At 56.7% G+C, this 57,671-nt stretch carries 40 protein-coding genes and 1 tRNA gene (1 of these 41 running past the window's edge); 19 read left to right on the forward strand and 22 right to left on the reverse strand.

The annotated features are described in order from the left end of the window. The 6 genes from ACFE7X_RS15285 to nirB form a co-directional block, all read right to left on the reverse strand. The coding region (locus ACFE7X_RS15285) for an NAD(P)-dependent oxidoreductase (protein ID WP_375436550.1) at positions 1 to 200 on the reverse strand (200 nt) is incomplete at its 3' end. Positions 201 to 263: 63 nt separating this feature from the next. Continuing rightward, positions 264 to 1,763 (reverse strand): rubredoxin, encoded by a 1,500-nt coding sequence (locus tag ACFE7X_RS15290; protein WP_375436551.1) that lies wholly within the window; start codon positions 1,761 to 1,763, stop codon positions 264 to 266. A gap of 42 nt (positions 1,764 to 1,805) precedes the next feature. Further along, on the reverse strand, positions 1,806 to 5,321 hold the full coding sequence (locus tag ACFE7X_RS15295) for a molybdopterin-dependent oxidoreductase (RefSeq protein WP_375436552.1): 3,516 nt from the start codon (positions 5,319 to 5,321) through the stop codon (positions 1,806 to 1,808). Positions 5,322 to 5,359: 38 nt separating this feature from the next. After that, positions 5,360 to 6,679, reverse strand: coding sequence for an MFS transporter (locus ACFE7X_RS15300; RefSeq protein WP_375436553.1), 1,320 nt, complete (start codon positions 6,677 to 6,679; stop codon positions 5,360 to 5,362). 33 nt (positions 6,680 to 6,712) lie between these two features. Beyond that, positions 6,713 to 7,072, reverse strand: a complete 360-nt coding sequence (nirD, locus tag ACFE7X_RS15305; RefSeq protein WP_375436554.1) for a nitrite reductase small subunit NirD — start codon at positions 7,070 to 7,072, stop codon at positions 6,713 to 6,715. 152 nt (positions 7,073 to 7,224) lie between these two features. Then, positions 7,225 to 9,723 (reverse strand): nitrite reductase large subunit NirB, encoded by a 2,499-nt coding sequence (nirB, locus tag ACFE7X_RS15310; protein ID WP_375436555.1) that lies wholly within the window; start codon positions 9,721 to 9,723, stop codon positions 7,225 to 7,227. A gap of 654 nt (positions 9,724 to 10,377) precedes the next feature. Between nirB and ACFE7X_RS15315 the strand changes: the two genes are divergently transcribed. Continuing rightward, a complete protein-coding gene (locus ACFE7X_RS15315) occupies positions 10,378 to 11,244 on the forward strand; it encodes an AraC family transcriptional regulator (RefSeq protein ID WP_375436556.1) in 867 nt (288 codons plus the stop codon). Positions 11,245 to 11,405: 161 nt separating this feature from the next. Further along, positions 11,406 to 12,266, forward strand: a complete 861-nt coding sequence (locus tag ACFE7X_RS15320) for an SDR family oxidoreductase (protein ID WP_375436557.1) — start codon at positions 11,406 to 11,408, stop codon at positions 12,264 to 12,266. A gap of 73 nt (positions 12,267 to 12,339) precedes the next feature. Here the strand turns inward: ACFE7X_RS15320 and ACFE7X_RS15325 are convergent, their stop codons facing one another. The 4 genes from ACFE7X_RS15325 to ACFE7X_RS15340 form a co-directional block, all read right to left on the reverse strand. Then, a complete protein-coding gene (locus tag ACFE7X_RS15325) occupies positions 12,340 to 14,703 on the reverse strand; it encodes a GH92 family glycosyl hydrolase (protein ID WP_375436558.1) in 2,364 nt (787 codons plus the stop codon). 191 nt (positions 14,704 to 14,894) lie between these two features. Next, positions 14,895 to 17,738 carry a trehalase family glycosidase gene (locus ACFE7X_RS15330; RefSeq protein WP_375436559.1) on the reverse strand — a complete coding sequence of 948 codons (2,844 nt, stop codon included), beginning with the start codon at positions 17,736 to 17,738 and terminating at the stop codon, positions 14,895 to 14,897. 222 nt (positions 17,739 to 17,960) lie between these two features. Continuing rightward, the gene (locus ACFE7X_RS15335) at positions 17,961 to 19,454 is read right to left on the reverse strand and encodes a RagB/SusD family nutrient uptake outer membrane protein (RefSeq protein ID WP_375436560.1); all 1,494 of its coding nucleotides are present in this window, start codon (positions 19,452 to 19,454) and stop codon (positions 17,961 to 17,963) included. A gap of 276 nt (positions 19,455 to 19,730) precedes the next feature. Further along, on the reverse strand, positions 19,731 to 22,901 hold the full coding sequence (locus tag ACFE7X_RS15340) for a SusC/RagA family TonB-linked outer membrane protein (RefSeq protein WP_375436561.1): 3,171 nt from the start codon (positions 22,899 to 22,901) through the stop codon (positions 19,731 to 19,733). Between the two features lie 381 nt (positions 22,902 to 23,282). Between ACFE7X_RS15340 and ACFE7X_RS15345 the strand changes: the two genes are divergently transcribed. Beyond that, a complete protein-coding gene (locus ACFE7X_RS15345; protein WP_375436562.1) occupies positions 23,283 to 25,442 on the forward strand; it encodes an alpha-galactosidase in 2,160 nt (719 codons plus the stop codon). A 337-nt stretch (positions 25,443 to 25,779) separates the two neighbouring features. On the opposite strand, the gene ACFE7X_RS15350 is transcribed toward ACFE7X_RS15345, so the two are convergent. The 5 genes from ACFE7X_RS15350 to ACFE7X_RS15370 all read right to left on the reverse strand — a co-directional run bounded on the left by ACFE7X_RS15350 (position 25,780) and on the right by ACFE7X_RS15370 (position 28,739). Then, positions 25,780 to 26,229, reverse strand: coding sequence for a hypothetical protein (locus tag ACFE7X_RS15350; protein ID WP_375436563.1), 450 nt, complete (start codon positions 26,227 to 26,229; stop codon positions 25,780 to 25,782). Between the two features lie 310 nt (positions 26,230 to 26,539). Then, positions 26,540 to 27,322, reverse strand: a complete 783-nt coding sequence (locus tag ACFE7X_RS15355) for a GDSL-type esterase/lipase family protein (RefSeq protein ID WP_375436564.1) — start codon at positions 27,320 to 27,322, stop codon at positions 26,540 to 26,542. A 100-nt stretch (positions 27,323 to 27,422) separates the two neighbouring features. Then, on the reverse strand, positions 27,423 to 27,854 hold the full coding sequence (locus ACFE7X_RS15360; RefSeq protein WP_375436565.1) for a hypothetical protein: 432 nt from the start codon (positions 27,852 to 27,854) through the stop codon (positions 27,423 to 27,425). A 58-nt stretch (positions 27,855 to 27,912) separates the two neighbouring features. Beyond that, positions 27,913 to 28,119, reverse strand: a complete 207-nt coding sequence (locus tag ACFE7X_RS15365; protein WP_375436566.1) for a helix-turn-helix domain-containing protein — start codon at positions 28,117 to 28,119, stop codon at positions 27,913 to 27,915. A gap of 2 nt (positions 28,120 to 28,121) precedes the next feature. Continuing rightward, positions 28,122 to 28,739, reverse strand: coding sequence for a DUF2975 domain-containing protein (locus ACFE7X_RS15370; protein WP_375436567.1), 618 nt, complete (start codon positions 28,737 to 28,739; stop codon positions 28,122 to 28,124). A 941-nt stretch (positions 28,740 to 29,680) separates the two neighbouring features. Between ACFE7X_RS15370 and ACFE7X_RS15375 the strand changes: the two genes are divergently transcribed. Then, entirely contained in the window at positions 29,681 to 30,571 is an 891-nt protein-coding gene (locus tag ACFE7X_RS15375; protein WP_375436568.1) for an ABC transporter ATP-binding protein, read from the forward strand. A 108-nt stretch (positions 30,572 to 30,679) separates the two neighbouring features. Further along, the gene (locus ACFE7X_RS15380) at positions 30,680 to 34,300 is read left to right on the forward strand and encodes an ABC transporter permease/M1 family aminopeptidase (RefSeq protein ID WP_375436569.1); all 3,621 of its coding nucleotides are present in this window, start codon (positions 30,680 to 30,682) and stop codon (positions 34,298 to 34,300) included. A gap of 140 nt (positions 34,301 to 34,440) precedes the next feature. On the opposite strand, the gene ACFE7X_RS15385 is transcribed toward ACFE7X_RS15380, so the two are convergent. Further along, complete coding sequence (locus tag ACFE7X_RS15385) at positions 34,441 to 34,773, reverse strand: Dabb family protein (RefSeq protein ID WP_375436570.1); 333 nt, start codon at positions 34,771 to 34,773, stop codon at positions 34,441 to 34,443. 514 nt (positions 34,774 to 35,287) lie between these two features. On the opposite strand from ACFE7X_RS15385, the gene ACFE7X_RS15390 reads away from it, so the two are divergent. Beyond that, complete coding sequence (locus ACFE7X_RS15390) at positions 35,288 to 36,535, forward strand: cysteine desulfurase-like protein (RefSeq protein ID WP_375436571.1); 1,248 nt, start codon at positions 35,288 to 35,290, stop codon at positions 36,533 to 36,535. Positions 36,536 to 36,874: 339 nt separating this feature from the next. Here ACFE7X_RS15390 and ACFE7X_RS15395 read toward each other — a convergent pair whose 3' ends face one another. Beyond that, positions 36,875 to 37,267 (reverse strand): RidA family protein, encoded by a 393-nt coding sequence (locus tag ACFE7X_RS15395; protein WP_375436572.1) that lies wholly within the window; start codon positions 37,265 to 37,267, stop codon positions 36,875 to 36,877. A gap of 144 nt (positions 37,268 to 37,411) precedes the next feature. After that, positions 37,412 to 37,996, reverse strand: a complete 585-nt coding sequence (locus ACFE7X_RS15400; RefSeq protein WP_375436573.1) for a Crp/Fnr family transcriptional regulator — start codon at positions 37,994 to 37,996, stop codon at positions 37,412 to 37,414. A 268-nt stretch (positions 37,997 to 38,264) separates the two neighbouring features. On the opposite strand from ACFE7X_RS15400, the gene ACFE7X_RS15405 reads away from it, so the two are divergent. The 8 genes from ACFE7X_RS15405 to ACFE7X_RS15440 all read left to right on the forward strand — a co-directional run bounded on the left by ACFE7X_RS15405 (position 38,265) and on the right by ACFE7X_RS15440 (position 44,675). Continuing rightward, complete coding sequence (locus tag ACFE7X_RS15405) at positions 38,265 to 38,765, forward strand: cupin domain-containing protein (RefSeq protein WP_375436574.1); 501 nt, start codon at positions 38,265 to 38,267, stop codon at positions 38,763 to 38,765. Positions 38,766 to 39,319: 554 nt separating this feature from the next. Beyond that, positions 39,320 to 40,294 carry a helix-turn-helix domain-containing protein gene (locus tag ACFE7X_RS15410; protein WP_375436575.1) on the forward strand — a complete coding sequence of 325 codons (975 nt, stop codon included), beginning with the start codon at positions 39,320 to 39,322 and terminating at the stop codon, positions 40,292 to 40,294. Between the two features lie 132 nt (positions 40,295 to 40,426). Continuing rightward, positions 40,427 to 40,963, forward strand: a complete 537-nt coding sequence (locus ACFE7X_RS15415) for an SDR family NAD(P)-dependent oxidoreductase (protein ID WP_375436576.1) — start codon at positions 40,427 to 40,429, stop codon at positions 40,961 to 40,963. Between the two features lie 20 nt (positions 40,964 to 40,983). Beyond that, complete coding sequence (locus ACFE7X_RS15420) at positions 40,984 to 41,166, forward strand: SDR family oxidoreductase (protein WP_375436577.1); 183 nt, start codon at positions 40,984 to 40,986, stop codon at positions 41,164 to 41,166. Positions 41,167 to 41,236: 70 nt separating this feature from the next. Then, a complete protein-coding gene (locus ACFE7X_RS15425) occupies positions 41,237 to 41,992 on the forward strand; it encodes an SDR family oxidoreductase (RefSeq protein ID WP_375436578.1) in 756 nt (251 codons plus the stop codon). A gap of 1,119 nt (positions 41,993 to 43,111) precedes the next feature. Continuing rightward, positions 43,112 to 43,564, forward strand: coding sequence for a hypothetical protein (locus ACFE7X_RS15430; protein WP_375436579.1), 453 nt, complete (start codon positions 43,112 to 43,114; stop codon positions 43,562 to 43,564). A 412-nt stretch (positions 43,565 to 43,976) separates the two neighbouring features. Then, complete coding sequence (locus ACFE7X_RS15435) at positions 43,977 to 44,276, forward strand: hypothetical protein (RefSeq protein ID WP_375436580.1); 300 nt, start codon at positions 43,977 to 43,979, stop codon at positions 44,274 to 44,276. Between the two features lie 111 nt (positions 44,277 to 44,387). Beyond that, positions 44,388 to 44,675: a hypothetical protein gene (locus ACFE7X_RS15440; protein ID WP_375436581.1), complete on the forward strand. Its 288-nt coding sequence runs from the start codon at positions 44,388 to 44,390 to the stop codon at positions 44,673 to 44,675. Between the two features lie 453 nt (positions 44,676 to 45,128). Here the strand turns inward: ACFE7X_RS15440 and ACFE7X_RS15445 are convergent. Next, positions 45,129 to 45,204, reverse strand: a tRNA-Lys gene (locus tag ACFE7X_RS15445). Positions 45,205 to 45,284: 80 nt separating this feature from the next. On the opposite strand from ACFE7X_RS15445, the gene ACFE7X_RS15450 reads away from it, so the two are divergent. Then, the gene (locus tag ACFE7X_RS15450) at positions 45,285 to 46,001 is read left to right on the forward strand and encodes an SH3 domain-containing protein (protein WP_375436582.1); all 717 of its coding nucleotides are present in this window, start codon (positions 45,285 to 45,287) and stop codon (positions 45,999 to 46,001) included. A gap of 108 nt (positions 46,002 to 46,109) precedes the next feature. On the opposite strand, the gene ACFE7X_RS15455 is transcribed toward ACFE7X_RS15450, so the two are convergent. After that, a complete protein-coding gene (locus tag ACFE7X_RS15455; protein WP_375436583.1) occupies positions 46,110 to 46,913 on the reverse strand; it encodes an SDR family oxidoreductase in 804 nt (267 codons plus the stop codon). Positions 46,914 to 47,125: 212 nt separating this feature from the next. On the opposite strand from ACFE7X_RS15455, the gene ACFE7X_RS15460 reads away from it, so the two are divergent. From ACFE7X_RS15460 to rlmD, 3 genes are all read left to right on the forward strand, one after another. Further along, on the forward strand, positions 47,126 to 49,372 hold the full coding sequence (locus tag ACFE7X_RS15460) for a GEVED domain-containing protein (RefSeq protein WP_375436584.1): 2,247 nt from the start codon (positions 47,126 to 47,128) through the stop codon (positions 49,370 to 49,372). A gap of 100 nt (positions 49,373 to 49,472) precedes the next feature. After that, positions 49,473 to 54,698, forward strand: a complete 5,226-nt coding sequence (locus ACFE7X_RS15465; protein ID WP_375436585.1) for a gliding motility-associated C-terminal domain-containing protein — start codon at positions 49,473 to 49,475, stop codon at positions 54,696 to 54,698. A 265-nt stretch (positions 54,699 to 54,963) separates the two neighbouring features. Next, positions 54,964 to 56,373 (forward strand): 23S rRNA (uracil(1939)-C(5))-methyltransferase RlmD, encoded by a 1,410-nt coding sequence (gene rlmD / locus ACFE7X_RS15470; RefSeq protein WP_375436586.1) that lies wholly within the window; start codon positions 54,964 to 54,966, stop codon positions 56,371 to 56,373. 11 nt (positions 56,374 to 56,384) lie between these two features. On the opposite strand, the gene ACFE7X_RS15475 is transcribed toward rlmD, so the two are convergent. Then, positions 56,385 to 56,816, reverse strand: a complete 432-nt coding sequence (locus ACFE7X_RS15475) for a hypothetical protein (RefSeq protein WP_375436587.1) — start codon at positions 56,814 to 56,816, stop codon at positions 56,385 to 56,387. 40 nt (positions 56,817 to 56,856) lie between these two features. On the opposite strand from ACFE7X_RS15475, the gene ACFE7X_RS15480 reads away from it, so the two are divergent. After that, positions 56,857 to 57,231, forward strand: coding sequence for a hypothetical protein (locus tag ACFE7X_RS15480; RefSeq protein WP_375436592.1), 375 nt, complete (start codon positions 56,857 to 56,859; stop codon positions 57,229 to 57,231). Between the two features lie 126 nt (positions 57,232 to 57,357). Here the strand turns inward: ACFE7X_RS15480 and thiL are convergent, their stop codons facing one another. Further along, positions 57,358 to 57,671, reverse strand: partial view of a thiamine-phosphate kinase gene (gene thiL, locus ACFE7X_RS15485; RefSeq protein ID WP_375436588.1) — the end only. Its footprint extends 718 nt past the window's final position; the window shows 314 of its 1,032 coding nt (coding positions 719–1,032); the start codon falls outside the window, past its right edge; the stop codon is at positions 57,358 to 57,360.

The following is a 57,671-nucleotide window of genomic DNA, read 5'->3' on the forward strand; positions in this document are numbered from 1 at the left end:
GCCGGAAAGCGAGCCGCTAACTCCCGTAGTGCGGGCAGAAAAGTAAGACTCACCACCGTCACGGCCGTGGCCGGGCTGCTGCGCAAAATGGCGGTGAGCTTTTCCAACCCCACGTTGCCGCCGCCCACCAGCAGCACGCGCAGCTGCTCAAGCTTGAGGAAAACCGGAAAAAGCGGATTGGCAACGGGTGGGGCAGGCATGTGATAGAGTGAAACAGATTGACTGAAAGTGAAATAAACTAGAAACTAAACTGAGCAGGCTGCCTAAATCGGCACGCCACTAGCTTCCCGTCCTACTGCCGTCGGTTCTTCCCAGAGCTCGAAATCAGCGGCAGGCGCTTCGCAGGTCGGGCAATGATAATTGGGTAGCGCATTCCACGGCGTACCGGCCGCTACTCCCTGCTCCGGGTCCCCGTAAGTTACGTCATATACGGTAAGGCATTGGCGGCAACGCGGCAGCAAAGCGGCGGAAACCACTGTTTGGTCGATAGCCGGCGCGGGGTTTTCACTGGCTGGTTCCTCATAAATTGCCCCTGCTTGCTCATAGAAAAGACGGCAGAGTTCGGCCAAATACCACCCTAGCCGGTCGCGGCGCACATGCTGGCGAAACAGCACAAAGTCGCGGGAATTGGGGTTGAAGTCGCGGGTATGCAGGATTTCGTACAACTCGGTGCCGCGCCCTTGCTGTGTGCGGATGATGATGGAACCGAAAAGCCCGGTTTGGGGCTGCGTTTTGATGGCAAAGCACAACTGGTAGGTGCGCACATCTTCGTCGTTGAGGTAGCGGACCAGTTCGTGCTTAAGAGCCAGCCCGGCGGGGCAGTTGTCTTCCACCTGCCAGTTCAGCTCGTTGGCCGCGTGCCGCACATTCACGCGGTGGCGGCAAAGTACGGCATCCCACAGCGCCCGATCAGTGGGCGCAATGCCTTTCACTATCAACGACTTCCAGGACGTCGTGCAGAGTTGCCCAACGCGCGTCTGCAAACACACGCGGCATAAGTCCTGCAAAAAAGCCACCGTAAACAACTCGTTGCGCCGGTAGATGCCGAGCCACAATTGCTGTCCGCTGCGGTTGAAGCCCTCATAATACGGCAGCATAAAAGGCGGCAACACCAAAGGCCCGGCCACAAGCCGCTGCCCCAACGGTTGCACGGCACTCACTTGCGCGTGCAGTTGCTCCCCAGCGGCGGCCGGCGAACCGGTGAATTGCGTTGGTTGAGCGAGCAGCACCCGCTCCACGGCCGCACTTACCACCGGCACGTCTTCGGAATACACCAGATGCGGCCACGCGTAGAGGTGACCCGTGCGGGGGAAGCGCACGTACAAGTGCCAATAGTTACTAGTGTCAGCGGCAATAAAGTTGAGGTGCCCCGTGAAGAGCGGCACGAAGGTCTGGCGGCTGTCCACCAAGTTGATTTTCAGCCGGGGCCGGTAATCAAACAAATCCAGAATGTCCTTGTAGACCCCTTCGCGCAGCCAGGCCGCGTTATAGAACACGTCCTCGCCCACGTAAGAGCTGACGATGTTGGGATGCAGTTCAGGCTCCAGTTCGGCCAGCACGCCCGCCACCGTCAAGGCCTGCAACAGCGCCTTACGCCGCGGCTTCTCCACGGACAGTAGCAACTGCTGCCGGTGCCCCAGCTGCACCTGCTCGATTCCCGCCGCTTCGGCCGCGGCCAGCACGGCCAGCAAGTCGCCGGCTGGCACTATACCTCCTGGCAAGTTTACGGCGACTATAGAAAGCGAGGAATCAGTGGACTGCATATGAAACGAAGCGGAAGTATCTACTGCTAAAAGGGCATCATCTTAACTCGCGACAGGAATTAATACAGCCAGTTCCGTTGCTAGAATTTGTTGGACTTCGGGCCGACATGAGCCGCAGCCGGTGCCCGCGCCCGTGGTAGCGCAAAGCTCTTTGAGCGTATCGCAACCGGCGGCTATGGCTTGGCGCAAATTGTCGGCTCCCACGTTGTTGCAACTACACACCAGTTTGCCAAGCACGGGGGCAGCCGTGCGGCCGCTCCGCAGCAGCTGCAGGCGCTTGTCGCTGAGCTCGGTTTTGTTGGCTATTAATTCCCGAAACTCCTGGAATTCGGTTTTGTCACCAATCAGAATGGCGCCTACCAACCGGTCTTGGTGGATGATGCACTTCTTATAGTAGCGCTGCGCCTTGTCGATAAAGACAATTTCCTCGTAGTACACCGGGTCGGGGCACTCGGGCAGGCCAATGCTGCACAAGTCAAAGCCGTGAATTTTGATGATGTTCATGAACGTACTGCCTTGGTAGCGGCTGCCCACGTCGCCACTGAGGGAACGCGCCACTACGGCAGCCTGCTGCTCAGCTGCCGCCGTGATGCCGTAGAGCACGCCCTGAAACTCGGCAATCTCCCCGAGGGCGTACACGCTTGGGTCGCTGGTTTGCAGCCGCTCGTTCACCACTACACCGCGCCGACACTCCAGACCGCACTCCCGGGCCAACTCCAGGTTGGGTACCGTCCCGATGGCCAAAATTAGGGCGTCGCACTCCAGACGACGGCCACTTTTCAAGCCCACGCCCGTGAGGCGGGAGCGGCCGTAGTAGAGCTCGACTTCGTCGTTGAAGTACAGATCACAGCCTTGATCCAGCATTTCCTCTTGCAGCATCTGGCTGCCTAGGGGGTCGAGCTGGCGGTCCAAAAAGCGGGATATGCGCTGGATGATGGATACTTTGGTACCCACTTCGCGCAGGGAAGCCGCCATTTCCAGCCCGAGCAAGCCTCCACCTACTATTACAACATGGGCCTCCCGGGCGGGCAAGTGGTTTTTGAAGTTGTCGGCGTCGGTGCGGCTGCGCATCGTAAATATGCCGGGCAGCGAAGGCACGTTGCGGGGCACGGCTGCGCGGCTGCCGGTGGCCATAATCAGCACGTCGTAAGGGGTGCGTTGGCCGCGCGAGTCTATTACATACTTCTCGGCCCGGTTTACGTGCTCCACGCTCACACCGCGCAGCAAGCGGATGTTGTAAGTAGGCTCTTCTTCGTCTTGCATTTTCACCAGCTGCGCCCAGTCCTGGTGGCCGCTGATGTAGTCGGGCAGCATCACCCGGTTGTAGAATGGAAAGTCCTCTTTGCTGAAGATGGTGATGTCGTCTTCTTGGTTAAGCTCGCGGTACGATTTCACGAAGCCATAGGCCCCGGCTCCGGCACCCACCACCACAACGCGCTGCTTGGGCTTGCGGTACTTTTCGAGCTGCACGGCGCAGAATTTGAAATCCGGCTCCTTAGAAATCGGGTCCACCGCGCCCGAGGTGACGTTGTTGGCGCGGTGCAAGTCCGAGCCCAGGATTTTACCCCAGTGCATGGGCAAGAACACCACCCCCGGCCGGATATTAGTCGTCAGGCGCGCCGCTACCCGCACGCTGCCTCGGCGCGACTGGACCGTCACTAGGTCGCCTCCCCTTATTTCCAGGGTGGCCGCATCCTGCGCATTCAGTTCCAGGAAAGCCTGCGGCGTGTGCTGAGTAAGCTTGCTGACTTTGCCTGTTTTGGTCATCGTGTGCCACTGGTCCCGGATGCGGCCGGTGGTGAGGATGAACGGGTACGTCTCGTCGGGCGCTTCGCTGCGGAATACAGCCGCCACCGGATGAATCATAGCGCGGCCTGAATCGGTGTAGAACTGCTGGTCGGTGAAGAGGCGAGCGGTGCCCGACATAGTCTGCCCGGAGCGATAGGGCCACTGCACCGAACCCCGCTCGCGCAGAATACTGTAGTTGAGCCCGGTAATATCGAGCGTGGTGCCGGTGGTTAGGCGAGTGTGTTCTTGATAGATGGCTTCGGCATTGGCGAAGTCGAAGCCAGCAAAACCCATGGCTCGCGCAAAGCGGCAGATAATTTCGGCGTCGGGCAAGGCTTGGCCGGGGGCGTCCACCACTTTCGGTAGGTAGCTAATGCGCCGCTCGGAATTGGTCATGGTGCCTTCTTTCTCGGCCCAGGCGGCGGCAGGCAGCACCACGTCGGCGTAGGCCAGGGTTTCGGACTTGTTGCTGATGTCTTGCACCACCACGAATTTCGCTTTGGCCAGCGCCGCTTCGGCCTGGCGCACGTTGGGCAAGCTGGTCAGCGGGTTGGTGCAGATAATCCAGATGGCTTTGAGGCGGCCATCTTCCAGGGCTTCAAACATCTCGGTGGCCGTGAAGCCGGGCTTTTCGGCCAGGGGGCCGCTGCCCCAGAACTGCTGCACCTCGGCCCGGTGGGCAGGGTTGGCTAGGTTGCGGTGGGCGGGCAGTAAGTTGGAAAGGCCGCCTACTTCGCGCCCACCCATGGCGTTGGGCTGCCCCGTGAGGGAAAGCGGCCCCGCGCCAGGCTTGCCAATCTGCCCCGTAATAAGGTGCAGGTTCAGCAAGCTCAAATTCTTGTCGACGCCTACCACGCTCTGGTTGAGCCCCATCGTCCACATCGACAGGAAACCTTTAGCGGCCCCTATGTAGTGGGCTGCCAGTCGGATATCGCCCTCAGGTACGCCGCACAGTTGCGCTGCTTCGGCCACCGTGCGCTCGAACGCGAGGCGCTGATATTCCTCGAAGCCTTCGGCGTGTTGTTCAATAAAAGATAAGTCGATGTCGCCGTTTTCGATCAGCGCCCGCGCCAACGCTTGGTTCAGCACCACATCGGTGCCGGGAATCAGTTGCAGATGCACATCGGCCAGCGCGCAGGTGTCCGTCACGCGGGGGTCCACCACAATGATTTTAGTGGTCGGGTTAGCGGCCTTGTGCGCTTCCACGCGCCGCCACAGAATGGGGTGGCACCAGGCCGGGTTAGCACCCGTTACCAACAGACAGTCAGCGAGTTCAATGTCATCGTAGCACACTGGCACGCTGTCCTCGCCCAAGGCCATCTTGTAGCCCACTACCGCGCTGCTCATGCACAGGCGCGAATTGGTGTCGAGGTTGTTGCTGCCGATGAAGCCTTTCATCAGCTTGTTGATGACGTAGTACTCTTCAGTCAAACACTGCCCCGAGGCATAGAAAGCTACCGACTCGGGGCCATACTGCTGTATGAAGGTCTTGAACACGGCAGCCGTGCGCTCTAAGGCGTCATCCCAGCTTACTTGCTGCAACGGGCGGCTTTTGCTGTAGCGCATCTGAGGGTACAGTAGCCGGTCGCTGCGGTCGTTGACGGTGTATTGCAGGTTGAGGCCCTTGCTGCACAATGCGCCGCGGTTGACAGGGTAGTCGGGGTTACCTACTACGGATACGTCGCCGTTTTTTTCCGGCTTGACCAGCACCCCGCAGCCCACGCCGCAGTAGCAGCAGATGGAAGGAGTAGCGGCGGAAGGCAAAGACATAGGCACGTGGTTTAACTTTCAGATATTGAGCCCGCTGCTTACACGCGAGCCAGCGTGAGCGACTCCGGGGCAACTTCGCCGATTTCCTTGCGCACGAGTCGCACCAGCAGTACCAACCCACCCACGGCGGCTACGCCCAACCCGATATAGAGGAAGGCCGTGCTGTAGGTGATAGCCGAAGATTTGAACAGGAAGCCGACCAGCATGGCGCCCAGGTTGCCGCCCGCGCCCACCACGCCGCTCACGCTGCCCATGGCTTTTTTGTTGACGAACGGCACAATGGAGTACGTGCAGCCATTGGCCATTTTCAGGAACAAGGCAAACAACAGCATGGCGGCAATGGCCAATGGTAAGCTCGGAGCCACCGCAAACAACACAATGCCGAATCCTTCGAGAATAAGCAGCCCACTTAGCAGCAGCCACTTGCCTTTGAGGCCGTAGGTCCGTCCCATCCGGTCGCTGACCCAGCCGCCCAGGCCGCGGGCGAAGATGTTCATGAAGCCGAAGATGCCCGCCAGCATGCCCGCCAGCACCAGAGTCGCCCCGAAGTGGTCGACGAAGTACACAGCGGCCACGTTGTCGATAGTAATTTCAATACCGAAGCAAGCGCCGTAGGCCAGAGCCAGCACCCAGGTGCGGTAGTCGCGCAAAGCCAGCAGAAACGTACCCTTGGGCTTTTCGGCAGTAGCCGTGCGCTGAATGTCGGCGTAATTGCCGCGCGGCGTGTCGGTGGTGTATTTGTAGTACAGCCAAGCCATTACCAGCAGCACCACACCCGGCACCACCATAGCCAAGCGCCAAGAGTTGGCCTCATCGATGTACCCCAACGACACGAAGGCGGCAGCCACCAAGGGCATAGCCATGTTGGCAATGCCGCCGCCAAGGTTGCCCCAGCCGCCAGCCACGGCATTGGCCGTGCCCACCACGTTGGGCGCGAACATCATGGAGGTGTGAAACTGCGTGATAACGAAAGAGGCCCCAATGATGCCAATGGCCAGGCGGAACAGCAGAAAGCTTTCGTAGCTGTTGCTCAGGCCAATGAGCATCACCGGAAAGGCGCCCACTACAAGCAGCAGCGTGTACGCCAGGCGCGGACCCAACGTGTCACAGAGCTTGCCCATAATCAGGCGGGCCAGAATAGTGGCCGATACCGATGCAATAACGATGTTGCCGACTTGCCCTTTATCCAAGTGCAGCTGCTCGCGCACCAACGGCATCAACGGCGCAATCCCAAACCACCCAAAAAAGCAGAAGAAGAACGTAAGCCAGGTTAGGTGGAACGTACGCATCTGCACTCCCTTGGTAGCGAAGATGTTGAGGTGGCTGAGGGGCTGCTGATTGGCAAGCGGGGCATCCATAAGCAAAAGATTAGGTAGAGGTTAAAGCATGCACTAGTAGGCTTCGGTCCAGCCGATATAGACTATGTCGCCCTCGACCTTGATCGGGTAGGTTTGGATGCTGCATTCGTCGCCGTTCAGGCACTCGCCGGTGAGCAGCGAAAAGGTGCGCTTGTGAAATGGACAGGCAACTTTAGGCTCACAGGCTTCGCCGGTGCTGCCAATCATGCCGCGAGCCAAGGCCATTTGTTGCTTGTGCGGGCACAGGTTTTGGGTGGCGTACCACTCGCCGCGGCGGGCGAAGTTGAAGATGGCAACCTGCTGGCCTTCTACAAGGGCGCAGGCTCCCCCATCAACTGGAATATCCGTGGTTTTGCACACGGGCAGCCATTCTACATCGACAGTAGTTTCCATAAAATTTTGCCTGTTAGAGAGTTGAGGTTGCTACCAGAAAGCACTGCTTTACAGTGTTACTCGGCTAGAATACTCGGTTAGATACCGGGCTGCGCCCCCTCGGGCGCAGCAATACCAGATGAATCGACTAGGTTTTGATTAGGCAAAAGGCGCTACCACGCTTTGACTATCTTTTGCCCCCGCACGGGTTCAAACTCCATGGTGGGATCTTTCAGCTTCGGGGCATTCACGAAGTGGGTGAACTGCTTGCGCAATTCCGGGTTTTCCACCACTTCCTTCCATTCGCAGTGGTAGTTCTGGATGAGCAGCGCCATTTCGGCTTCCAGGTCGGCGCAAATACCGAGGCTGTCGTTGAGCACCACGTTTTTTAGGTAGGCCAGACCGCCGTCCATCTTGTTGAGCCAGGTGGCGGTGCGCATCAGCGGGTCGGCGGTTTTGATGTAGAACATCAGGAACCGGTCGAGGTACTTGATTAGGGTTTCCTTATCGATGTCGGTGGCTAGCAGTTGCGCGTGCTGTGGCTTGGAGCCACCATTGCCACACACGTATAGGTTCCAGCCTTTTTCGGTGGCGATGATGCCAAAGTCCTTGGCCTGCGCTTCGGCGCACTCGCGCACGCAGCCGCTCACGCCGCTTTTAAGCTTGTGGGGCGAGCGGATGCCCTTGTAACGGTTCTCGATTTCGATGGCCAACGACACGCTGTCGTGCAAGCCAAACCGGCACCAAGTGCTACCCACGCAGCTTTTCACCGTGCGCAGCGACTTCCCGTAAGCGTGCCCGCTCTCGAAGCCCGCGTTGATAAGTTCTTCCCAGATATCAGGCAAGTCACTCACGTGGGCCCCGAACATGTCAATGCGCTGGCCGCCCGTAATTTTGGTGTAGAGCCCGTATTTGTGGGCCACGCGGCCAATCACCATCAGTTGCTCGGGCGTTACTTCCCCGCCCGCAATGCGCGGCACCACCGAGTAGCTGCCGCCCTTCTGAATGTTGGCCAAGTACCGGTCGTTGGTATCTTGAATGGTGTTTTGCTTGACAATCAAATCATTCCACAAACCCGACAAGATGCTGCCGATGGCGGGCTTGCAGGTTTCGCAACCGTCGCCTTTGCCGAAGTGGTCGAGGGCCGCGTCATAGGTGCGGATATCATTGATTTTCAACAAGTCGAACAGTTCTTGGCGCGAGTAGTCGAAATGCTCGCAAAGCACGTTCTTGATGTAGGCACCCTGCGCGGTGAGGGTGCCGTTGATCAAATCCTTGACCATGGGCACGCAGCCGCCGCAGCCGGTACCGGCTTTGTTGCACTTCTTCATGCCGTCCACCGACGTCACGTTCAGCTCGGTTACGGCAGCGCAGATGGCGCCTTTGGTTACGGCCTCGCACGAACATACCAGCGCTTCTTCGGGCAAGCTCATCACGCCCGCGCCTTCGTTGGCTTCGCCCCCGCGGGCCCCTAGAATCAGGTCTTCGGGGTGCGGTGGCAGCACGATTTTGTTGTTCACCGTTTGCAGCAGCATGTTGTAGGCATCGGCGTCGCCGATGAGCACGCCTCCGAGCAAGTGCTTGCCGTCGGGGCTGATGTTGATGCGCTTATAGACTCCGTTGTGCGCATCCTCGAACACGATGGAACGGCTGTGCGGCTCGGCGATGAACGGGTCGCCGAAGCTGGCTACGTCTACGCCAATCAGCTTGAGCTTGCTGCTCATGTCGTAGCCGGTGAAGGCGCGGGCGCCTTGGGTGAGCTGGCTGGCCACTACCTCGGCCATATCATAGCCGGGAGCTACTAGGCCGTAAATCATGCCGCTGTGGAGGGCGCACTCACCGATGGCGAAAATGCGCGGGTCGCTGGTTTGCATTTCGTCATTGACTACGATGCCACCACGCAAGCCCACTTCCAGGCCTGCTAGTTTAGCTAGCTCGTCGCGGGGGCGGATACCGGCCGAAATCACCAGCATATCCACTTCCAGGATGGACCCGTCGCCGAAGTGCAGCGAATCTATTTTGTGTTCCCCACCGATACTCGAAGTGGCTTTGCTCAGGTGAATCTGCAAGCCCAAGGCTTCGAGCTTGGTTTGCAGCATCTGACTACCGGCCGCGTCTATCTGCCGAGGCATGAGCCGGGGCGCGAATTCTATTACGTGCGTTTCCGGTACTCCTAAATCCAGCAGAGCTTTGGCCGCCTCCAGGCCCAGCAAACCACCTCCGAGCACGGCCCCGCTCCGGGCGGTGGCGGCGCAAGCTTTGATTTCCTCTAGGTCTTCGATAGTGCGGTACACCATCACCCCATCCTTTTCTACGCCCGGAATGTCGGGCACGAAGGCCGACGAGCCAGTGGCTAGCACCAAGTAGTCGTAGGGCTGCACAAGGCCGCTACGCGAATGCACGGTTTGGGTGGCCCGGTCGATTTCCTGCACTGCGTCGCCGAGGTGCAGCGTGATGCCGTGTTCTTGGTACCACTGTAGTGGCGCCATCAGCAGGTCGTCGGCTGTTTTGCCGCCGAAGTACTCGCTCAGGTGCACCCGGTCATAGGCCACGCGGGGCTCTTCTCCGAAGACAACCAAATTGAAGGCGGTGGTTTTAGCGAGTAGCTTCTCACAAAACTTGTAACCAACCATGCCATTGCCTATCACAACGACGGTGGGAAGGTGCTGCATTACCATAAGCCCTTACGGTTAGGAATTCATGATGGAATCAGATTAAAAGATGGGTGGGAAATTGTGGAGAGGACGGTATTTGCACAGTTTCTAAAAATCTACATTAAGAAGAATAGACCTTTAAAACCATAGTGCATTCAGTTGTATAACTACAAGTCTAAGAAATATGACCCCATTTACAAAGGCATATTTTCATAAAAAGTGTTTTTTATTCCTGTATGCCTATCAAATTCATACCCGCCACCGATGATTATATAGCAATTTTGATTCACGGCTCCGAGCGCAAGCCATTTCCTGCGTCAAGCGCCTCTCATCAATTGGGCGCAGAGCCTTGGGGTTGGAGGCGGCATTACACCCATCGGTATTTGCTGGGTTGCCGAATGCGCCCTATGACGCAAGAAAGACAAGTTCCTTTTTTGGGTCCCGTTTTGCCCAACCACCTCACAAGCCACAGTAAGCAGAACATGCTAGGGCGCACTACCTTGGTCACGCCCGTATCTGACCTTGTGACCAAGGCAGCAGAGCGTATTTCAATTGCTAACCTTGGCAAGAAGCAGGCTTGTCGCTATCCACCATTTTGCGGGCCTTACACAACAATAACGCGCCCAGGTTACTTGGATAAGGGGCCCCTTCTCTAACCGCTACTTCCTCCCAATGAGCGAACGTATTCCGACCTTTCAACTCCAGGCGTTTTCCCGCTACAACAATGCGCCCTCGGAGGTCTTCTTCCCCGATTATGCAATGGCTAGGCCCCCGCTCCCCCTTCACCTTCCTTACCGCGGCGCCTATTACAAGATCAGCCTTTGTCTGCGGGGAAGGGCCGAGCTACAAGCGAATCTGGAAACGTATGTCGTCACGCCTGGGTGCCTGATCTTGGCTACGCCGGAGGTGATCAAACAATGGCAACACATCTCCGATGACTACGAAACGTTGTCCGTCTTCTTCACCCGCGACTTCATCACCACCAATAATGCTAACTCCGGGAAACTGCGCTTCTTCCTCGCGCCCCCTACCTACGTGCTGCCCCTGGCGGCCCCCGCGGCCGCTAGTATAGCGGCCTCTTTCCGGTTTCTGGAGCAGAAATACAACACCCCGCACCGAGAGCGGGACAACATTCTCAAGAACCTGCTCAACGGCTTACTCTACGAGATAGGAAGTTTCTACGACCCGCTCTATGATCAACCGGCGGCGGGTACCACCAGGAGTCAGGTGCTGACAATGGCCTTTCGGCACTTGGTCCAAGCCCATAGCGTGGCCGTCCGGAGCGTCGCCTTTTACGCCGACCAGCTCTGCGTTACCCCCAAACATCTCAGCGAACTAGTCAAAGAAACCACCGGCAAAACGGCTCACGACTGGATTGCCGACGCCGTGGTGTTAGAAGCCAAAACCTTGTTGCAAAACCCTTCCTCCCCGATTCAGCAAGTTGCGGCGAGCCTGCACTTCGCCGATCAGTTCGCCTTTAGCCGGTTCTTCAAAAATAGAACAGGGATTTCGCCCACGGCCTATCGGCAAGCAACTTAAACGGGGCTCCCGCCTTTTGGCCACATCGTGCCGCCCTCTGGCTATGGCACCGGCCGGCCTGAGCGGTGAATTTTGCAGCCACCATCCCAGACCTTCTGCCCTTGCCATCACGACGGCTCGTACGGTAGTGGTTGTTGGGATAACCACGCAAAATTCACTGTATGATTTTAGTAACGGGAGCAACCGGACAGTTGGGAACAGCCGTCCTGCAAACGCTGTTGCAAAAGACGGCCGCCAGCCAGGTGGCAGCATTGGTGCGCGACGAGCACAAAGCCGCTGCCTGGCAAGCCCAGGGAGTGAGCATCCGCCTCGGCAGCTACAGCGACCCAGCCTCCCTGGACCGGGCGATGCAAGGCATTGAGCAGGTGCTGCTTATCTCGGGCGGCGGCGAAGACGACGCGCTGCAACAGCATTACAATGTCATTGAGGCGGCAAAGCGGGCGGGCGTTCAGTGCCTGGCCTACACGAGCCGGGCGCTGAAAGACCCCGGCACCCTGGCCAATCAACTGATGGTGCGGCACTTCCAGACGGAAGCTTACCTCCAGGCGAGCGGGTTGCCGTATATTATTTTCCGCAATATTCTCTACATGGATGTGCTGCCCTTGTTTACCGGGCCCCACGTGCTAGAATCGGGCATCCACCTGCCGGCGGGCCAGGGAAAAGTAGCCTACGCCCTGCGCAGTGATATGGGCGAAGCCATTGCGAATGTATTACTGGAAAGAAATAGGGAAAACCGCGTTTACCACTTCACCGGTCGTGAGGCGTATTCTTTCGACGACGTGGCTGCGGTCTTGACAGACTTATCGGGGAAAACGGTAACCTATACGCCCGTTGAGCCGGTCCCCTTTGCGGCTCGCATGCACGAGCGCGGAGTGCCAGAGCTGGCCATTGAGCGAACCATTGGGTTTATGACCGATATCAAGCACGGGCAGGAAGCCGAGGTCCATTCCGACCTAGAAACGGCACTCGGGCGGCAACCCACAGCCCTGACAGAAGGACTAAAATTGCTGTACAAGCTGTAAGAACGTTTCGGGCGCGTTGTCACCAAGATTATATCTAACCATCAGGCGACATGTGCCTTAACACCGGCAGTCCTTACTTAACACCTTGGCCTAAGGAAGGTGGCGCGTCGGCTTGGAGGCTGCCCCAGGTGGAATTGGGTTGCGGGCCCATGCGCAGCGTGAGTTCGCCACCGGCCAGGATTTCCTGGTGTTGCAGGTAGGTGCGGGTGAAGGATTTGCCGTTGAGCTGCGCGCTTTGAATGTAGGCGTTGGCCGCCGAGTTTCCCTCGGCCCGGATGGTAAACACTTTGCTGCCGGGCATGCTCAGTGCAACCTCCCCAAACGAAGGGCTGCCCAGCACGTAATACGGCATGCCAGGGCACACCGGGTAGAAGCCTAACATGCTGAACACCAGCCAAGCCGACATCTGGCCGGCATCTTCGTTGCCGCTCAGGCCGCCGGGGTCGGCGCCGTATTCCTCCCGGATAATCGTGCGGACCCGCGCCTGGGTTTTCCAGGGCGCCCCGGCGTAGGGATATAGGTAGGCAATCTGGTGGTTGGGCTCGTTGCCATGCCAGTAGTAGCCCTTATCGAAAAGCGTATCGAGCCGCCCGAGGAAGCGCTTTTCACCGCCCATCAGCTTCATTAGGCCCGCCACGTCCTGCGGCACGTACCAGGTGTACTGAAAAGGTGAGCCCTCGGTGATGAACGAAACGCGAGAAGCCAGCGGGTTGAACGGGCTAATCCAGCGACCATCGGCGTAGCGGCCCCGCACGTAGCCCACGGCCGGGTCGAAGACGTGGCGGTAATTGCGGGCGCGTTGCAGCAGGGTTTCGTAGTCACTCTGCTTGCCCAGCTTGCGGGCCACCTGCGCCAGCACGAAGTCGTCGTAGGCGTATTCGAGGGTGCGCGACACCTGCTCTTTCTTATGGAAAGCGTCGGGCACGGAGTCTTCCAGCGGCACGTAGCCGTAGCGCAGGTACGAGGCCATGCCCCGCCGCCCTTTGCCTTCCCGGTAGTCGGCCAGGTTGGGGTTGGCTTCGAAGGCGTTTTTGCGCATAACCCGGTAGGCCGGTTCCGCTACCGCGCCCGCCAGGTTTTTCATTAGCGCGTCGCCGATCATGGCAGTGGCGTGGTCGCCAATCATGGCGGCAGTATAGCTGTTCCAGGCCGGAAAAATGGGCAACCAGCCGCCTTGTTCGGCTTTTTTCACCAACGACTGCACCATGTGCTCGGTTTTTTGCGGGGCCAGCAGCGTCAGCAGCGGGTGCACGGCGCGGTAGCTGTCCCACATCGAAAAGTCGTCGTAGTAGTCGAACCCCTCGGCCTTGTAGATGTGGTTGTCGTCGGCAAAGCCGGGATACGAGCCGTCGGCGTCGCTGAAAAGGCGAGGCAAGAGGTTGGCGTGGTAAAGGGCGGTGTAGAACTTCACCTTTTCCGGCGACGTGCCGCCGCTCACTTGCACCTTGCCCAGCGTTTCGTTCCAGCTTTTCTCGCTGCCGCTGCGGGTCTTGGCCAGTTTCCAGCCCGGAATTTCGGCGGCCAGATTCTTGCGGGCTTCTTCCAGACTGGTAAAGGAATGGCCCACCCGCACGTGCGTCGTCAGGCCTTTGGCAGCGTTGAAGCGGACGAAGGCGCCCACCGGACTTTTCTGGCCCTGCGCGCGCTGGCTGGCGCGGCTCAGCTGCGCACCGTTCCAGGTGCCGTACTTGCTAAACGGCTGGTCGAACACGGCCACGAAGTAACCGCTGAACCCGGCCGACTGGCCCCGCCCCTGGTAGATGCGGTGCACCGGATTGTAGCCGCTGATTTCGCGCTGCGCCGGATTGATGGTTACGTAACCTTCTCCTTCGTCGCTGTTGGGCTCCACTACCACGTAGGCCTCGGGGGTAGCCGGAAAAACGAATTGCAGTAGACCCGCCCGTGCCGTGGCCGTTACTTCCGCCTGAATATTGTAGTCGGCCAGCGTGACGGCGTAGTGGGCCGGCGTGGCGCGTTCGGTGGCACGGTTGAAGGCGGAGGCCCGCTCCGTGGCGCCAATTTTCAGTTGGCCGGTCAGGGGCATGATGGTTACGCTGCCGTAGTCTTGAGTACAGGAGCCGCTCATCCAGTGGCTGCCTCGAAAACCCTGAATCTTCTGATCTTCAAAGTAATAAGGTGACACGCACTTGTTCTCGGTGGCGCGGGTCTGCGGGGTCCAGTGCGTATGGCCGTGGGGCACCCCTACGGCGGGAAAGGTCTGCCCCTTCAGCTCGGAGCCGGCTTCGCTGTGGCGTCGGGCGCTTTCGGTGGTGCTGACGGCCGTGCCAACCAGCGGATTCACGTAGGAAATAGGAATTTCCTTTCCCGGCGCCTGGGCCTGCAAGGTTAACCCTAGTAAGCTGAAACAGGCCGTAAGCAGCCAATGAGTTAGCCAGCTCGTGAATCCTCCGAGTGGTAGGGAAAGGGTGTACGGCATATGTTTATGCTACTTAAAATCTGTTTGAATACCCCGCCTGTCCCTCCGACGCAGGAGGAATCTGGATAAAGCTCTCCAACGATTTAACTCAGATTCCTCCTGCGTCGGAAGGACAGGCGGGGTATTGGGTAGGTTCTGAAAGCTTGCCCGAAATAACTCACGCAAAAAGGACGCTCTGGAGTTCTCGGTCCTCAACGAATCGTCTGCACCCTAATCTTTGCCTCGGTTACATTGCCCGGCACGGCCAACTGGAGCACTCCGGCCGATAGGAGTTTAGTTGCGCAGGGCTGGCCGTTGAGGGTAGCTTGGTAGCGGTGAGTTGGGTTGAGGCTGACGATTACCGTGCGCTGGTCGGTGGGTTGGCCGGGGTTGAGTTGCAAGGTGGCGGTGAGTTGGCGGTTATCCTGAGAAAACTGCTTTTCCGTTACCCAGGCATCGAAACCAACCGTCAGCCGGCCGGGCTGGTAGTAGGCCCCGAACCACGACAACACCGGCGTCGACAAACCCGAAAACTGGTGCCAGCCGGCCCCGCGGCCGGTTTGAATCAGGAAGTGCTCGAAGCAGTTGTAGGAAATTTCCACCTCGTTTTTCCACAGGTCCAGGCCGGTGCGCGCAATCTTGAACGCCTCATCGGCCTCGCCCAAATCGAGCATGGTTTTCCAGAAAAACCACTGGTGCGGCATCCACACCGACCCGTTCCAGTAGCCATCGGGCCGGTAGTAGGGCGCCGACTGGTCGACTACCGACAGGCCGATGGGCGTCCACATGCCTTTTTCCGAGCGAAGGTGACCGAGCAAGCGTTGCTTTTGGCTGGGGGTGCAGATGCCGGCCAGCAGCGGATATGCCCCGTCGAGGCCCATATTGTAGTTGGCGCCGCTGCCGTGGCGCAGAATGCCAACCGGCTGGCCGGCCTCATTGTGGCGCACGTAGCCGTAGTAGCCGGCTTGCTCGTCCCAGGCGTGGGTTTGCAAGGCCGCGCTCAGCACGGCAATGTCCTGGTCGTATTCGTGCACGTCCTCAGTTTGACCCAGGGCTAGGGCCGCCAGCCGCATGATTTTGGCCGTCCGAATGCCGTGCGCGGTATTGATAACGGGCGTCACGGTGGCTTCGAGTTTCTGCTGGCGCACGAATACCTGGGGCGGATAGTCGTCCCAGCCCCCGGAATTATAGAAATAGTCCCAAGTGCGCAGTAGGTTAGAAGGCAAGTTGCGAATGGTGGAGCTGCCCAGCCGGCCTACCATAAAGCGGTGGTATTGGCGCAGCCGCGGGTAGAAATACGTTAGCAGCTCCCTGGACTGCGTCCGGTTCCACAGCTCCTGAAACAAGTAAATCTGCACTGGCACGGGCGAGCCGTGGTGAATGAAAGCCGACGGGTGGCCCGGCGCGGTGGTGTAGGCATTGAGGCATTCCACGGCCTGACGTACGTCCAGCTCAGCCAGCCCCAACCCGATAAAGCCCGAATCCCAGGTGTAGAGGCTGTTCCACCAGCGGCCCGGCGGGTAGTGCTTGATGTAGGAGCGCTGGGTGTAGACCGGGTACACCAGGTTGGTGAGCGTGGTGGCCCGCATCAGCTGTTGGCTGAATTGGTAGGTTTCGCCGGCCGGCGCGGCGGCCACGGCGGCTATTCCCTGCCGGGCTCGCGCGTAGGTTTCCTCAGGCTTGCGGTTGGCTTCAAACTCAAGGAGACGACGCTGCACTTCCTCCTGCGTGCCCGAGCAAACCAGGCCGTACATGGTTTGCGTGGTATGGGGCGGCACCGGAATGGGCCGGGCGAATACATTGGTGAAGTGGCCCAGGTCGTTGCCGTGCAGCTCCTTACGCACGTGTTCGTGCACGTATTTGCGCAGGAAAATATCCAGCTCATCGTTGAACAGCTGGCGAATCTCGAAGGAAGGAAAGTCCCACGCCAAACCGTAATACTGGTTGAGGCCGGGGTATTTGAGCAATAAGCTGCGACTGGTGGGCCCATTGCTAATCTCAGGAATTCGGTTTTCGGCGCTGGGCTGGAATGTTACCTGCCCGGCCGTTGCTTGGTCTACAAGCGCGAAGCCGTCAATCTCCACGGGAGTTGGGCCGTTGGAAATCAAGGTAAAGGCGTGTGGGCCGGCGGCTTGCGGGCCTATCGGCACGGCGTGCAGCGCCATAGCGCCGGTGCCGGGCAGCTTGACTTGGGCCTTGATGTCGCCTGTCAGTTGGAAGGAAGCGGTTTCGCCTTTCTTAATCCGGTAGCGGATGAGCAGGCGGCTTTGCTTGTGCGCCGTGGGCAAGGTGAACTGGTAGCTGGCCTGGTCGCCGGGGTCCTGGCCAAAGTCTTTACCCAAGGCGCTGCCGCCCACGAAGGCATTGTCGCGCACTTCGCCCCGGATGAAGCCGTCGTAGGTGAGATTGTCTTGCGGCCGGGGCTGGGTGAAGCGCATGGCCGCGTAGTCGAGGGCGCTGACCCACACGGCCCCGGTGGGCAGCACTACTTCAGTAGGTCGCACGTCGGGGTAGTGAAGGCTGGCCATGTAGTGCAGTACTAGGCTCTGCGGGTTGGCCGTGTTGTTGACGCACTGCGCCCTGATTAGCCGGGCGTTGGGGCCGGCCTGGGCAAAGGATATGTCGCTGTACACTTGGTCTTTCCACTCCAGCTCGTGCCGAAAAGAAAAGTAGCGCAAGTCAGCGGCCGCTTCCCAGGGATGGTAGCCGGATTCGAATAGCACGTTGGGCACCAGCACTTTCTGCCGGTACAAGCCGGGAAATACCGTCAGGTCGAAACGCAAACCCCGCGCGCTGTCAGCAATGTGCGAAACGCCAATGTACTGCTTGGAATACGGCCCCCACGCCGGTAAGCTGAGGCTGTGGGTGCCGGGCAACCGGGCGAACAGCTTAGCGTCTAAGCTAGCCGAATCGGGTAACTGGGCACCTTGGATAGTAAGAACTGGCTGGTCGGCATTTTTTCGAAAATCAGTAGCCGTTTGGTTTACCTGACAGGAGGCAGCCAGCAGTAAACCACTTAAAAGTGAAGCGCCGAATATCCGTTTAAGTGAAGACATGCCTTGTTGTTGGATTGTGTGCTGCGTTAGCTCATCTAGCAGCACGTCATGCAGAGGCGCAGCCGAAGCATCTCGCATGCTGACTCAGCCATACTAGCTCAACGATTCGAGCGAGATGCTTCGGCTGCGCCTCTGCATGACCGTTACTATTGCGGTAGTGGTGTTTGCCAACGGCGAGCTTTGGCTTGACTGCGCCTCCGCCTGACCGATAGAATAGCACCCTTATAGCACGTGGCCGGGGTTTTGGGTGATTTGGCCAGGGTTGACGTTGATCTGGTTTTGTGGCACGGGCATCAGCAACTGGTAAGGCTGTATCGTCACCAAGCGGTTGCCAACCCGGATGTTGTAGCGAGCGAAGTGGGCGTTCATGACGGGAATTGCGCGGCCCGTGCGCACCAAGTCAAACCAGCGGTGCCCTTCAAAGGCCAGCTCCACCCGCCGCTCCTGCTCCATAGCCAGCCGAAACGCGGCCTGATCGGCCACTTGCAGGGCGGCCACGGAATTCGCGGCCGTTTTGGCGGGCAAACCGGCGCGGGCGCGCACTTGGTTCAGGTACGTGAAGGCCTCGCCGCCGGCCACAAAGCTTTGTTCGTTGAGGGCCTCGGCGTACATAAGCAGCACATCAGCGTAGCGGATAACGGGCCAGTCGTTGTCGGAATCGTTGTTTTGGGCCGGCACGTCCAGAAATTTGCGGGTGAAGCGCACGCTCACCACGGTGCCATCGGGGCGGGTGTAGCTGCTGGCCATCGACGCGGCTTTGCGGACGTCGCCAGCTTCGTAGGCGGCTTCCACGTCGGGGGTCACGATGTTGTTGCCGCCAGTGCTGCCGAGCGGCACCACGTTGGTGCCCGAAAACTCGGGCGCGAAGTTGTTGGCGTAGTTGCTGCCTTCGCCCAAGCCGCCTTTCTTGAACTGCACCGCAAACACACTTTCGGCGTGGTTGCCGTTGCCGGCCCGAAACACCTCGGCGTAGCTGGGCAGCAGGCTATACGCCCTCGAATCAATTACTTCCTTGAGCTTGGTGGCTGCCGCCGCAAAATTCTGGCGGGTGAGGTACACTTTTCCCAGCAGCGCCTTGGCCGAGTTGCTGGTGGCCCGGCCTAGGTCGCCGGCGGCGGTGTAGCGGACCGGCAAAGCCGTTTCGGCCTCGCTTAAATCCCGGATAATCTGCTCATATACTTGGTCTACTGCTACCCGGCTCTGGGTGTAGCCCTCAGAAACCGACTTCACCTCGTTCACTACTAGCGGCACGTCGCCGAACACGCGCACCAGATTGAAGTACATCAGCGCCCGCAGGAATCTCGCTTCGCCTTTGTACTGGGTTTTCAGGGCGTCGGGCATCGTGATGGGGTCGATGCGGTCCAGGATGGCGTTGCAGCGGGCAATGCCCTGGTAGCTGTTGTTCCAGCGGGCATCCAGGAAGGGGTTGGTGGAGCGGACGTAAAACTTGTCGAACTCGTCTTGGTCGGTGACGGAGCCGGAAAGCGGGTTGGTGGTATTGTCGGAGGTGATTTCCGAGAAAACGTACCACTCGCCGTACTGCCCGGCCGCTTGCAGCGACGAGTAGGCCCCGTTGACGGCATTGGTAAAGTCGGAGCTGGTGCGGTAGAAGTTGGTGACGCCCACCTGCGAGGCGGGGCTCAGGTCCAAGAAGTCTTTGTCGCAGGAAGCTAGCAGCGCACACGCTAGGCCAAAGAAAGCTATTTTTTTTCTCATGACAATCGAAGCTTGGGAGGGAAGAGGTTGACGGTCAGTCTTGTAGCGCGGAAGTCGATAAGTAGTCAGTTGAATCGTAAGGCTCTATTCAAAGAGCAGTTGAACAACCCAGCCTGTCATTCCGAGGCACGAGGAATCTCGCGTGCAGCACTAATTTCAATCATCAAGAATTACCAAAGCCCGCGAGATTCCTCGTGCCTCGGAATGACGTTCCTGTTCTTTGGATAGGCTGGATGCAATTCATTTTTAAGCACTTAGCACCCAACTACCTGCCGACTAGAACCCGAGGTTTACGCCTAGTGTGAACGTGCGGGAAAGCGGGTAGCCGCCGTAGTCGGTGCCGGGCGTTAGGGCCTGAAAGCTAGCCGAGCTGCTAGGAGTATTCGTCGGTGTCTGCTCTCCAGCAAGATTCACTTCCGGGTTATAGCCTTGGTACTTGGTGAAGGTGGCCAGGTTCTGGATGCTGGTGTAGAGGCGGGCACTTTGGATGAAGGCCTTCTTTACCAGGGCAGTAGGCAAACTGTAGCCCAGGGTGATGTTGCGAATCCGGAAGAAAGAGCCGTCTTCCACCCAGCGGGTCGAAACCTGGTTGTTGCTGCCGGTGGTGCGGCTGTTGGCCCGTGGAATAACGCCGTTGCCGGGCTGCTCGGGGGAGCGCCACCGGTCGAGCACCGCGCTGCGCTGGTTGGCGTTGCCCTCCAGGTTTTCGTAGAAGCGCAAGGAGAGGTTCAGAATTTCGTTGCCTTCCACGCCCTGCGTGATGATGTTCAGGTCGAAGTTCTTGTAGGCAAACGCATTGGTGAAGCCGTAGATGAAGTCGGGCTGGTTGTTGCCGATGAGCGTGCGGTCGGTGGGCGTAATCTGCCCGTCGCCGTTTACGTCCTGAAAACGCACGTCGCCCGGCCGGGCGTCGGCAAAGTGGGGCGTGGCGTCTAGCTCGGCCTGATTCTGGAAGATGCCCTCTTGCACGTACCCAAAGAAGCTGCCCAGTGGCTGACCAATCTGCGTGAGGTGGGTGTTGCCGATGCTCGAATTGCCGAAAATCGGGTCTCCCTGGGGCCCCAGCGCCAGCACCTTATTGCGGTTCAACGACAGGTTCAGGTTGGTGGTCCAGGTGAAGGCGCCGGTTAGGTTGCGCGAAATCAGGGCCAGCTCCACGCCGCGGTTGCGCACTTTCCCGATGTTTTGCAAAGCCCGCGTGAAGCCGGTGGAACTCGGCACGGGCACATCCAGCAGCAAGCCCGAGGAATTCCGCTCGTAATAGTCGGCGGTGAAGGCCAGGCGGTTGTTGAGCACGCCCAACTCCAGGCCGGCGTCGAATTGCCGGTTGATTTCCCAAGTCAGGACGGTGTTGGAAACAGTTTGCTGGCCGAGGCCATTGACAATATTGGCCGTGCCCGTGCCCAATGAGTAGTTTTCGGGCGCGAGAATGCCAATGGCGCCGTAGTTGGGAATGAAGTTGTTGCCCGTCAAACCGTAGCTGACCCGAAACTTCAGCTCGTTGAGGGCCGTGAGTCCTCGCAGAAACTCTTCTTGCGAAGCGCGCCACCCCAGCGACACCGACGGGAAATTGCCCCAGCGCCGGTCGGCCCCGAACCGCGAGGAACCGTCGCGCCGGATGGTGGCCGTCAGCAGGTACTTGTCGCGGAAGCCATAGTTGATGCGCGCTAGGTACGAGAGCAACGACCATTGTTCGAGCAGCGGATCACTAGTCGCGGTGCGAATGGAAGCCGCGTTGACGGTCGTCACCAGGTCGTTGGGGTAGCCGGTGGCGTCGATGCGGGTGCGTTCCTGAATGGGGGCTCGTTGGGCCGTGAAGCCTGCCAGGGCCGTCAGGCTGTGTTGCTCGGCGAAAGTCTTGGTATAGGTCAACGTATTCTCGTTCAGCCAGTCAAGCGCAAACCGCGAGCTGTTGTAGCCGGCCGCAATGGTGGGCGCGGGCTGCTGATTGGCCGGCACGATGGAGGGCCGGAAGTAGTTGCGCCGGTTGGTGTTCACGTCGGCGCCCAGGCTGGTCCGGAACGTGAATCCTGGCACCAGTTCCAGCTCGGCGTACATATTGCCCAGCACCCGCAGCGTGTTCACCCGGTCGGTTACTTCGTTCATGATGGCCACCGGGCTCGGAATGCCCGGCATCCCGAAGCCGTAGTTGACCTGCGAGGCGTAAGTCCCATCAGGATTATACACTGGAATGACGGGCAGAATGGAAAGCGCCCCGTTGATGATACCGTCGCTGGCCCAGTGGTTTTCGGCCGACACTCGGTTGTCCACCGAGAAGGAAGGCGCCAGGTTTACGCCCACCTTGAGGCGCTTGCTCAGGGTAGCATCCACGTTGGCGCGGAAGGAGTAGCGCTTAAAACTCGACTCCCGGATAATGCCCTCTTGATTGAAGTAGTTGGCTGAAATCAGGTACTGACTTTTCTCCCCGCCGCCCGACACCGACAACTGGTAGTTTTGCAGGCCGGCATTGTGGAAGATTTGGTCTTGCCAGTCGGTGTTGACTAGGCTGGCCGGGTCGTCGTAGCTGTCGGGGTAGCGCAGGCGCTGGCCGTCGGGGCGGATGCTGTTGGGGTCGCTGGCCTGGCCGCCCCGATCGATCCAGGCGTTGTTGAACGCTTCGCGGGAGAACTCCGTGAATTCGGCGGCATCGAGCATGTCCAGCTTTTTGGCCACTCGCTGCTGCCCGATATAGTAGTTCAATTCAATTTTGGGCTGACCAGCTTTGCCGCGCTTGGTGGTAATAATCACCACGCCGTTGCCGCCCCGCGAGCCGTAGATGGCGGCGGCCGAGGCATCCTTGAGCACTTCCAGCGAGGCAATGTCGTTGGGATTGATAAGGTTAATGTCATCGGGCGAAGTCAGCGGGTAGCCATCCACCACGTAGAGTGGCGCATTGCCCGCCGAAATAGAACCGGCCCCGCGCACCCGCACCGTAAGGGCGCCGCCGGGGGCCCCAGAGGTTTGCTGCACTTGCACGCCGGCTACTTGCCCGGCCAGGGTTTCCGTGAAGCTGGCCACTGGCAAATCCTTGATATCCTGGGCACTAACGGAGGCTACGGCGCCCGTTACGTCGGTTTTTTTCTGGGTGCCGTAGCCCACTACCACCACGTCGGCCAGGGCCTGCGTATTTTCCTTGAGCGTAACATTAACCTGCGTGCGGCCGTCGATATTCACCGTTTGGGCAACCAGGCCCACCGAGGAAACTACGAGCGTGCTCGCGCCCGTCGGGACTTGCAGCGTGAACTTGCCATTGGGGTCGGTGCTGGTGCCTACGGTGGTGCCTTGCACCTGAATCGTGACTCCGGGCAGGCCAGCGCCTTTCTCGTCGGTTACCCGGCCGCTGATTTCCGGGCCGGCCTGTTGCGCCCAAGCGCCGGGCAGGGCCGTTGCTAGCAGCAACAAAAGAAGGACCACTTTAAGTAAGTAGCCAGGGTAAAATACCTTCATAGAGTGGGAAGTAAGGAGGTATGGAAAGAAAAGGAAGCAGCAACCGAATGGGCACCCGTCACGCGTGTTCGGACCTCATGGGAGGGACAACAGACCGGGAAAGAGAAGAGCAAAGTATTTCCGCAATTAGGATTGCTAGGGAAATACAGACTGGGCAGCACGACGCAACTTACAACTTGTGAAAAGGATTGCACTGGGGCTCTAATATATTGATTGTCATTTGATAATCCACAATATCTTTACCTACCTCCGCCCCCCAACTTACCGGGTACTAGCCTTGTACTGAGCGGGCTATTCTCGCTTGATAGCCGCTCTGCAACCACACTCCTACCCAAGCCAAACTCTCTTCCTTTCCTAATAGCCGCCGTGAGTCCATCTGGTATGCCTAATCGATATTTCAATTCAAGACGCGCCCTGATTCGAAACTGGAATACACTGGTGCTGCTCCACCGCCTTGGCTTGTTGGTGTGCTTGCTATTGCTGGGCTTTCCCGCTCGCAGCCAACGCAAGGTGCCAGCCCTGGCCGAGTGCCGCGCCGAGCGGGTGGGCGATGAGCTTGTTCTGGCGAACAGTCAAATCGAGCGGCGCTACCGCTGGAACGGTGGCCAGTTGCTAAGCGTCAGCCTGACCGACAAGCGAACCGGGCATTCGTGGCCGCTAGACGGGCAAACGCCCGATGTGCGTTTGCCCGGCCCCGACGCGCCGAACGCGTCGGCTCCCAGCTCGGCCGGCACCCTGACCGTCGTTCCGCACCCGGCCACGCCCACCACGCCCGCTTGTCTGCAAGCCACCGTCACCACCACGCTCGGCACGCTCCAGCTCAAACGCGTGTTTCGCCTCTACCCCGCCTGCCCGGCCATTGCCTGCGACTACTATTTGCGGGGCCAAGCCAGCGGGAACTGGCAAACCACCGCCACCAACTCCGGCGACCTGCGCAACATCGAGAACCAGGCAACTGAGCGAGAAGAGCAGGCCCGCGTGACGGTGCTGGACCGCCTGGCGCTGCCCGGTCCGCACTGGCAACTGCGGGCGGTACAGTTTTTCGACATCACCGACCGCACCAACACGTTGGTGCAGGAAACCCGCCTGACGCCGTACCGGGCAGAAAGCCGCTTGGTAGGCAACTTGCTGTTTGCCGAGGAAACCCAAACTGGCCACGGGCTCTTTGCCCTCAAAGAAGCGCCCAGCTCCACGGTGCAGCTAGCCTACCCAGACTACGATTTTTCAAGTAAAATCGGGGAGTTGCAAGTTGTTGGCTTAGGTCTGACCCCGGCCGACCTGAACCCCAACGAGTGGACCCGCGGCTACGGCGTGGTGGTAGGCGTAACCAGCGGCGGCGAATTGGGGCGCCTGTCGGCTTTGCGCACGTACCAGGAGCAGGTGCGCCGCCACCTGCCCGGCCGCGACGAAATGGTGCTGATGAACACCTGGGGCGACCGGGGCCAGGACACGCGCCTCAACGAAACCTTTGCGCTCAACGAAATCCGGGCCGGCAAGCGCCTGGGCATCAGCCACTTTCAGTTGGATGACGGCTGGCAGGCCGGACAGTCCAGCAACTCGGCCTTCGCCGGGGGCTCCCTGACCAACATCTGGCAGAACCCGCGCTACTGGACGCCCCACCCCGAGCGGTTTCCCAAGGGGCTAGCTCCGGTGGTGAAGGCCGGCCGCCAGCAAGGCATTGAAGTGTGCTTGTGGTTCAACCCCAGCGCCGACAGCAGCTACGCCCACTGGGCTAACGACGCCGACGCCTTGATCCGGCTCTACCGCCAGTACGGCATCCGCACGTTCAAGATTGACGGCGTGAAAATCCCCGACAAGCGCGCCGAGCTGAACTTGCGCCGGCTCTTCGACCGGGTGATGGCTGCCACCGATGGGCAGGCCGTGTTCAACTTGGACGTGACGGCCGGCCGGCGGTTTGGCTACCATTACTTCAATGAGTACGGCAACATTTTCCTGGAGAACCGCTACACCGACTGGGCCAACTATTACCCGCACTGGACCCTGCGCAACCTGTGGATGCTTTCCCGCTACGTGCCGCCCCAAAACCTGCAAATCGAGTTCCTGAACAAGTGGCGCAACGCCAACAAGTACCCGCCGACCGATTCGCTGGCCCCCGCGCACTACCCGTTTCCCTACCTGGTAGGCTTAACTTTGATGGCGCAGCCGCTGGCCTGGCTGGAAGCTACCCGCCTGCCGGGCGAGGCGTTTGAGGCGACTGCGCTGCTAGCCGAATACCGCCGCCGGCAAGCGGATCTGCACGCCGGCCAGATTTTTCCGATTGGCGAGGAACCTAGTGGCCGTAGCTGGACAGGATTTCAGTCGGTACGGGGCCGAGAAGGCTATTTTCTGGTGCTACGCGAGTTAAACTCCCGCGTTGAAGCCACGCTTCCTACTTATCTGCCGCCCGGCCAGCAGCTGACTTGCACGGCCGTGGTGGGCCAGGGCGCGTCGTTCACGGCGGTGGTAGGCGCGGCAGGGCAGGTCACGTTCCGGTTGCCGGGCGCCCGTTCATTTGCCCTTTATCACTATGCAATTCAGTAACACAAGACTCTAAATCGGCGCCTAATTCACCGGACCTGAGTGAGTAGAACGATTTTATGCACCCTGCATGAGGTATGGTCCTGGTCCACGCAACCAACTGCATTTAAAGGAATAAAATTCTCGCCCCTGAAGGAAAGATTTACTACAGTAAGTACCTTTTCAAGTCGAGCGCCCTTTTATATTATTGTGCCTGCTCTCGTGTCCCAACCCCAACGGGCTTGTCTAAACAAGCATAGCGGCCGACCGCTGCATCGGAAAGTGGAGGCTGGCAACCGACGAGTAGTCTGCCCCATAATCGTGGCTTTTATCGTCTCAAAAAACTTGCTTAAAGAAGCGACTAGGCTATAGCCTGTAGTTCGGCTTCGAAGTAGCAGTCCCAGAATTCATTGTCGAGCCGGTAAACGTTGACGCGCTGCAACAGTCCCGTGCCCGGATGCCGCTCTTTCACTTGCCCCCGCCAAATAATGGTGCCGACCCGCGTGGTGGGGGTGGGCTGTACAGGCTGACCAAGGGCGTACGTAAAGGGGGAAGGAGTCAAGCCCCGGGGAGCCTCGCCAGTTGCCTGCAACTCATTTACTGGCAGCTTATTCCACGGCACGGCGGGCGCCGGACAGGCTTCTTCATGCCAAGCCAGCAGTTCGCCACAATGTGGGCACAGGGCCACTGCCATGTCGTCGGCATCCGCCGGCTCCTCGTCGAGATGCTCCCTCGTATCAACCTCGTCACCTGGTTGCGCGAAAGAAGGATCTAGAACCAGGGTTTGTGGATTTCTTTTTTTGGCAGACATACCCCATTTGTTAGTTGGCAATGCTAAAATAGGTAGGACTAACAATTTTGGCAACCTAAGAACACGTATCTTATCTTTTTTAACCTTCGCGAAGAGGCGGACCGAACAGAAAAACCAATAATATACCGAGGCTTTCTTTTCAACTATCTCCCAGCAGCCGAGGCCCTGTAGCTATGCAAGAAAAACGACCTGCCATTGGTAATCAACTATCCGGACACTTGCGCACTATTGCCTGATTTCGAGGTTACTTGGCCAGCTCCCTTTCTGCCATAGCTACCACGATATGCCCCAGGTAAAGAAAGCAGATTGTTTATGGCGCAATAGCTGCTACTACCGGGGCCATCAATGCTTTAGAGCCTGCCGCATCGAGGTGCAACCCATCGGCTGTCATCGTATTGATATTCAATCCCGGAGTTTTAAATCCATTCACAAAAAGGCAGCCGTTCCGCTTGGCTACTTTTTGGAACACTTTGCTCATTCTCTCCACTCTTTCTCCCCCACCTTTATATTTCGCTTGCGCTTCTGCTTTCACCCCGTACGGGGGCGGGGAAATGACAATAATTTTCGCTTGCTTGATAGCGGGATACGGACAGTTCTTTATTTTTCTAATGAGCTTTTCGAGGTTGTCCGGCACTTCCTGCTGCCGGTCGGCAAATACCGCTTTGGCGTCGTTGGTGCCTAGTTCCACTACCACAAAGTGAAAGGGGCGGTCTTTGCTGAACTCCGCCGCCCTGCGCAAGTTGTCGTCCAAGACGAGCAACGAGTTCAAGGTGCTGTCACCGTTGTTGATAAACCCGATTGTTCTCCCCGATTTGCTGATATTGAATACCGTGGCATTGGGAAGGGCTAGCTCAAGCTGCTTCGGCCAGCTGGCAGGAAAAGTCCCGTTGCTGTCGCCTAGGGTAAAGATATTCAGCGCCTTTTCCGTTGACACCGAGGTTTGGGCCCGGAGCCCGAACGGCATAAGCAGTAAGCAAATAAGAACGTATTTCATGGTTGTACTTTTTTCCAATAGGGCCATCGGGTTTTGCGCAAGAACACGACAAAAACCGATAAAAAGCGCAAGTGTTGCCCGGAGAATGCTCTTCATCATGGCTTCGTCTTATGACGGCAAAGACCGCACAGCTTATTCGGTTACAACAAGTTTATCGAGCGAGACACCATACCCCGTGCTTCCATAAGTAGCCTTTCTTTTATCTGACCAGGCACTGCATTCGGCCAAGACGGAAATAGTTTACGGGGTAAGTGCCTTGGAGCAAAGCTGGCCTTCGCAACTTGAGTGTTGCGACAGGGTATTTGCAATACAGGTCGAGTATGGAAGACAGCACGATTCTTCCTTGGCTGTTGCGCAGCACTACCCGAGCATAGCCCCCGTCGGGACGAGCCAGGCCATACACGCCAATGCGGTACCTTTTGAACTTCAGGGCCACCGAAGCATTCTTCGCGTCCGAACTGCTAAGGGATACTCTATCGGCGGGTTCTTGTTGCCAGCTCCCGGAATAGGTAACCAAGCGTTTGTTGGTATTCTCGATGGTTTTTCCCCGCTTGGCTACTGCGGCAGCGACGCCGGTTGCCGTATCGATTTGCCAGGCTCCCTGGTAGTAACGACCACCTAGCGCCCACAAACTGAGAGATGGTGTCTTTCGACCCGGCGATGAGCCTCCCTGCTTATAAAAGCCTTCGTTATTCCGGTTGAAACTCTAGGACATCACCAGGTTGGCAATTCAATTCTTTGCAAATAGCTTCAAGGGTAGAAAATCGTATGGCTTTGGCTTTGCCCGTCTTCAACACCGATAAGTTGGCCATGGTAATGCCTACTCGCTCCGAAAGTTCGGTAAGAGACATTTTCCGGCGCGCCATCATTACATCAATATTTACAATGATGGGCATGATCAAATAGTTAGTCGGTCTTGCTCGGATAAGCGGTAGCCTTCCTTGAAGATTTCGGCCATTATAAAAGCGGCAACCATAAACAGCAGCAAGGAAAAGCCAGGATTGAAACTTACAGTTGAGTTCTGAGCTGTCGCCATAATTCGAATGCTGTTTAAAGCCGACATAGCTAAGCACAGCCAGCCTAACAGCCGGAAAGAATTCACGTTGCTGGCAGTAAAGATGCGTTCTTCTCTCACTGATTTTAAAATCTTTATGATTTCTCGTATCATAAGCCCACTCAGGATAATGCTAAGCACAACCTGTAGAAAACTAGTATAGACCGAGACTGAAGCAAGTTCGTTTACATAAAACCGTTTTCCACAAGAGGCAGTAGAGAGTGCTGCTTTATTGCCAGAGCTGACAATATCGCGCCCGGAAACTGATTTTGAATGGAGAGTTTCTCCCTCGTATAGGGATATGCTGCCCCCCTCCACGCTTATCTGTACTGATTTATAGTAAGCGGGGTCTAGATGCCAGTGAACGAAGCAACCTATTACAAAAAGCAGCGCCAAACACAACAAGCCACCACCTATTCTGCTGCTTACTAGGGCTAAGTATAAAAGGGGATTTTTCTTCATGCTAGCGGCTCTTTTATAAATCCTAATTTGCTATAACTAGCACGTTTCTGCGGCTCGTTGATGGCTACTTATAGCCTGTTGTAAAGCAAAGCATTTATAAGCCAAAAACAACGACTTTGTTATTGATATTCGATAATGTTTTGTTGTTATTTTAATTGCTATTAGCCATACCAACTAACGACCAAAGGCGAATTCAGTGAAGTACTATGTTGATAGTAAGCTACTTAACTGAAGTTGCCAACTTAGAGGAAATGCATTTGAATAGGGCTACCGATGTATTTATTTATGATGTGCCACTACGCTAGATTGAAAAACGGTGTACAACACCTCTGCTTTAACTAAAGAAATTGCACGCTCCTAAACGCCCAAAGTGCAACAAGGCGCTTACGGACGATAGCCACAGCATTTAGGCGGCTCCGCAGCAAAGTATCCTGCCCGTAATACAATAGTTGCCGGCAGCAAGCATTGCAGGTGGCCGCGTTCGAGTGGGATGGCCGGGGCTCGAAGACACCACGGCTACGTGCCTTCCCTGAGCGAGCTAAACCAAAGCACCGTGTTGGAAAGTACAGCTCAATAGCTGCTACCCAACTTATAAACGTGTGTTGTGCTGAAATCAACTTAAGTGCCCCCTAGGCTTTCCTGCTAACTCCGAAACTATTTATACTTAACAGCAAAAACTTATTGAGTATCAGTACTAAAATTATTGATTATCGATAATAACATATTCCTTTGCATAACCCAAGGGAAGTAAACTTGATTGGCATTCGTGTTTACTTCCATCTCTCTTGGGTGCTTAATTGGTAGCAACAGGGCGGTGCCTCCCGGCGCCAGTTGACTTTCCACCTACATCATTCTTTACCGAGACGAAAGACCAGCTTATTGCCGGCGAGGAGACCTTCTTGTCATTCTTCCTATTGTACTACCTATTCCCTACGAGCAGCATGGCTCTTGTCATTAAAAACCTGTCGAAAACCTACTCCAACGGGGTGCAGGCTCTGCGCAACGTGAACCTAACTATTCCCACAGGCATGTTTGGTCTGCTGGGACCTAATGGCGCGGGCAAGTCGAGTTTGATGCGGACCTTGGCCACTTTGCAGGAAGCCGATACGGGCAGCATATACTTGGACGATATAGACGTACTGCGCGAAAAAGACGCCGTGCGCCGCATTCTGGGCTATTTGCCTCAGGAGTTTGGCGTGTATTCGAAAGTAGCAGCCGAAGATTTGCTCGACCACTTCGCCGTGCTCAAAGGTCTTTATGACAGCAAGGAGCGCAAGGCTACGGTAGCCTCCCTGCTGCACAAGACCAACCTCTACGACATGCGCCGCAAGAACCTGGGGGGTTATTCGGGGGGTATGAAGCAGCGCTTTGGCATCGCGCAAGCCTTGCTGGGAAATCCCCGTCTCATCATTGTAGACGAACCCACCGCCGGCCTCGATCCGGCGGAGCGTAACCGCTTTCACAACCTGCTAAGCGAGATTGGTGAGAATATTATCGTTGTGCTAAGCACCCACATTGTGTCGGATGTGAGCGAGCTGTGCCGCAACATGGCTATCATCAACAAGGGCCAGGTACTGCTCACCGGCGACCCATTAGCTGGGATCAACAAGTTACAGGGCCGACTGTGGCGCCGCGCCATCGCCAAGGACCAGCTGCCAGCCTTGCAGCAGGCGCAGCAAGTGATTTCGTCGCGCCTGTTTGCCGGCCGCATCCTTGTGCATGTGGTCAGCAACGGCATGCCGGGCCCAGCATATGAGCCAGTAACGCCCTCGCTAGAGGATGTGTATTTCGCCCGCATTGCGGAGGCCGAAGAAGCGCCCGCAACGGCCTAACCCCTACCCGTTGGCTGGCTTTCAGCGAACATATCTGCGGCCGTCGGACAGACAAGGAGCCTGTGGTTTCTTGTAAGGAGCCCCCCTACTTAAAACAGCCACCAGGTTATGTTCGTCCACATATTTCGCTTTGAGCTGTGGTACCAGCTGCGGCGCCCTATCACTTACTTCTACTTCGGGATACTCTTTCTGCTGGCGGTGCTCCTGATGCTGACGACGGGAGGGTTTTTCAAGGATTGGGTGGTGAATGTAGGCAGCAACGTGTTAGCTAACTCGCCCTATGCGCTCAACAATGCCACGGCCATGCTCACCCTCGTGCCGGGCGTATTGCTGATTTCAGCCCTGTTTGGGCCGGTAGTGCTGCGGGATTACGAAACGCGGATGCACCCGCTCCTGTTCACAACGCCCATAACCCGGCTGGGCTACCTGGGCGGGCGCTTCCTGGGCACCGTAGCCGTGACCGTGCTGGTGTTTAGCGGCATCGGCCTGGGGTTGTTTGTCGGCACATTGCTGCCGGGCATGCCGGCGGAGCAGCTAGGGCCCCAACGGCTGTCGCACTACCTACATACCTACTTTTCGCTGGTCGTGCCCAACATTCTGCTGTTAGGCGCCATCTTCTTCACGCTTGGAACGCTCACGCGCAAGTTGCTGGCCACGTACGTGGCCAGCATTGTGTTTTTGGTGCTTTATTTCGTCGCCCAGAACCTGCTCGCCGACCTTAACCGGCAAACGCTAGCCGGCCTGCTGGACCCGATTGGCCTGAGCGCAACCAGCCAACTCACTAAATACTGGACTCCCGCCGAAAAGAACACCCAGCTCGTGCCCCTCACCGGACTGCTGCTGGGCAGCCGCTTGCTCTGGCTTGGGGTGGGAGCCGCCTTAATAGGGTGTTGCTTCTGGCGTTTTCGCTTTTCCCAACCGGTAACCGAAGGGCCGGTGCGGGTCCGCCCGATTCGCCCGGACCTGGGGGCCGGAACAACCAACACGGTTGTGTCCTTACCGGCAGTCAAGCAGCAGTTTGGCACGAGGCAGCACCTACGGCAGTGGTTGCGCCTGACCAGGTTGGAGTTTCTCGACATCGTTTGGAGCCCGTATTTCATCGCCATGGTGGTAGCCGGTCTGGCCTTCTTACTCGCGGCGGCCTCCCAGGTGGGCAAAATTTTCGGTACCAGCACCTACCCCGTCACCTCGCACGTCATCCTAATTTTATCGGGGGCATTCAGCTTGTTCGTGCTGGCCATTATCAGCTTTTACGCCGGGGAGTTGGTGTGGCGGGAGCGGGATGCGCAGCTAAGTCAGATGTACGATGCCCTTCCTCTCCCCGACTGGGGGCCGCTCGCCTCGAAGCTGGCCGCGCTGCTGCTGGTGCCCGTCGTGTTGCAAGTCGTGGTGCTACTCAGCGGCCTGCTGACGCAGCTGATCGGCGGCTATTACGAGCTTGAGCTAGGTTTATATATCCGGTGGTTGTTCGGGTTGGGGCTGCTGGATTACTGGCTCCTGGTGGTGTTGGCCCTGGCCGTGCACGTGCTTGTAAACAACAAGTACGTGGGGCACTTTGTGCTGCTGCTTTACTACGTGTTCACGCTTTCCGCGGGCGACCTGGGAGTGGAACATAACCTGCTGGTTTATGGGGCAAGCCCCGGCGTACAGTATTCTGCCCTAAATAAGTTCGGCCACTTCATTGCCCCAGCCTTATGGTTTAAGTTCTACTGGGCCGCACTGGCGGTGGTGCTGGCCGGGGGGGCTACTTTACTTTGGGTGCGCGGCACCGAAACCAGCGGGGCTCTGCGGCGGCGCTTAGCGGCTCAGCGCTTCACTGGCCCGGTCCGGCTGGTGATGGGCACCGGCCTACTCGTGTTCGGGCTCGTGGGCGGATTCATCTACTACAATACCAACGTGCTCAACCGCTACCAGAGCACCAAAACGCAGGAGCAGCAGCGCGTTCAGTTCGAAAAGAAATACGCCCAGTTAAGCAAACGCCCCCAACCGCGCATCACGGCGGTAGAATTGCAGGTCGACTTGTTTCCGAGCCGCCAGCAAGTGCGGCTACGCGGGTACTATTGGCTTCGCAACCAGACCGGCCGCCGCATCGATTCGGTGCAGGTCACTCTGCCATCCGAGGCCCGAATCCGCCTGATGGCGCTGGGTGCCGCGGGCACTTCCCCCGCCCGCGTGGTGCTGGCCGATTCGCTTTTAGGCTTTTATGTGCAGCGCCTGCCCCGGCCCCTGGCCCCTGGGGATTCGCTGCCCCTGCGCTTCGACTTATACTATGCCGCCCCAGGCTTCGAAAACCAGACCGGCCGCACCAGTGTGGTGTACAATGGCACCTTTATCAATAGCCAGCTGCTGCCTACTATTGGCTACAACCGCACCTTTGAAATCATCGACGAGAATACTCGCAAGGCGTATAAGCTGCCCCCCAAGCCGCGCATGGCCTCCCTTACCAACACGGCGGCCCGGCGTAACACGTACCTCAGCCACGATTCGGATTGGGTCCGTTTCGCGGCCACCGTCAGCACCGAACCCGACCAGTTGGCACTAGCCCCTGGCTACCTCACGAAAGAATGGACAGAAAAGGGCCGCCGCTATTTCCGCTACGAAATGGATGCCCCCATGCTCAATTTCTATTCGTTTCAATCGGCTCGTTACGCCGTGCACAACGCTAAGTGGCAGGAGGTGGACATCGCCATTTATTACCACCCCGGCCACGAATACAACCTGAACCGCATGGTTCGTGGCGTGCAGGACGGCCTGACGTATTTTACGAAGCATTTCGGCCCCTATCAGCATCGGCAGGTGCGCATCGTGGAATTTCCGGGTTATCAGACGTTTGCGCAAAGCTTTCCCACGACCATTCCGTATTCCGAAAACGTCGGCTTTATTGCCAGAATAGATACCACTAACCCCGCTGACGTGGACTACCCATACTACGTGACTGCCCACGAGGTAGCGCACCAATGGTGGGGGCACCAAGTAATTGGGGCCGATGTGCAGGGCGCCATGCTCATGTCAGAAACGCTTTCGACGTACGCGGCCCTGATGGTGATGAAAAAGCACTACGGAGAAACCCGCATGCGTACGTTCCTCCGGTATGAGCTGGACCTTTACCTGCGGGGAAGAGCCGGCGAGAAAGCCAAGGAACAGCCCCTTTATAGAGCGGAAAATCAACAGTACCTCCACTACCGCAAGGGGGCCGTAGTTATGTACGCCCTCCAGGATTACGTTGGGGAAGCTAAAGTAAACCAGGCGCTGGCCGCCTACCTGCAAGAAGTGAAGTTTCAGCAACCTCCCTACACCACGTCGCCGGAGTTGCTGCGCCACCTACGCCAGGTTACGCCCGACTCGTTACAGTACCTGGTAACGGATATGTTCGAGCATATAACGCTGTACGACAACCGGGTCGATTCCGCTTCTTACAAGAAGCTACCCGACGGCAAGTACTGCGTCACGCTCAACGTGTCCAGCAAGAAGGTTTATGCCGACAGCTTAGGTAATGAGCGCCCCGCCCCCATGAACGACTGGATAGACATTATGGTGCTGACCGAAAGCAAGGGCAACGAAAGGCTGCGCGATGAGCCCGTGTACCGGCGCAAAATACGTTTAAAGGCCGGCCCTACTAAGCTAGTGCTTATGGTGGCTGAAAAGCCAGCACAGGTAGGTATTGACCCCTTCAATGAATTGATTGACCGCGACCCGGACGACAACGTCAAAAAATTACTTCGAAGGTAGTGGAGAGCTTTTAGTTCGATGGGCAGTCCGTGGTGCGCACTCCTGCAAAGCCACCGCTATTCTTCTTTGACAACTATTTTCACATGAGCGCACCGCCGTTAGCGGCCACCGAACCTTCGCATCTGGTGCGCAAAATTGCCTCAGGATGTTGCCCCAATCGAATCGTAGATGACTACTTTCTCCCAGTAGGAAGCGTACTGGGCCCGAAACTCGTCGTGAATAGGATGCTGCTGATAGCTCTGCTCCTCGGCGGCACTCTCAAACAAACATAGCCAGGAGTACGTGTAATTCCGTTCAATCACGTCGCGGGTGGTGGCAGCCGGCGTCCCAATATGCGCCAGTTTGATCGACGGGATGCCCCTTAGCGTATGCAGTCCTTCCAGGAGCTTGGCCTTGTCTGCTTCGGTGGCAGCCGCTTTGGTGTAAAACAACACGTGGTGAACGAAGAGGTCTTTGGGGAAGGGCGTGTTCATGAGGTCCGTAGGAGCTTTGACAGGAAACGATTAAGAAGCAATATGAGTGAAATAATTAAATTCTATCGTGAATCTATCCTTGTAGCCAAAGCTCCTTAGCTTACTTTTATTTGACCTTATCAACAGCTAAAATTTCCTGCTACATCCAAGCAGTACCACAACAGAGCGGTGAAAGGAGCCTTACGCAACACCGTAGGCCATTGAAGTCTCGCGTGAAGATAGTTGCGTCAAAGCTCATCGACTACTCGATGATGGCCGCAGCATACGGCGGACAGGCGAGTGCTAATGCTGGCTTTGCAGCCGCGCTTGTTTCAAAACGTAGCGCATCCTGTAAGCAAAAAGCGCGGTATATTCGCTACCCTTTACCTTGGCGGGGCTAAGTAGGTCCGCTACTTTAAATTAGTTTTTCGGGGTAGAGACGCACTATTTTGCGTCTCTAGCTCATTCTACGGGGCCTAGGTTGTCGCAAAGATGTCCCGGCCTGCTCCACTCGTCTTGTAATCTGCATTTCGGCATGTCGCCTTTTTCGATCGAGTCCGTTCGGGCCAATTTTCCCGCCTTACGAGAACACCCAGACCGTAAACCTTTTATCTTCTTCGATGGCCCGGGCGGGACGCAGATGGCCCAACAAACCCTCGACGGCATGCTCGACTACATCACCGGCGGCATGGCTAATCTGCACGGCACCTTCGCTACCAGCCGTGCCACCGATGCCTTACTGGAAGCTGGCCGGCAGGGCATAGCGGACTTCGTGAACTGCCAGCCGCAGGAAGTCGCTTTCGGCCAAAACATGACCTCGCTGGCTTTCGCCATTGCCCGTAGCCTCGCCACGTTCATCCACACCGGCGATGAAATCGTCGTGACCGAGCTCGACCATCGCGCCAATGTTGACCCGTGGGTGACGCTCGCCAACGACTGCGGCGCGGGGGTCAGGTTTATTCCCGTCAACCCTGAAACCTACACGCTCGAACTCGCTCACCTGGACGAGCTGATTACTCCTAACACGAAGCTGGTCGCCGTGACCCTGTCGTCGAATGTGGTCGGAACCGTGCCGCCGGTCGAGCAAATTATTGCGCGTGCCAAAGCCGTTGGGGCCCTGGTAGTGCTAGATGCCGTGCATGCAACGCCGCACTATCCCATTGATTTTCAGAAGCTCGAGGCCGATGTACTGTTTTGCTCGGCTTATAAGTTCTTCGGCCCCCACCTCGGCATTGCGGTAGTGTCGGCGGGGCTATTCAACAAGTTGCCGGTCTACAAGCTTGCTCCCGCCCCGGCCTACATCCCGGATAAGCTGGAAACGGGCACCCAGAATCACGAGGGAATTGCGGGTTTGCTGGGGGCCTTGGCGTTCATTGAAACCCTGGGCGAAGGAACCACCCGCCCGCAACGGCTGCGCACGGCGATGCAGGTCATTGAGGCGCAGGAACAAGCGCAGGCGCACCAGTTGGAAACGTTCCTGCGCGGGTTGCCCCGCGTGCGCGTCTACCGGGCGCCGGCTGGCACGCGCAAAACACCGACCGTCGCGTTTACGCTCGAAAACGTTAATGCGCGGGAAGCCTGTGCCTGGTTTGCCGAGCACTATAACATCAACATCGCCGACGGCCATTTCTATGCGTCCACGTTAGCCGAGAAGCTCGGCATCATGGCCCAGGGCGGGTGGATTCGGGTGGGGCTAGCGCCGTATAACACAAATCAGGAAATCGAACTCTTCCAAAGCGCACTGCTCTCTTTTCTGGAAAGCAAAGCTTCCCAGGGCACGTGAATTGCCCTGGGAAGGACGTTTTCAAGCCTTGGGCGTAGCCGTATTGCGCTTCCCACGGCATTCCGTGCGCTTGCGTATCTTTTTCCGGCGTATCCCTTTTCGTTGCTTGGGGGTTGTGCCGCAACCGGCACGGCAGGGAGGAAGGTGATGGCGACAATCTTGGCAATGCTTTTCATGCCTACCGATTGAAATTGACCCGGCGAAATTCCGGAGCTACTCTACACGGGACTTTTAGCTCCCCGCGGCCAGCTCTCTCGCCCTCATCAACCAGCATCATTACAACTTAGGGGCGTAGTAAGTAGCAAACTGAACCGCTGGGCCGTCCTGCCGGTCAAGTGTTTATTTCGCGGCGGTTACTTCCATTTCTATTTTCAAGGACTCATACGCCAGCCCTTTCACCTCCACTAAGGTGCTTGCCTGCTGTATTCCGTGCTTGGTCACCCAATCGGTAAAAATGTCGAAGCAACCAAAAAGCTCCGCGGCTGACGTGGTGTAAACGTTTAGCCGCACAATATCCCGACATTGATACCCCGCATGGTGGAGGACTTGTTCTACATTCTGAATGACCTGAACTACTTGCGTTTTCAGGTCGCCAGTACTGGGCTGCCCTTCCGCGTCCAAGGCCGCCTGCCCGGCGCAGTAGAGCGTACAAGCTGGCTGTTTTACTTCCACGGCTTGGGCATAGCCCACTTTCTCCTGCCAGAGCCAAGGATTACTTACTCGCTTTTCCATTTGTTTTGTTTTGCTGGGAGCGTTCAAGTGAAAGCATAGTCTGCTTTCATTTGAAGCCGTTTGAAATTGACACGGCAAAATTCCGCTGCTACTCCACGAAGCAGGCGTGACCTACCGCACAATTATTGTGTGCGGTAGGTCACGCTAAGAGGTAAGCCGGCTCAGGGTTTCGCGCGACACGCCCAGGTAGGAAGCCAGCAGAGCTTTCGAAACCCGTTGCCCCAAGGCCGGATACTTGGTGAGCAGCTGCTCGTACCGCTCTTTGGCATTGGTAGTCAGCAACAACAACAGGCGCTGCTGCGCGGCAATGAAGCCCAAGGTTGATTTTTGCAGGAAGAAGCGCGCCATCTGGGGGAGGCTCTCACACAACTGGTGGTAGTCTTCCAGCGACAGGCAGAACACCACCGTATCCTCCAGGCATTCCAACGAGAGGGTTGCGGGCGTCTGGGTGTAGAAGGCCTGAAAGTCGCTTTCCCACCAGTCCTCCATCGCAAACGAGAGCAGGTGCTGCTTGCCCGAATCATCGGTATAAACCAGCTTCAACAGTCCCGACGCCACAAAATAATAGTACTTGACTGGTTCGCCTTCCTGGATCAGAAACTGGTGTTTTTTGAACCGCTTGATGGTAAACCGCGCAAGTACCCATGCAAACTCCTCTTCCGTGAGCGGGACTATTTTTTCGAGATGCTCCCGTAACTGTTGCTGCATGGCCTCCGAGGACAGGGACATAGGTTGTATTTCGGGACGGCGCATTTGGCAAAGCTACCAGCTTGTTGTCTGCCGCTCCAGCGTAATTTTATTCTTAGTTGCTACAAGAAAGCTTATATACCGCAGAAGCAAGCAGGCCGCCAATGATACCTTCCTTTCAAAACTATCTAGTGCAAACAGTTCATCCCCTCGTTTGTCATGTCCACTGCTGATTAATAAACTGCATCCCAAGCAGTACCCGCCGGGGCTACTCGGCTTAGCAGCTCATTTCTTACTCTAGCTCACTCCCATGGACAATCCCATCAGCAAACTTCTCGTGACTGGCAGCCAGGACGGACCAACCGTATCTGTCATTGGCGATACGTACCGGCTACTCGTTACCGGTGAGCAAACCAATGGTTCCTTCGCCGTCATCGACATGCTTGTTCCCCCGCAGGGCGGCCCCGGCCCCCATGCCCACCCCGATTTTCAGGAGTCGTTTTATGTAGTAGAAGGCGAAGTCGTGGTGAAAACTCAATCCCAGACCTACACCGCCCGCCAAGGCGACTTTGTCAGTATTCCCAAGGGCGGCGTGGTGCACAACTTCAAAAACGAAACAGCTGCCACCGCCCGGCTGCTCTGCTTGGTAGTGCCTGCGGGGCTAGACGCATTTTTTCGGGAAATCGGCCAGCCCGTGGCTCCCGATACGTTTCTACCACCACCTCCCATGGACCCGGCCGCGCAGCAGAAAATGCAGGAACTAGCCCAGAAGTACGGCCAGCAGGTTTTCCCGCCCGATTACCTCGATTAAACGGCTACTGCCGCGGCAGTGCCAGCGTAGCGGCCTGTTCGCGGCGGCCGTGAAGGTAACCCACTTACTCGCTCTCAAATCAACGAAACCTACGTGTACTCGGCCGAGGAGCTACACAAAATCAACATAGTATATCCGCCCCAGTGAAGCGCCGGGTCGGCCTCGTTCTACGCGCCTGGTCTTGGTGGTTTTGCCGAGGGCTGTACGGACTGTGCCCAACCCAGCTAATGGAAGCGGCGGCCCAGTAAGTAACCGCTAACTGCTGCTCGTTATATCTGGCAGCAGCATCAGGGACGCGGGCCGTTCCAATTACGCTGAAAACAGACTGGTTTGGCTGCCTGCGGGAGCACTAAGCAGCCTGCTGCTTTTCCTGAATTGCGGAGCAGCAAAAAGGCTGTTGAATCCGCCGCAAGCCTGCCGCGCCTCACCGGTTCGCAACAGCCACTAGCTGGTTCCTGTGCCGTCAGCAAAACAACTCAACTCGAAGTAAGCTAATTTGTCTTGCTGACTAGGGCTTGTTGCCGACACCCATTCGCTCCTTCACTGTTCGTCCCATGCTGCCTTTCGGAAACGCCAACACCCTGTCTTACCACGCAAACGAAGCACGCAAGAGCCAGTGGTTTAAGCGCAACAAAGCCTACGCGAAAGAACTGCCCCAATCGACGGTCGTTGCCGAAACGCAACTGCTGCGGGGGCAGCACTGGCCCAATCTGACGGTGCAGTTGTTTGAGGAGCCGGCCCTCGTAACGCCCATTCTGCTCGCCCCACCTCGCCAGTTGCGCCTCGTGCTGCTGCTTTCGGGAGCCATGCGGATTGGTTTGCACAGCGGGGGGCGGGATTTCACCTACCACTCCGCCCCCGGCACGGTGAAGTTAACGTCCAGCCAGCACCTGCCTTATGAGATGCAATGGGTGCCTCTTACGGCCGAGCCGGTGCGCTCGGCGCACGTGTATTTGCCCAACAATTTGCTTGTACAGACAGCGGAAGCCGCAGGCCTTAACCCAGCGCGAGTGGAATTGGCCGAAGGCGTAAGCATTGAAGACCCACTCCTTTACCAGTTGGGCCGGGCCCTGGCCCAAGAGGTGGAAAGCCCCCAGGCCCAAGTCAGCCTGTACGCCGAGACGGCAACCCAAATGCTGGCAGCCCAGCTCTTAATGCGGCACTGCACGGTCTCGCACGAGTTGCCCACCTACCGGGGCAAGCTACCGGCCGAGCGCCTACGTCAACTGCGTGACTACGTGCAAGCCCATCTGAGCCGAGCCATCACCTTAGAAGAATTGGCCGCGCTGGTCTACCTCAGCCCCTATCATTTCATCCGCGTGTTCAAGCGCACCACGGGCCTGAGCCCCAATCAATTCGTAATCCGCCAGCGTATGGAGCGAGCCGTGGAACTGTTGCAGCATTCCGATTTGAACGTCAGCCAAGTGGCCGCGGCAGTGGGCTACGTGAGCCACCCGCATTTCACTAAGCTGTTTGCCCGCTGCACTGGCCGGCTGCCTACCGCCTACCGGAAGGAGCGGCTCAGCTAAGCTCAAGGGCCAAAGAAGAGCAAGTTTCCGATAAAAAATGCCAATAACCCGCTAGCCAACCGTTGGTTTTCAGCGTTTTAATTTAGAACAATGGCCGAGTTTGCCGGCTATTTTCTCTAGGTTTTTTCGCTTATGACTCAGCTTCAGAAAAAAATCGTTTTAATAACCGGGTCCTCGCGAGGCATCGGTGCCACCATCGCCCAGGGAGCCGCTCGCGCCGGGGCCCAGGTTATCGTCAATTATGCGGGTAGGCCGGCCGATGCCGATGCCGTGGTGGCGGCTATTGAGCAAGGCGGCGGCCAGGCGCTAGCCGTGCAGGCCGACGTAAGCCAACCGGCCGACGTCAAGCGGCTGTTTGCCGAAGCCATTGCCCATTTTGGCCGGGTTGACGTGTTGGTTAATAACGCCGGCATCATGGAGCTTGCTCTGCTGAAAGACACCACCGACGAGCTGTTTCAGCGCACACTCGACATCAACGTGAAGGGCGTTTTCAACACCTTGCGCGAGGCAGCCACGCAACTCTCGGAAGGAGGAAGCATTATCAACTTCTCCAGCTCCACCACGCGGCTGATGATGCCCACGTACGCGGCCTACTGTGCCAGCAAGGGGGCCGTGGAACAACTCACGCGGGTGTTTGCCAAGGAAATGGGGCGCGCAATATCACGGTGAATGCCGTCTCGCCCGGCCCGGTGAACACAGCGCTTTTCACTAAGGGCAAACCCCAGGAGGTCATTGACCGCATAGCCGGTATGTCCGCTTTCAACCGCATCGGCGAGCCGCAGGACATTGCCGATGTGGTGCTGTTTCTGGCCAGCGACCAGGCCCGCTGGATTTCGGGCCAGAACCTGGGGATCAACGGCGCTTTTGCTTAAGCAAACTTCCGCTCTCCGGCCGGGCGGGCAGCACCGGCGTTTTTTCCCTTTCTCGACTTCGATTTCACTGATGAGCACTTCCTTACTGGGCAAGGTGGCCCTGATTACAGGCTCTTCCAGCGGCCTAGGCAAAGCTATTGCCGAGCGCTATGCCGCCTTGGGAGCTGACGTAATTATTCATTATTCGAAAAGCAAAGCCGGGGCCGACGAGGTTGTGCGCGCTATAACGGGTATGGGCCGGCGGGCCGTTGCCATGCAGGCCGACGTGACGCAGGTGGCCGACGTTGAACGCCTGTTTGCCGAGGGCCTGGCCGCTATGGGTAAGCTCGACATTGTGGTAGCCAACGCCGGCGTTGAGTTGCTGGAAGTGCCGGTGGCGGACTTTACGGAGGCCCAATTCGACCAACTGTTCGGCACCAATACCAAGGGCACCTACTTCACGCTGCAACAGGCCGCCCGCCACGTGGCCGACCACGGGCGCATCATTTACGTGGCCTCCAGCACCACCTCCTTCCCCACGCCGGGCATGGCCGTGTACGGGGGCAGCAAAATGGGCGGGCGCTACGTGGTGGAGGTGCTGGCCAAGGAAATCGGACCTCGGGGCGTGACGGTCAATTCCATTATTCCCTACGCCATCGACGGCTCGGGAGTCTTCGCCGACCCGGCCGCTTTCCCGGAAGCCCGTAAGGTGTTGATCGAGAATTGCCCGATGGGCCGCCTAGGCACTGTAGACGATGTGGCCAACTTAGCGGAGTTCTTCGCCAGCGACTTAGCTTCGTTCGTCAATGGCCAACACCTGCTTGTCAACGGAGGAGCCATCGGATAAGGGCTTAAGCAACTGCATCTATCTCACAATTTTTATTGTTTTGCGGTGAGGTGGTACAAGTAAGCAGAGCAGCTGTAAGGTTGCTAGTTATATCCATGACTAGTCTCGGATGTAAAAGCCATTAGGCGGCTGATTCCTACTCGTTTGGAGCCTTGCTTTCTCGGGTGAGCATTGCGGATTCAGCTGCATTAGTGCGCTGGGTTTCTGGCTCCAGATTAAAAACTGCTTTTCTTGTCTTTTGCCATGCTTTATAAGGCTAAATAGCTTGGTTTGGGCTACCCCAAGAATTTTGAATGACCCAAAAATATTTTTAATAGCTTTGAAATACAAAGTACTTTTATTTACTTCACATCATGGTCGGTCACTTAACGTGCTCTTGACGGGAACGCACGCCGACTAGCCGTTCGGTAGACAACCTGCCAGCCATAGGAAAAATGCTAGAAATTCGATTTTACCTCGTCCTTACCTAGTGCCAGTTGTCGCGAGCAACTTCTCGACTGATGACAGAAACTAAAAACGTGTCCGCTACAAAAACGCGAAGACCCTGCTCCTGCCCTCTGCACACTCCTCATTTCCCTACCTGCATGAGAAGCCAAGCATTCAATTTACGTATATCCTGCTGATTGCCAGCATTGTGTGAGTGTAGCGGAGCACATCGTCGGAGCGACTACCTCACCTCATCAATTGGGCGAATGAGCGGAACCAGCCATCGTAGGCCTGGTTGCCTTCTGCGGGTTTGCTTTAACTCGATTAGGCTCTTTTTAGGCATCTATCGGCGCTGAGTTTACAGACCTACAAACCGAAAACTGTGGAAGTACAACTTGGTAATCTCTTTACGATCTATCCGAATAGGGCGGGCCCATCGACGCCGGGGCGCATGCTAGCCACGTTGCAAGAGGTGGCCGAGGGCATCATCCGCCTAGGCAACTTCGAGGTGCTGAATCAAGAACAAGGTGCATCAGCTGCTGGGCTATCTGCCGCGGGAGTCCGGTGTCTCTCCGAAGGTGAGAGTCGAGAGGCCATTCCCTTACTTCGCCATCTTTAAAGGCATTGCCGGGCGTCGAGCGAAGTATTGTCGCAGGTTTCACTCTATAAATCTCGAAATTAAGCTCAACGCTTATGAATACTTCTACCCTTGACCGGCTGCATTTTCAGGTAAAGCAAAATAGATGGCTTCGGGATTTTGCGCTTTTTAATCGGATAGTTCTAGCTATGGGGTTTTTGCCTTCGGGTTACGTCAAAATTATTGGCGAGCGTTTCACCGACTTATCCGTTTGTCACCCAATGGGCCATTATCTAGAAGCTTTTCATCGAACCGGCTTCTACTACACCTTTGTGGGAGTAATGCAGATAACCGCAGCGTGTTTATTGTTAATTCCGCGCACGGCAACTCTCGGAGCAATAATATATTTCCCTATCATATTAAACATTTGTATCCTAACATTTGCGGTGCGCTTTGTTGGCTCATGGATTACGGCTCCCTTGATGGTACTAGCTAATTTATATCTACTTTGTTGGGATTACGATAAAATAAAATTCATTCTTCCTTTCAATAAACAAACAATTTATTAAGTTAATAATCAATCTAGACCTGCACCTTTGAAAACCACGTAAAGTGAAGTAGATAATGAAACCCATACTGGCAATATTTACTACTGTTCTAATATTTACAACTGCCTGCGAAATAATGCCGCAAAATACTATAAAAGATTGCCGGGAGCAATGTAAGAACAGCAACAAATCCAAGGCTTGTTACGATTTCTGTGATTGTATTCATAGAGACTGTCAGTCGCTCGATAATTGTTTGGCCGAATACGATAAGACTCCAGAAGATACTACGCGCACCCCGTAGAGTCTTTATTAGCCGCAACCTAGAATCTCAAACATTTTCATTTTTGGTAAGGCTGCTGAGTATAAATCTATAGAGCAAACCTTTTTCAAACGTTTTTGGGAAACAAAACCTCGATTTTAAAAATAAAACGCCATGAACAACACTTCGAATGTTCCAACAATTGTTTCGGATTTAACTAGCTGGCTATTTGGCCTGGTTGCATTAGCAATTGGTATAGTGAATACATTTTGGGGAAATGACCCCGGCTTTGGAATTTTTATTTCTCTGCTTGCTTTCGTTTTCTTCCCTCCGGTAACTATGTTTCTTAAGCAAAAAATTAACTTCTCTATTCCTAGGGTGGCAAAATGGCTCTTGGGTTTCTTTATTCTTTGGGCATCATTAGGTGTGGGGGAATTGTTCGATAAGATAGATCTGATGATGAATAATTTTTAATACTCTTTCAATGACGTTTGTCACGAGCGTACCGACGCGAAGAACAATTTGTATGGACTCGTTATCTAGGTATTTGTTGAAGCATTCACAGAAACTACCAAAGAAAAAGTCATGAATAACAAATCAACTGTTTGGAATGTATTCGGTTGGGTATTTGGAATAGTGACTTTTGCAATCGGCGTAGCGAATATATTTTTGGTGCATCCTGTTCCAGGAATTGTCTACCTATTTCTTTCGCTCGTTTATTTTCCTCCGGCAAACGCTAAGCTCAAAGAAAAGACCGGTTTTTCTATTCCGCTCGCAGTAAAAATCCCCTTGAGCATCGTCATTATCATGTTCACCTTGGGGGTGAGTGACCTCGGCGATATGATTGATGGCGTATCTCGGACACCCCAATAAGTGGGAAGAACGATACTGCACCGCGCTCAGAGAGCGATAGGCCTTCACTGGCTATCCTTCTAAATCGAAGCACAATTAAGAGCGACAGAACGGCGAAAGACAAATGTCCATTTTCTTATAACTTTAAAATACAAAGCTGTTTCAAGTACCCTATATGGATCATTAGGCTATACATGGTATTCTAGAACAGGAAAGTCCCATGCAATTAGAAGTCGGCATCTCTCAAAAACCTAAATACTCATCGTAACATTTGCCATAGCAACAGCAACAAACGGATTAATAAGGTGTTTGGAATGTGTAGAGGCCCCTTTTGCTACCTTTACTAAAGTGCCGTTGCTAAAGGCTTACTGGTACTGCCTGAGATACACTGGCATGTTGAAATACCCATAAACTACAATGAAACATCGGCCCCATTAACAAAAAAACCTCGTTCGCAGGTTGCAAACGAGGTTTTGGTGATCCCGCTGGGATTCGAACCCAGGACCCATACATTAAAAGTGTATTGCTCTACCAGCTGAGCTACAGAATCAATTACTTTGCAACCAAAACTTGCTTGATTGGCTAATGGTGGCACAAAAGTAGCCGGCTAGTTTCTACGCTCCAAACGTTTTGCTGAAAAAGCTCTTTCTTTTTTTTCTACTTTCTCTCGGGTTCTTTCAATTCGCTACGGCCCAGAAAGTTGCTCCGGAACTTATCCGAGCTGACTCAGCCTTCGATGCCGGAGCGTATCAGTTGGCGTATCAGCAATACCGAGGATTGCTACGGCAAGACGCTCTGGTGTCGCCCCGCTTGTTGTTGCGTATGGCGTATGTGCAAGAAGGCTTAGGTCATTACCCGGCATCGCTCTATTATTTAAGTATGGCCCTGGCCCGGCAACCTCGGTTGGCAACCTGGCACAAAATGGCGGACTTGGCCCGCGACCAACGCTTGGCTGGCTACCCCGAAACGTGGCGACAGGACTTGCAACTCACTTTTCGGCGCTATTACTATTTCGGGTTGCAAGGGCTGTTGCTCGGGGCAGTAATAGGTGGCACCCTGCTACTGGTGCGCCGACAGCGAATAACCCGCGGCTGGTGGATGATCTATGGCTCCTACCTAGTGCTTACTGTGGTGTATCTCAACCTACTAGGCACTGAGCGGGCCGCCTTGGTAGTACGGCCCAGAGCCGCTCTCATGGCTGGTCCTAGTGCTGGGGCCGCTTGGCTTACAACTGCCGCCGCTGGCGACCGGCTAGTTGTACAAGGTCAGCAAGACACTTGGTATCAAGTGCAATGGCAGGGCCAGGAAGCGTATGTCCGCACCCAGGATCTGCTGCTGGTACAATAGGGCGGCGAGGCGGCAAACCCGTGAAATAGTGCGTTTTGATTCTGCTTGCGCAGTGCACGCGGCCAGAATGTAAAAATTTCAAGCTCACTTAGTCACTGCCTCGCCGCTTTATAATTCTCCTTTTTCTTCTTTGCGGAAATGGCTGAGAACTAGCTTATCAGTTAGACTGGGAAACCACTTGTTTAGGAAAACGGTGAGTTTACCCTGACTGGTGAGCACCAAGTCGCGGCGGCGGTGCCGGACGGCGTCGAGCAGGTGGCCAGCCACTTCTTCGCTGGTCATCATCTTTTGCTCGTCGCGGGGTGACTCGCCCTGGGCGGAGCCATCGGCAGCTAAGGCCACTTGGCGAATGTTGGAAGCGGTGAAACCAGGGCAAGCTAGCAGCACATGCACTCCTTGGGGGAGCAGTTCAGTGCGCAACGCTTCCAGAAAGCCATGCATAGCAAACTTTGAAGCGGAATAGCCCGTGCGCCCCGGTAGGCCCCGGTAGCCAGCAATGCTGCTCACGCCCACCACCGACCCCTTGCTGGCCAGCAGGTGGGGCAGTGCAAACTTGGTGGTGTACACCGTACCGAAAAAGTTGGTTTGCATCAAACGGCGGATAACCTCGAGGTCTACATCCTGAAACCGGGCGCGCATGCTTATACCAGCATTATTGAGTAGCACATCGAGTTGACCAAACACCTGAACAGCTTCCGCCACGGCCCGCTCGGAGTCCTCCTCTACTCCTACGTCGGCGCGCACAGTGTGGTGTACAATTCCAAGCTCGGTTAGCTCACGGGCGGTGTCTTGGAGACGAGCTTCGTCGCGGCCCGTAACAACGATGCGCGCGCCTGCCTGCCCGAAGGCCACAGCGCAGGACCGACCAATGCCGGACGTGCCGCCGGTGATAAGAACTACTTTGTTTTTCATGCCTAGAAGAATGCGTTACCTGCCTTGAGGCAGGTCGGCAAAACTACTTATTTCAGGGCAGGCGGTCGATATTTGGTACTAATTCATCTATTTTTTTAACCCTTAGAACTTATTGAATTACATATCGCTCCCACCCTGGAAGAGGCTGCACTTTGTCAGGGCATTGTTCCTACATTTAGAGTTTATTATGTGATTTTGTACCCCTGTATTCTATGCTTCTAACTTTACGTACGCAACGCTTACCATCTCCTTGGCTGGGTGCTTTCTTACTGGTTTTACAATTAATACTGGGGCCGATTGTGGGCTGGGCCCAATGTCCACCAGCTACTAATGCGTGTACGCCGGGTTCGGCACCAGCTTCCGGCCATGCCTTCGGGATGGGCATTCTGAACGTAACGTTAAGCTCAATCAACAACACCACGCCTGGGGTGCAAGATGGTTTTCGGGACTATGCTTGCACCATTGGGACCACCCTGACGGTAGGCCAGAGCTACCCTATTAGCATTCGTACCAATGCGGGTGTCAATGAAACGGTGCGCGTGTGGCTGGATATCAACAACGATGGCACCTTGAATTCGGTCTCGGAACTGATTTTCTCTTCCAACGCCATGCAACTCCACAGCGGTACTATTTCACTGCCCGCTAACACCGTGCTTAACACCCGGCTACGGCTGCGCGTCGCCGCCGACTGGGAAAATTCGCCAGTACCCACTCCTTGCTCTACGCCTCAATACTCGCAAACCGAAGACTACGCTATAACGGCCGTAGCGAATACGGCCGCCCCCATTGCAGAGTTTGTGGCCGACCAGACGCTGACTTGTTCGGGCTGCGTGCAGTTCACCGATCAAACGCAGAACGCTCCTACTAGCTGGCTCTGGAACTTCGGCGATAACACCACCAGCACCCTCCAAAACCCTAACCACTGCTACACCACGCCGGGCACCTACACCGTGACGCTAACGGCAACTAATGCAACCGGTTCCAACGTGCGCACTCGCACGGGCTACATTGTATATAACAATACGGTGCCCGTAGTAGCCACCTGCACGCCTACCACCACCGCTTATTGCTGCGACTACGGTATCACCCGTTTCGCGCTGGGCGCACTCGTCAAAACTTCGTTGAATGGGCAAGCTGGCTACGAGAACTTCACCTGTGGCAGCCGGGTACAACTCACCGAAGGCACCGCCGTGCTGATTAGCCTCATCACTGGCGGCACCACTCCGCACGACACCCGCGTGTGGCTGGACTTAAATAACGATGGCGCTTTCACGGGCAGTGAGTTGCTGTACACCGCGTTGAACCGCGCTAGTCCTTCGGGAACCTTAAGCATTCCGGGCTCGGCTGTGAAAAACGTGCCGCTGCGCCTGCGGGTGCTAGCCGATTTTGTGGGGGGCGCCAGTGGCCCCTGCGCCAACCCGCAGTTAGGTCAAGTGGAGGACTACACCGTAACGGTGCTGTCGAACACCAATCCGCCCGTGGCAGCTTTCACCTCGAATTTCGTGCTGGGCAACTGCCAAAACCCCGTACAGTTCACCGACCAAAGCAGCAATGCGCCCACAAGTTGGCTCTGGAATTTCGGCGATGGCAGCACCAGCACGCAACAGAATCCGTCGCACATCTACTCCACAGCGGGGGTGTTCAACGTTAGCCTGACAGCAACCAATTCCTTTGGCAACAACGTGGTGACGCAGAACAGCCACGTGGTATTTATGCAACCCTGCGTGTCGTATTGCACGGCCACGGGTACAACAGCTAACATCTGGCTAACCAACGTGGCCGTCCGCCGCGGAGCCTTCGCCGACCTCGACAATACTTCTACGGCTTCAACCGGCGGCTACGGCAATTACATCAGCCAAGTGGTAAACATGTACCAGGGACAAAGCACCACGCTAAGTTTGAGCGTGAATGCCAACTTTCAGCAGCATGTATTGTGGGCCTGGGTGGATTGGAACCGTAACGGCACCTACGAAACGTCGGAACTGGTGATGAACGGACAAACTTCGGCCACGGTCTTCACGGCGCCCATTTCCATCCCGACTACCGCTAGCACCATCGGCTTTACGCGGATGCGCGTGATGGTGCGGCTCAATACCTTGCCTACACCTACCGCCTGCCAGATCAACCAGAACAACTCGGAAACCGAAGACTACTCGGTGCGCCTGAACCTGGTGCTGGCTACGCCTGAGGCGCGTACGATGCCAGCGCTGACCATCTTCCCGAACCCCTCGGCCGACGGCCACCTACGCTTGCGCCTCCCCGACCCCGCTGCGGCCGGCACCTACGCCGTGCGCATCGACAACGTGGTGGGCGCCCAGGTGATGCAGGCTTCGGTGAAGCTGGGTCCGAATCAAGAAGCTGCGTTAGACCTCTCGACTCTGCCCCGCGGCCTGTATCTGGTGCGCCTGCAAAACGCCGAAGGAAAAATGGCCGCCCGCCGCATTCAAATAGGCTATTAGTTGCTTGCAACTCACCAACTGCCTTTTGCGCCTTCCAGCTAAGGAATGGCAGTTGGTGAGTTGCAGCGAAGCGCTAACGATCATCATCTAACCTTCCTATATGGCTAAATCTATACTTCGCGCCTTATTCCTGCTGCTGCTGCTAACGGGGTTGCGCCCAGGGCCAGCGGTGGCTTCTCACTTGTTGGGAGGCGAAATGACTTATCAATACCTCGGCGCCAACGGCCCCGCAGGTAATCAGTTTCGTTATCGTATTACGGTACTCATTTATTTAAATTCGGAATGCCCGGTCCCGGGAGTGCCATCCCAGACCGTTTCGAGCGTACCGGACGGGCGCTGCAACATCTTTTTAAACCTTTACAACAAGACCACTGGCCAGCGCATTGTCAGCGGGCAGGGTTCCAACAGCTTCTCGTGTGCGCAGTTGGTTTGTGGTGGTCCTGCTCAGTTCGACCAGCAACCGGCTGGCACGTTTCGGCTGCCGCGTGTTTCCAATCCGAGTATCACGCCGCCGCTGCCGGGCGGGTGCAGCATTCCGGCAGGCACGGTGCCATCCGTGCGCTTGGCCCGCTACGAGGCGATTGTAGACTTGCCCGTGTCGCTCTCAGGCTACTACGCGGTGTACACCGATGGTACGCGCAACTTCAACATCGACAATCTGAACAATCCTAGCGGCCAGAACCAGACGCTGTACGTGGATATGGCCCCGCCGCTGCTACCCAATACGTCCCCTACTTTCTCGGACACGGCCGTTGTTGTTATCTGCCAGGGCGACACCAGCATCCTGGTCAACAACGCCGTAGACCCTGACGGTGACCGGCTGATTTATTCGTTCAGCACGCCCTACAACGACTTTCAAGGCAGCAATCAAGCCTTTACGCCGCCCCCGCCCAGCGTTTTGTACGCGCTAGGCTATTCGGCCACAAATCCTTTCGGTACCACTCCTGGCAACTATGCTTTCTTGAATGCCAGCAACGGCATCAGCCGCTACGCTACTTCTCGTGTGGGCCGGTTCGTGGTAGCCGTGGAGGTGAAAGAGTACCGCTCCATCAATGGCAATGAGGTGTTGATTGGCTCGACGCGCCGCGAGATTCAACTGGTATCGCGCACCTGTCAGCCCAATAATTCGCCGCAGTTTACGCCGGCTACGGTAGTCACCCGCACGTTCACTGTTCAGGAAGGTCAACCCCTCACCTTCAACCTAGCCGCCACCGACGCCGACGGCAATCCTATCAATCTGAGGGCTAATAGTGTCCTGCTCGATGGTACGGGTCCCTTCAACGCCACCTTCGGCGGCAGCCAAGGAACGGTGCTACCGGGGGCGCCTACGGGTAGTGCCACGGTGCAGGGCGCCAATGGCAGTGTAAACAGCCAGTTCGTGTTCAATAGCCAGTGCGGCAACGCCCGTAACACGCCTTACGATGTGGTAATAACGGCTACCGACGTGGCGTGCGGTGCCAAAACCGTGGCCGAAGTGTTTCAGATTCTGGTAACGAAAGCGGCCGGCCCAACGGGCATTACGGGGGAAGCCGTTATCTGCGACCGAACCACTCCGCGGCCTTACACGGCAAGCGGACCCACGGCTAGTTCCTACCGCTGGACCGTGCAAGGCGGTACTATTCAGGGTTCCAACACCGGCAACATGGTGCAGGTCCTTTGGAATGGCACCGGCGCGGGCCGCGTGACGGTGCGCGGCGTCTCGGCGCTAAACTGCCCCACCGATTCGGTGTCGCGCACTATTGACGTGCGGCCAGCCGGCGCACTGGCCGTGACGCCCACCAACGCCACTATTTGCCAAGGCGCTTCCACTACCCTTACCGCTTCGGGCGGCACCAGCTACACCTGGACCAGTAACACAGGCCAAACCTTCACGGGAGCCAGCATCACGGTTACGCCTTCCGTTACGACCACCTACACCGTCACTACGACGGACGGAACGTGCATTAACTCGCGGGCGGTAACTGTGACGGTGAACACGCAGGCAGTAGCCAACGCGGGGGCGGATGCCACGGTTTGTTCGGGAGTAGCGGCCACGCTGGGCACTGCGGGCCTCACGGGCTACACCTACCAGTGGAGCCCGGCCACTAACCTGACCAGTGCCACGGCCGCGCAGCCTTCGCTCACGTTCACAAATACAGGCACTGCGTCCCAATCTTTACGGTACGTAGTAACGGCTACCACCGCCTCGGGCTGCATAGCCCGCGACACTGTGACGGTGCTAGTGAATCCGGCAGCCGTGGCACAGGCGGGAGTTGACCGAGTGTTTTGTTCGGGTGGCACCGCCGTTCTTGGTGATGCTGCCAGTAACGTAGCCGGCAGCACCTATGTCTGGAGCCCAGTTGCTGGGTTGAGCACCTTGAGCGGTGCCACTGCCAACGTCACGCTAACCAACACCACCGCGGCCCCCATTGTCAACCAGTATATTTTGACCGTGACGACCAGCAGCGGCTGCGTAACCCGCGACACTGTTCGCGTAACCGTGAATCCGGCTGCCATTGCCAACGCAGGCACGGACCGGGCTGTGTGCTCGGGCGTTGCTACCACGCTTGGCTCGGCAGCCCTGACGGGCTATAGCTACGCCTGGAGTCCGGCTACGGGCTTGAGTAATGTTAGCGCCGCTACGCCAACTCTGACGCTCACGAACACCAGTGCTACTCCGCAAATCCTGAGCTACACCGTAACGGCTACCACCACTGAGGGCTGCACCAACATAAGCACCGTGCGCGTAACCGTGAATCCAGCCGCCGTAGCAGCAGCAGGTGCGGACCGGGCCGTGTGCTCGGGTGTTGCTACCCCGTTGGGTGCCTCGGCCGTGACGGGCTACACCTACGCTTGGAGCCCAGCCACAGGCTTAAGCAGCGCTACTAGTGCCAGCCCCACCTTAACTTTACCGAACACTGGCACTGCACCACAGGTTCTGAGTTACATCCTGACGGCCACTACCAGCAACGGCTGCGTAGCACGGGATACGGTGCGAGTCACCGTTAATCCAACGGCCATTGCCAATGCCGGCACCGACCGCGCCCTATGCTCCGGCGACCAGACAACCCTGGGTTCGGCCTCACTTACCGGCTACACCTATGCCTGGAGCCCGGCTAGTGGCTTGAGCAGCGCCACCGCCGCGCAGCCTATTTTCTCGCAAATCAACACGGGCACTACGCCGCAGTTGCTTACGTATACCCTCACAGCCACCACTGCTGAAGGTTGTGTGAATACCAGCACGGTACGCGTAACAGTCAACCCCGCGGCAGTAGCCAATGCGGGTGCCGATGCGGCGGTTTGCGACGGCAAGCGCACAACACTCGGTACCACGGCTCTGACGGGCTACACCTACCAGTGGAGCCCGGCTACCAACCTGAGCAGCGCCACATCTGCCCAACCCACTTTCACGGGCGTGAACAACACCCAGAATCCACTTACACTCACGTATGTGGTGACGGCCACCACGACCCAAAGCTGCATAGCCCGCGATACGGTGCGCATCACCGTGAATCCGCGTCCGCTGCCCGACAGTATCCAGGGTTCCACTTCGGTGTGCCCCACGGTGCAAGGAGTGGCCTATTCGGTCCGTAATGCGCAGGGCACCGGCTATCAATGGCTCGTGACGGGTGGTACTATAGCGGGTGGCCAAGGTACGGCGGCTATTACCGTGAACTGGGGCACGGCCTCCGCTACCGCTAGCGTGAAGGCCTTCCATCTGAACTCGCTTGGGTGCTCTTCGGATACAGTCACGTTCCCGGTGCGCGTCAACCAACAGCTTGTTACGCAGCGGCCAACTGGCCCGTTGACTGTGTGCTTGGCGGATGGTCCGTTCACGTATCAAACCTTGCTCACGAACGGCTCCTCCTATGGCTGGCGAATTGTGGGAGGCACTCAGGTGGGCACCAATCAAAACACGGTTCAGGTGAACTTCACCCGCCCCGGTATTGCCAAGCTCGTTGTGACGGAATCCAGCAACCCGACCGGGGGCCGCTGCCTGGGTCAGAGCGACACGCTGTACGTAACGGTGCGGCCTTCCCCCGCCACAAACCTGGCTATTAGTGGGCCAACTCAGGTTTGCGCGACGGGCGGCAACTTAAGCTTCTCGCTGCCGGGCGGAACAGCTTCTACTTACCAATTTCAGTTGAACAACGCTACCGTTGCCAGTGCTAGCAATACAGTCACGCTGCCAACGCCAACCGTCGGTTCCTACACGCTCACGGCCCGCGAAACCAACGCCAGTCTCTGCGCCGGCCCGCTCTACACCAAAACCTTCACCGTAGTGCCTATCCTTGCCATTAGTGGCCCGGCCAGCTACTGCCCCGAAGCGCGCACTGGCCTCAGCTACACCGTAGGCACAGGCCAATCGGGTGCCGTTTATCAGTGGATTGTAACGGGCGGCATCCTTGTCAGCGGCCAAAACTCACCGACTATCCGCGTTGACTTCCCAACAGGCAGCGCCCTGGCTACTATCCAAGTAACCGAGACAACCAGCGCCAACTGCGCCGCTACCTTCACTGTGCGTCCCGACAACGCTAGCACCAACTTGGTAGTAGCTTCCGTCGATCCGCAGGATGACCGCCGGGTTAATTTAATCCTCAGCGTGCCCAACAACACTGGCAACACCAACCGCCTGAACATCATGCGTCGTCCGGCGGGCAGCACTAGCGCTTTCGCCCCCGTGGGCAGCGCGGCCACTACCGCCACCAACTTCACCGATACGGGAGTGGATGCCGATGCCAGCGCCTACGAGTACCGCCTGGAGTTGACCAACGCCTGCGGCACCTTGCTTGGCAGCACGCAACACACCACGATTCGTGCGCAGGCCACCGCCGCGGAAGGTGGAACTGGTCGAGATGAGGGCAAAGTAACCGTGGCGTGGAATCCGTATGTAGGCTTCGCGGTGCAGGAATATCAGATTTTCCGTCGCGTCAGCAACGGCACCGAGGAGTTGGTGCAGACCGTAGCCGCCACCGTTACCGACGCCACGCTCACCACCGGCAGTGCTGGCTTCGACCAGTGCTTCCGGGTGCAAGCCATAAGCGCCACCGCCGGTACGCCGGCTTCGTCTTCTAACTCTGCCTGCGTGGCGTTTGCCAACGACTTGGTATTTTATAACGTGGTGACGCCCAATGGCGACGGCCTTAACGACCAGTTCATTGTGAAGAACGTGGAGTTGTACAACACGACACTCACCGTATTCAACCGTTGGGGCAAGGAGGTATATAAGACCAGTAACTACCGCAACACCTTCGATGGGGCCAACTCTCCGGCTGGCGTGTACTACTACCAACTTCAATTGGCAGGTGGTCGGTCGTACAAAGGCTGGTTTGAAGTAATGAAATAAGCCACGGGCTTAGCTGATTTTCTTGGTTTAACCTGAGTTTTATCGGATTGGAAAAGGCGCTTCATCTGAAGCGCCTTTTTTGTTGTGCAGATTTGTGATAGTACAGCTTCCTTCCTGCTGGTAATACGGTTGCTACCGTTCGAATGAATTTGCACCTAGCACGGTGGTAGAAAGCTGGCGAGTATATTCGACGACGTTAGACTACGCCAACCGACAAAATCCGTAAAATCCGAAATCCGGCTGAATCCGTGATTACCTTTGCGGCGTGAATAAAGCCGCTAAAAACATTCCCGCGCAGGCCCTGCGCGAAGTTGAAATTCAAGACATGGTTGCCGAAGGCAAATGCCTCGTGCGCATTGATAATCTGGTGGTATTCGTGACCCATGTGGCGCCCGGCGACGTGGTGGATTTGCGCATCAGCAAGTCGCGCAAGAACTACCTGGAAGCCGTACCAACCCGATTTCATAAATATTCCGACCTGCGGGTGCAGCCGTTTTGTGAGCATTTCGGCACCTGCGGGGGCTGCAAGTGGCAGCACTTGGGCTACGAGACGCAGCTGCAATTCAAGCAGCAGCAAGTAACGGATACGTTGCAGCGCATCGGGAAAGTAGCGCTACCCGAGATTCAGCCTATTCTGCCTTCACCCGATCAGACGTACTACCGCAACAAGCTCGAATACACGTTCAGCCATAATGGCTGGCTCACCAACGAGCAAATCAGCTCCGGCGAGAACTACGAGCGGCGCGTGCTTGGCTTCCACACTCCGGCTCGCTTCGACAAGATTCTGGACGTGAACCACTGCTGGCTTCAGCCCGACCCCAGCAACCAGATCCGGCTGGCGGTCCGCGACTATGCCCGCCAGCATGATCTGCCCTTCAACAACCTGGTGACCCAGCAGGGCTTCCTGCGCAACCTGATTATCCGGACCGCCAACAGCGGCGACCTGATGGTGATTTTGCAGTGCTACTACGCTCACGATGCCCTGCTGCCGCTGCTGGATTATTTGCACGAACGGTTCCCGCAAATCACCTCCCTCAACTACGTCCTCAACGACAAAGGCAACGAAACCTTCCACGACCTGGAAGTAGTGTGCTACAAAGGGGAGCCGCACATCCACGAGGAAATGGAAGGCCTGCGTTTCCGCGTCGGCCCGAAATCATTCTACCAAACCAACTCCGAAGGCGCCTACAACCTCTACAAAGTAGCCCGCGACTTCGCCCAACTCACCGGCGACGAGCTGGTGTATGACCTCTATACCGGCGCTGGCACCATCGCCAATTTCGTGGCCCGTCAGGCCCGGCACGTAGTGGGCGTTGAGTATGTGGAGCAAGCCGTAGCGGATGCCCGCATCAACTCGGAAATCAACGGCGTCAACAACACCGAATTCTACGCCGGTGACATGAAGGACGTGCTCAACGCCGAGTTCATAACCCAGCACGGCCGTCCTGACGTGGTCATCACCGACCCACCCCGCGCCGGCATGCACGAAGACGTGGTGCGCCGCCTACTCGAAATGCGTGCTCCCCGCATCGTGTACGTCAGCTGCAACCCCGCCACTCAGGCGCGGGATTTGGAGCTACTGGACGAGGCGTACTGGGTAACCCGCGTGCAGCCGGTGGATATGTTCCCCCACACGCACCACGTAGAGAATGTGGTGGCGCTGGAGCTGCGGTAGTGTAGCTGCTTTTAGCTTATGAGTGCAGTAGCATAATAGCCCTGCTGGAAGCAAATAATTGTTTCGACTGATTCGTCAAGATCGTCTATATCTTCTGTATAGCCACCCACACCGTTCTTGTAAGAAGTAAAACCACTTTCGTCTTCTTCTAACATGTTGTCTTGACTTCGCATATAGTCGCGTAATTTTCCGAGTGGCAGAGATAATAACTGTTTCTCTTGCCACTTAACGTTGGCTGGTTTGGTAAACTCAACAGCATTGCAAGCCTCAGTTTCATCGTAGTAAACAAAAACACCTGCCTGTGTATAATAGTCCGTGAGGGTTATCTGATCAGCTTTGAAAAAGGAGTTTGGCTTTTCCTCAAATAATTTTTGGACAGCTATGCGTTGCATTCCGAATATAATTGGTCCTACACCTGCATAAGATTGAATTTCCCAAATCATAGTGCTGCTCTCTTTGTATGACCAGCAAGATAATACCCACATGGACTACGCCAACGACCCCGAACTGAACGGCAAATATCTCGGCACCATCACCAAGGACTTCGCCACCGTTTCTGATACGCTGCTCGAAGCTTCTTCTCAGGTGCGGAAGATGGATATTTCGAAGTACCCTATTTTCGTTTTCGCCCGCCAGGAGGTAGCTCTTGGCAGCTTGCTCGTTAACGCTGATGAGTTGAGCCTAGAATGGCACGTGTTTGCCTCTTTTCTGGAGCTGTTCGTGCAACAAGGCATCGTCGGTACCGAGGGCGTCGAAGCCTTCCAGTCCACCTACAAGGACCCAGATGAATACTGTTGCCTGTTTGTGCTGGACAAGGAGTTCACCAACTTCGTGTACATTCCCTATCCAGAGGATTAAGACTTGCCTTCTTATCCTAAACACCCCAAAGAACCTGACGGCGCACTAACGGCCGGCCCAGAACAGTGAAGATTGTTCTAGGCTGGCCGTTAGTGCGCCGTCAGGTTCTTTGGGGTGCTATGCTAACTACCCGAAGTGGTTGAACCCTTGTGCCCGGAGCGGCACAGGCTGACCGGATTTGGTGATGAGATTAGTGCCTTCGCTCTTCTCCACCATGTGGCCGATAATGGTAATGTCGGGGTGGTTTTTGAGGAGTTGGTGGGCGGCGAGAGGGACGGTGAAGAGCAACTCGTAGTCTTCGCCACCGTTGAGCATGCACATGATGGGGTCGAGGTTGAACTCCTCGGCCACTTCCAGCGTGGGGTTGGCAATAGGCAGGTTTTCCGAGAAAATGCGGGCCCCTGTATTGCTGGCCTGGCAGAGGTGCAACACTTCCGAAG

Source organism: uncultured Hymenobacter sp. (genome assembly GCF_964242765.1).
Classification (GTDB): domain Bacteria; phylum Bacteroidota; class Bacteroidia; order Cytophagales; family Hymenobacteraceae; genus Hymenobacter.

Excerpts from the sequence above, each read along its gene's own strand:
- ACFE7X_RS15290 (WP_375436551.1), bottom strand. The coding sequence starts at position 1,763 with ATGCAGTCCACTGATTCCTCGCTTTCTATAGTCGCCGTAAACTTGCCA.
- ACFE7X_RS15295 (WP_375436552.1), bottom strand. The coding sequence starts at position 5,321 with ATGTCTTTGCCTTCCGCCGCTACTCCTTCCATCTGCTGCTACTGCGGC.
- ACFE7X_RS15300 (WP_375436553.1), bottom strand. The coding sequence starts at position 6,679 with ATGGATGCCCCGCTTGCCAATCAGCAGCCCCTCAGCCACCTCAACATC.
- nirD (WP_375436554.1), bottom strand. The coding sequence starts at position 7,072 with ATGGAAACTACTGTCGATGTAGAATGGCTGCCCGTGTGCAAAACCACG.
- nirB (WP_375436555.1), bottom strand. The coding sequence starts at position 9,723 with ATGCAGCACCTTCCCACCGTCGTTGTGATAGGCAATGGCATGGTTGGT.
- ACFE7X_RS15315 (WP_375436556.1), top strand. The coding sequence starts at position 10,378 with ATGAGCGAACGTATTCCGACCTTTCAACTCCAGGCGTTTTCCCGCTAC.
- ACFE7X_RS15320 (WP_375436557.1), top strand. The coding sequence starts at position 11,406 with ATGATTTTAGTAACGGGAGCAACCGGACAGTTGGGAACAGCCGTCCTG.
- ACFE7X_RS15325 (WP_375436558.1), bottom strand. The coding sequence starts at position 14,703 with ATGCCGTACACCCTTTCCCTACCACTCGGAGGATTCACGAGCTGGCTA.
- ACFE7X_RS15330 (WP_375436559.1), bottom strand. The coding sequence starts at position 17,738 with ATGTCTTCACTTAAACGGATATTCGGCGCTTCACTTTTAAGTGGTTTA.
- ACFE7X_RS15335 (WP_375436560.1), bottom strand. The coding sequence starts at position 19,454 with ATGAGAAAAAAAATAGCTTTCTTTGGCCTAGCGTGTGCGCTGCTAGCT.
- ACFE7X_RS15340 (WP_375436561.1), bottom strand. The coding sequence starts at position 22,901 with ATGAAGGTATTTTACCCTGGCTACTTACTTAAAGTGGTCCTTCTTTTG.
- ACFE7X_RS15345 (WP_375436562.1), top strand. The coding sequence starts at position 23,283 with ATGCCTAATCGATATTTCAATTCAAGACGCGCCCTGATTCGAAACTGG.
- ACFE7X_RS15350 (WP_375436563.1), bottom strand. The coding sequence starts at position 26,229 with ATGTCTGCCAAAAAAAGAAATCCACAAACCCTGGTTCTAGATCCTTCT.
- ACFE7X_RS15355 (WP_375436564.1), bottom strand. The coding sequence starts at position 27,322 with ATGATGAAGAGCATTCTCCGGGCAACACTTGCGCTTTTTATCGGTTTT.
- ACFE7X_RS15365 (WP_375436566.1), bottom strand. The coding sequence starts at position 28,119 with ATGCCCATCATTGTAAATATTGATGTAATGATGGCGCGCCGGAAAATG.
- ACFE7X_RS15370 (WP_375436567.1), bottom strand. The coding sequence starts at position 28,739 with ATGAAGAAAAATCCCCTTTTATACTTAGCCCTAGTAAGCAGCAGAATA.
- ACFE7X_RS15375 (WP_375436568.1), top strand. The coding sequence starts at position 29,681 with ATGGCTCTTGTCATTAAAAACCTGTCGAAAACCTACTCCAACGGGGTG.
- ACFE7X_RS15380 (WP_375436569.1), top strand. The coding sequence starts at position 30,680 with ATGTTCGTCCACATATTTCGCTTTGAGCTGTGGTACCAGCTGCGGCGC.
- ACFE7X_RS15385 (WP_375436570.1), bottom strand. The coding sequence starts at position 34,773 with ATGAACACGCCCTTCCCCAAAGACCTCTTCGTTCACCACGTGTTGTTT.
- ACFE7X_RS15390 (WP_375436571.1), top strand. The coding sequence starts at position 35,288 with ATGTCGCCTTTTTCGATCGAGTCCGTTCGGGCCAATTTTCCCGCCTTA.
- ACFE7X_RS15395 (WP_375436572.1), bottom strand. The coding sequence starts at position 37,267 with ATGGAAAAGCGAGTAAGTAATCCTTGGCTCTGGCAGGAGAAAGTGGGC.
- ACFE7X_RS15400 (WP_375436573.1), bottom strand. The coding sequence starts at position 37,996 with ATGTCCCTGTCCTCGGAGGCCATGCAGCAACAGTTACGGGAGCATCTC.
- ACFE7X_RS15405 (WP_375436574.1), top strand. The coding sequence starts at position 38,265 with ATGGACAATCCCATCAGCAAACTTCTCGTGACTGGCAGCCAGGACGGA.
- ACFE7X_RS15410 (WP_375436575.1), top strand. The coding sequence starts at position 39,320 with ATGCTGCCTTTCGGAAACGCCAACACCCTGTCTTACCACGCAAACGAA.
- ACFE7X_RS15415 (WP_375436576.1), top strand. The coding sequence starts at position 40,427 with ATGACTCAGCTTCAGAAAAAAATCGTTTTAATAACCGGGTCCTCGCGA.
- ACFE7X_RS15425 (WP_375436578.1), top strand. The coding sequence starts at position 41,237 with ATGAGCACTTCCTTACTGGGCAAGGTGGCCCTGATTACAGGCTCTTCC.
- ACFE7X_RS15430 (WP_375436579.1), top strand. The coding sequence starts at position 43,112 with ATGAATACTTCTACCCTTGACCGGCTGCATTTTCAGGTAAAGCAAAAT.
- ACFE7X_RS15435 (WP_375436580.1), top strand. The coding sequence starts at position 43,977 with ATGAACAACACTTCGAATGTTCCAACAATTGTTTCGGATTTAACTAGC.
- ACFE7X_RS15440 (WP_375436581.1), top strand. The coding sequence starts at position 44,388 with ATGAATAACAAATCAACTGTTTGGAATGTATTCGGTTGGGTATTTGGA.
- ACFE7X_RS15455 (WP_375436583.1), bottom strand. The coding sequence starts at position 46,913 with ATGAAAAACAAAGTAGTTCTTATCACCGGCGGCACGTCCGGCATTGGT.
- ACFE7X_RS15460 (WP_375436584.1), top strand. The coding sequence starts at position 47,126 with ATGCTTCTAACTTTACGTACGCAACGCTTACCATCTCCTTGGCTGGGT.
- ACFE7X_RS15465 (WP_375436585.1), top strand. The coding sequence starts at position 49,473 with ATGGCTAAATCTATACTTCGCGCCTTATTCCTGCTGCTGCTGCTAACG.
- ACFE7X_RS15475 (WP_375436587.1), bottom strand. The coding sequence starts at position 56,816 with ATGATTTGGGAAATTCAATCTTATGCAGGTGTAGGACCAATTATATTC.
- ACFE7X_RS15480 (WP_375436592.1), top strand. The coding sequence starts at position 56,857 with ATGGACTACGCCAACGACCCCGAACTGAACGGCAAATATCTCGGCACC.